Source organism: Sulfurivermis sp. (assembly GCF_059410345.1).
Window position 1 is genome coordinate 1 of the sequence record NZ_JBLJDO010000016.1, and the last position, 55,177, is coordinate 55,177.

General features: G+C 64.1%; 56 protein-coding genes, 1 tRNA gene and 1 pseudogene (1 of these 58 cut by a window edge). 20 read left to right on the forward strand and 38 right to left on the reverse strand.

The features are described from left to right. Positions 1-3: 3 nt before the first annotated feature. The 24 genes from ACMV8A_RS11850 to ACMV8A_RS11965 all read right to left on the reverse strand — a co-directional run bounded on the left by ACMV8A_RS11850 (position 4) and on the right by ACMV8A_RS11965 (position 20,397). A tRNA-Lys gene (locus tag ACMV8A_RS11850) sits at positions 4-79 on the reverse strand. 176 nt (positions 80-255) lie between these two features. Continuing rightward, complete coding sequence (locus ACMV8A_RS11855) at positions 256-1,536, reverse strand: YeeE/YedE family protein (RefSeq protein WP_495326020.1); 1,281 nt, start codon at positions 1,534-1,536, stop codon at positions 256-258. Between the two features lie 292 nt (positions 1,537-1,828). Then, entirely contained in the window at positions 1,829-2,509 is a 681-nt protein-coding gene (queC, locus tag ACMV8A_RS11860) for a 7-cyano-7-deazaguanine synthase QueC (protein WP_495326021.1), read from the reverse strand. After that, a complete protein-coding gene (gene queE, locus ACMV8A_RS11865; protein WP_495326022.1) occupies positions 2,506-3,153 on the reverse strand; it encodes a 7-carboxy-7-deazaguanine synthase QueE in 648 nt (215 codons plus the stop codon). The genes queC and queE overlap by 4 nt, the downstream gene beginning before the upstream one ends. A gap of 101 nt (positions 3,154-3,254) precedes the next feature. After that, the gene (ybgF, locus tag ACMV8A_RS11870; RefSeq protein ID WP_495326024.1) at positions 3,255-4,085 is read right to left on the reverse strand and encodes a tol-pal system protein YbgF; all 831 of its coding nucleotides are present in this window, start codon (positions 4,083-4,085) and stop codon (positions 3,255-3,257) included. Position 4,086: 1 nt separating this feature from the next. Next, positions 4,087-4,629, reverse strand: a complete 543-nt coding sequence (pal, locus tag ACMV8A_RS11875; RefSeq protein WP_495326025.1) for a peptidoglycan-associated lipoprotein Pal — start codon at positions 4,627-4,629, stop codon at positions 4,087-4,089. 11 nt (positions 4,630-4,640) lie between these two features. Then, positions 4,641-5,939, reverse strand: a complete 1,299-nt coding sequence (gene tolB / locus ACMV8A_RS11880; RefSeq protein ID WP_495326026.1) for a Tol-Pal system beta propeller repeat protein TolB — start codon at positions 5,937-5,939, stop codon at positions 4,641-4,643. Positions 5,940-5,952: 13 nt separating this feature from the next. Continuing rightward, positions 5,953-6,849, reverse strand: coding sequence for a cell envelope integrity protein TolA (gene tolA, locus ACMV8A_RS11885; RefSeq protein WP_495326027.1), 897 nt, complete (start codon positions 6,847-6,849; stop codon positions 5,953-5,955). Between the two features lie 3 nt (positions 6,850-6,852). Continuing rightward, positions 6,853-7,287 carry a protein TolR gene (tolR, locus tag ACMV8A_RS11890; protein ID WP_495326028.1) on the reverse strand — a complete coding sequence of 145 codons (435 nt, stop codon included), beginning with the start codon at positions 7,285-7,287 and terminating at the stop codon, positions 6,853-6,855. After that, positions 7,284-7,961 carry a protein TolQ gene (tolQ, locus tag ACMV8A_RS11895; protein WP_495326029.1) on the reverse strand — a complete coding sequence of 226 codons (678 nt, stop codon included), beginning with the start codon at positions 7,959-7,961 and terminating at the stop codon, positions 7,284-7,286. Before tolQ ends, tolR begins: the two co-directional genes overlap by 4 nt. 83 nt (positions 7,962-8,044) lie before the next feature. Then, on the reverse strand, positions 8,045-8,452 hold the full coding sequence (ybgC, locus tag ACMV8A_RS11900; protein WP_495326030.1) for a tol-pal system-associated acyl-CoA thioesterase: 408 nt from the start codon (positions 8,450-8,452) through the stop codon (positions 8,045-8,047). A 1-nt stretch (position 8,453) separates the two neighbouring features. Then, on the reverse strand, positions 8,454-9,512 hold the full coding sequence (gene ruvB, locus ACMV8A_RS11905) for a Holliday junction branch migration DNA helicase RuvB (protein ID WP_495326032.1): 1,059 nt from the start codon (positions 9,510-9,512) through the stop codon (positions 8,454-8,456). Next, positions 9,509-10,111 carry a Holliday junction branch migration protein RuvA gene (ruvA, locus tag ACMV8A_RS11910; RefSeq protein WP_495326033.1) on the reverse strand — a complete coding sequence of 201 codons (603 nt, stop codon included), beginning with the start codon at positions 10,109-10,111 and terminating at the stop codon, positions 9,509-9,511. The genes ruvB and ruvA overlap by 4 nt, the downstream gene beginning before the upstream one ends. Then, complete coding sequence (gene ruvC, locus ACMV8A_RS11915; protein WP_495326034.1) at positions 10,108-10,623, reverse strand: crossover junction endodeoxyribonuclease RuvC; 516 nt, start codon at positions 10,621-10,623, stop codon at positions 10,108-10,110. Before ruvC ends, ruvA begins: the two co-directional genes overlap by 4 nt. Positions 10,624-10,702: 79 nt before the next feature. Further along, complete coding sequence (locus ACMV8A_RS11920; RefSeq protein WP_495326035.1) at positions 10,703-11,449, reverse strand: YebC/PmpR family DNA-binding transcriptional regulator; 747 nt, start codon at positions 11,447-11,449, stop codon at positions 10,703-10,705. A gap of 86 nt (positions 11,450-11,535) precedes the next feature. After that, positions 11,536-11,895, reverse strand: coding sequence for an FHA domain-containing protein (locus tag ACMV8A_RS11925; RefSeq protein ID WP_495326036.1), 360 nt, complete (start codon positions 11,893-11,895; stop codon positions 11,536-11,538). Between the two features lies 1 nt (position 11,896). Then, positions 11,897-12,532, reverse strand: a complete 636-nt coding sequence (locus tag ACMV8A_RS11930) for an FHA domain-containing protein (protein ID WP_495326037.1) — start codon at positions 12,530-12,532, stop codon at positions 11,897-11,899. Between the two features lie 7 nt (positions 12,533-12,539). Beyond that, positions 12,540-13,289 (reverse strand): Stp1/IreP family PP2C-type Ser/Thr phosphatase, encoded by a 750-nt coding sequence (locus ACMV8A_RS11935; protein WP_495326039.1) that lies wholly within the window; start codon positions 13,287-13,289, stop codon positions 12,540-12,542. A gap of 1 nt (position 13,290) precedes the next feature. Then, a complete protein-coding gene (locus ACMV8A_RS11940; protein WP_495326040.1) occupies positions 13,291-15,816 on the reverse strand; it encodes a CHASE2 domain-containing serine/threonine-protein kinase in 2,526 nt (841 codons plus the stop codon). 240 nt (positions 15,817-16,056) lie between these two features. Further along, positions 16,057-17,157: a quinolinate synthase NadA gene (gene nadA / locus ACMV8A_RS11945; RefSeq protein ID WP_495326041.1), complete on the reverse strand. Its 1,101-nt coding sequence runs from the start codon at positions 17,155-17,157 to the stop codon at positions 16,057-16,059. A gap of 46 nt (positions 17,158-17,203) precedes the next feature. Next, positions 17,204-18,994: an aspartate--tRNA ligase gene (gene aspS, locus ACMV8A_RS11950; protein WP_495326042.1), complete on the reverse strand. Its 1,791-nt coding sequence runs from the start codon at positions 18,992-18,994 to the stop codon at positions 17,204-17,206. 148 nt (positions 18,995-19,142) lie between these two features. Beyond that, entirely contained in the window at positions 19,143-19,766 is a 624-nt protein-coding gene (locus tag ACMV8A_RS11955) for a DUF502 domain-containing protein (protein ID WP_495326043.1), read from the reverse strand. Positions 19,767-19,775: 9 nt separating this feature from the next. Beyond that, positions 19,776-20,039, reverse strand: coding sequence for an FmdB family zinc ribbon protein (locus tag ACMV8A_RS11960; protein ID WP_495326044.1), 264 nt, complete (start codon positions 20,037-20,039; stop codon positions 19,776-19,778). An 82-nt stretch (positions 20,040-20,121) separates the two neighbouring features. Beyond that, positions 20,122-20,397, reverse strand: a complete 276-nt coding sequence (locus tag ACMV8A_RS11965; protein WP_495326045.1) for a hypothetical protein — start codon at positions 20,395-20,397, stop codon at positions 20,122-20,124. A 146-nt stretch (positions 20,398-20,543) separates the two neighbouring features. Here ACMV8A_RS11965 and ACMV8A_RS11970 point away from each other — a divergent pair, with 146 nt between their 5' ends. The 10 genes from ACMV8A_RS11970 to ACMV8A_RS12015 all read left to right on the forward strand — a co-directional run bounded on the left by ACMV8A_RS11970 (position 20,544) and on the right by ACMV8A_RS12015 (position 31,529). Continuing rightward, the gene (locus ACMV8A_RS11970) at positions 20,544-22,388 is read left to right on the forward strand and encodes an ABCB family ABC transporter ATP-binding protein/permease (protein WP_495326046.1); all 1,845 of its coding nucleotides are present in this window, start codon (positions 20,544-20,546) and stop codon (positions 22,386-22,388) included. 12 nt (positions 22,389-22,400) lie between these two features. Beyond that, complete coding sequence (locus tag ACMV8A_RS11975; RefSeq protein WP_495326047.1) at positions 22,401-23,957, forward strand: thymidine phosphorylase family protein; 1,557 nt, start codon at positions 22,401-22,403, stop codon at positions 23,955-23,957. A 2-nt stretch (positions 23,958-23,959) separates the two neighbouring features. Then, positions 23,960-24,835 (forward strand): ribose-phosphate diphosphokinase, encoded by an 876-nt coding sequence (locus ACMV8A_RS11980; RefSeq protein WP_495326048.1) that lies wholly within the window; start codon positions 23,960-23,962, stop codon positions 24,833-24,835. A gap of 45 nt (positions 24,836-24,880) precedes the next feature. Continuing rightward, on the forward strand, positions 24,881-25,540 hold the full coding sequence (locus tag ACMV8A_RS11985) for a DUF1614 domain-containing protein (protein WP_495326050.1): 660 nt from the start codon (positions 24,881-24,883) through the stop codon (positions 25,538-25,540). Between the two features lie 170 nt (positions 25,541-25,710). After that, entirely contained in the window at positions 25,711-26,850 is a 1,140-nt protein-coding gene (locus ACMV8A_RS11990; protein ID WP_495326051.1) for an HD-GYP domain-containing protein, read from the forward strand. 17 nt (positions 26,851-26,867) lie between these two features. Next, a complete protein-coding gene (locus tag ACMV8A_RS11995; protein ID WP_495326052.1) occupies positions 26,868-27,728 on the forward strand; it encodes an SDR family oxidoreductase in 861 nt (286 codons plus the stop codon). A gap of 7 nt (positions 27,729-27,735) precedes the next feature. Continuing rightward, positions 27,736-28,503, forward strand: a complete 768-nt coding sequence (locus ACMV8A_RS12000) for a hypothetical protein (protein WP_495326053.1) — start codon at positions 27,736-27,738, stop codon at positions 28,501-28,503. Positions 28,504-28,631: 128 nt separating this feature from the next. Continuing rightward, the gene (locus ACMV8A_RS12005; RefSeq protein ID WP_495326055.1) at positions 28,632-30,185 is read left to right on the forward strand and encodes a methyltransferase regulatory domain-containing protein; all 1,554 of its coding nucleotides are present in this window, start codon (positions 28,632-28,634) and stop codon (positions 30,183-30,185) included. 902 nt (positions 30,186-31,087) lie between these two features. Next, positions 31,088-31,222, forward strand: a complete 135-nt coding sequence (locus ACMV8A_RS12010) for a hypothetical protein (protein ID WP_495326056.1) — start codon at positions 31,088-31,090, stop codon at positions 31,220-31,222. An 85-nt stretch (positions 31,223-31,307) separates the two neighbouring features. After that, positions 31,308-31,529 carry a hypothetical protein gene (locus ACMV8A_RS12015; RefSeq protein WP_495326057.1) on the forward strand — a complete coding sequence of 74 codons (222 nt, stop codon included), beginning with the start codon at positions 31,308-31,310 and terminating at the stop codon, positions 31,527-31,529. Between the two features lie 449 nt (positions 31,530-31,978). Here ACMV8A_RS12015 and ACMV8A_RS12020 read toward each other — a convergent pair whose 3' ends face one another. The 6 genes and pseudogenes from ACMV8A_RS12020 to ACMV8A_RS12045 form a co-directional block, all read right to left on the reverse strand. After that, on the reverse strand, positions 31,979-32,428 hold the full coding sequence (locus ACMV8A_RS12020) for a hydrogenase maturation protease (RefSeq protein WP_495326058.1): 450 nt from the start codon (positions 32,426-32,428) through the stop codon (positions 31,979-31,981). Positions 32,429-32,506: 78 nt separating this feature from the next. Then, a complete protein-coding gene (locus ACMV8A_RS12025) occupies positions 32,507-33,805 on the reverse strand; it encodes a Ni/Fe hydrogenase subunit alpha (RefSeq protein WP_495326059.1) in 1,299 nt (432 codons plus the stop codon). Beyond that, complete coding sequence (locus tag ACMV8A_RS12030) at positions 33,798-34,577, reverse strand: NADH-quinone oxidoreductase subunit B family protein (RefSeq protein ID WP_495326061.1); 780 nt, start codon at positions 34,575-34,577, stop codon at positions 33,798-33,800. The genes ACMV8A_RS12025 and ACMV8A_RS12030 overlap by 8 nt, the downstream gene beginning before the upstream one ends. Positions 34,578-34,579: 2 nt before the next feature. Then, positions 34,580-35,431, reverse strand: coding sequence for an FAD/NAD(P)-binding protein (locus ACMV8A_RS12035; protein WP_495326062.1), 852 nt, complete (start codon positions 35,429-35,431; stop codon positions 34,580-34,582). 20 nt (positions 35,432-35,451) lie between these two features. Beyond that, positions 35,452-37,257: pseudogene (locus ACMV8A_RS12040) on the reverse strand (methyl-accepting chemotaxis protein); the annotation flags it as partial. Between the two features lie 188 nt (positions 37,258-37,445). Then, positions 37,446-38,522, reverse strand: a complete 1,077-nt coding sequence (locus ACMV8A_RS12045; RefSeq protein WP_495326063.1) for a 4Fe-4S dicluster domain-containing protein — start codon at positions 38,520-38,522, stop codon at positions 37,446-37,448. Positions 38,523-38,694: 172 nt separating this feature from the next. Here ACMV8A_RS12045 and ACMV8A_RS12050 point away from each other — a divergent pair, with 172 nt between their 5' ends. The 9 genes from ACMV8A_RS12050 (at position 38,695) to ACMV8A_RS12090 (ending at position 47,003) form a co-directional block, all read left to right on the forward strand. After that, complete coding sequence (locus tag ACMV8A_RS12050) at positions 38,695-39,036, forward strand: hypothetical protein (protein ID WP_495326064.1); 342 nt, start codon at positions 38,695-38,697, stop codon at positions 39,034-39,036. Further along, positions 39,029-39,871, forward strand: coding sequence for a hypothetical protein (locus ACMV8A_RS12055; protein ID WP_495326065.1), 843 nt, complete (start codon positions 39,029-39,031; stop codon positions 39,869-39,871). Before ACMV8A_RS12050 ends, ACMV8A_RS12055 begins: the two co-directional genes overlap by 8 nt. Continuing rightward, entirely contained in the window at positions 39,868-41,754 is a 1,887-nt protein-coding gene (locus ACMV8A_RS12060) for a V-type ATPase 116kDa subunit family protein (RefSeq protein ID WP_495326066.1), read from the forward strand. The genes ACMV8A_RS12055 and ACMV8A_RS12060 overlap by 4 nt, the downstream gene beginning before the upstream one ends. Positions 41,755-41,912: 158 nt before the next feature. Then, positions 41,913-42,266, forward strand: coding sequence for an ATP synthase subunit C (locus ACMV8A_RS12065; protein ID WP_495326067.1), 354 nt, complete (start codon positions 41,913-41,915; stop codon positions 42,264-42,266). A 27-nt stretch (positions 42,267-42,293) separates the two neighbouring features. After that, positions 42,294-42,587 carry a V-type ATP synthase subunit F gene (locus tag ACMV8A_RS12070; protein WP_495326068.1) on the forward strand — a complete coding sequence of 98 codons (294 nt, stop codon included), beginning with the start codon at positions 42,294-42,296 and terminating at the stop codon, positions 42,585-42,587. Next, complete coding sequence (locus ACMV8A_RS12075; protein ID WP_495326070.1) at positions 42,584-43,240, forward strand: hypothetical protein; 657 nt, start codon at positions 42,584-42,586, stop codon at positions 43,238-43,240. Before ACMV8A_RS12070 ends, ACMV8A_RS12075 begins: the two co-directional genes overlap by 4 nt. Then, positions 43,233-44,978: a V-type ATP synthase subunit A gene (locus ACMV8A_RS12080; RefSeq protein ID WP_495326071.1), complete on the forward strand. Its 1,746-nt coding sequence runs from the start codon at positions 43,233-43,235 to the stop codon at positions 44,976-44,978. Before ACMV8A_RS12075 ends, ACMV8A_RS12080 begins: the two co-directional genes overlap by 8 nt. Before the next feature lie 35 nt (positions 44,979-45,013). After that, a complete protein-coding gene (locus ACMV8A_RS12085; RefSeq protein WP_495326072.1) occupies positions 45,014-46,402 on the forward strand; it encodes a V-type ATP synthase subunit B in 1,389 nt (462 codons plus the stop codon). After that, positions 46,395-47,003 (forward strand): V-type ATP synthase subunit D, encoded by a 609-nt coding sequence (locus tag ACMV8A_RS12090; protein ID WP_495326074.1) that lies wholly within the window; start codon positions 46,395-46,397, stop codon positions 47,001-47,003. The genes ACMV8A_RS12085 and ACMV8A_RS12090 overlap by 8 nt, the downstream gene beginning before the upstream one ends. 57 nt (positions 47,004-47,060) lie before the next feature. Here ACMV8A_RS12090 and ACMV8A_RS12095 read toward each other — a convergent pair whose 3' ends face one another. Both ACMV8A_RS12095 and ACMV8A_RS12100 read right to left on the reverse strand, forming a co-directional pair. After that, positions 47,061-47,306, reverse strand: a complete 246-nt coding sequence (locus tag ACMV8A_RS12095; RefSeq protein WP_495326076.1) for a TIGR02647 family protein — start codon at positions 47,304-47,306, stop codon at positions 47,061-47,063. 14 nt (positions 47,307-47,320) lie between these two features. Further along, positions 47,321-47,575 (reverse strand): SemiSWEET transporter, encoded by a 255-nt coding sequence (locus tag ACMV8A_RS12100; RefSeq protein ID WP_495326078.1) that lies wholly within the window; start codon positions 47,573-47,575, stop codon positions 47,321-47,323. 261 nt (positions 47,576-47,836) lie between these two features. On the opposite strand from ACMV8A_RS12100, the gene ACMV8A_RS12105 reads away from it, so the two are divergent. Then, positions 47,837-48,568: a Crp/Fnr family transcriptional regulator gene (locus ACMV8A_RS12105; protein ID WP_495326079.1), complete on the forward strand. Its 732-nt coding sequence runs from the start codon at positions 47,837-47,839 to the stop codon at positions 48,566-48,568. A 667-nt stretch (positions 48,569-49,235) separates the two neighbouring features. On the opposite strand, the gene ACMV8A_RS12110 is transcribed toward ACMV8A_RS12105, so the two are convergent. From ACMV8A_RS12110 to ACMV8A_RS12135, 6 genes are all read right to left on the reverse strand, one after another. Then, complete coding sequence (locus tag ACMV8A_RS12110) at positions 49,236-49,439, reverse strand: cold-shock protein (protein WP_495326094.1); 204 nt, start codon at positions 49,437-49,439, stop codon at positions 49,236-49,238. A 170-nt stretch (positions 49,440-49,609) separates the two neighbouring features. Further along, positions 49,610-50,179 (reverse strand): GDYXXLXY domain-containing protein, encoded by a 570-nt coding sequence (locus ACMV8A_RS12115; RefSeq protein ID WP_495326081.1) that lies wholly within the window; start codon positions 50,177-50,179, stop codon positions 49,610-49,612. Beyond that, positions 50,176-51,504, reverse strand: coding sequence for a DUF2157 domain-containing protein (locus ACMV8A_RS12120; protein WP_495326082.1), 1,329 nt, complete (start codon positions 51,502-51,504; stop codon positions 50,176-50,178). Before ACMV8A_RS12120 ends, ACMV8A_RS12115 begins: the two co-directional genes overlap by 4 nt. A 51-nt stretch (positions 51,505-51,555) precedes the next feature. After that, a complete protein-coding gene (locus ACMV8A_RS12125) occupies positions 51,556-52,140 on the reverse strand; it encodes a HupE/UreJ family protein (RefSeq protein WP_495326084.1) in 585 nt (194 codons plus the stop codon). A 119-nt stretch (positions 52,141-52,259) separates the two neighbouring features. Further along, positions 52,260-54,026: a nickel-dependent hydrogenase large subunit gene (locus ACMV8A_RS12130; RefSeq protein WP_495326085.1), complete on the reverse strand. Its 1,767-nt coding sequence runs from the start codon at positions 54,024-54,026 to the stop codon at positions 52,260-52,262. Then, positions 54,023-55,177: the 3' portion of a (Fe-S)-binding protein gene (locus ACMV8A_RS12135; protein ID WP_495326086.1), read on the reverse strand. Its footprint extends 117 nt past the window's final position; the window shows 1,155 of its 1,272 coding nt (coding positions 118-1,272); the start codon falls outside the window, past its right edge; its stop codon occupies positions 54,023-54,025. Before ACMV8A_RS12135 ends, ACMV8A_RS12130 begins: the two co-directional genes overlap by 4 nt.

Here is a 55,177-nt window from a genome sequence, read left to right on the forward strand (position 1 = left end):
ATATGGTGGGTCGTGTGAGACTCGAACTCACGACCAACGGATTAAAAGTCCGCTGCTCTACCGACTGAGCTAACGACCCGGCACAAATGAGCCGCATATGCTACCGAACTGAGCGGAAATGGCAAGCACGAACCCGGTGGAAGTCAGCACACTGCCCATGGCGGCACAGGGTGAAGACCATAAGGAGAGGAGACGGGGGACACGAGAGGCGCATGCTGGATCCGCGCCGCTCCCGTGTCCCGCGTACGGACTGCGTTAAACCGCTTCCAGCTGGCGCAGGGAGGAGGGCAGCAGACGCATATCGACCAGCGCCGTCACGAAAGCCTTGAAGAAAGTCGCCTCATCTTCATACACCATCTTGTAGTACTGGATCTTCATGGTCAGCGCGCTGCCGAACACGATGGCGACGAAGGTGATGATGGAGCCGAGCGCCAGGGTGGAAACACCGGTGATGGCCTGGCCCACGGTGCAGCCCATGGCCAGCACGCCGCCGAAGCCCATCAGCACCGCACCGATGAAGTGGTTGAGGAAGTCCTTGAAGCTGGCGAACCACTCGATGCGGAAGCCCTTGCTCAGTAGCGACCACAGCAGCGAGCCGAGGATCACGCCGAACACCGACATGATGCCGAAGGTCAGCAGGCTGCTGTCGAAGCCCTTGGCGGCATAACCCACCGTCTGACCCATGGGATTGATGAAGGTGAAGGACTGCGGGCTGAGCGGCGCGCTGTCCGGCTTGGTGTCGACGCCCTCATGGAAGTCGGGATACATGTCCCAGTATTCCTTGGTCGGGTTGACCGCATCGCGTAGCGCCACCACCTCGTCCTCGATGTTGAGGTTCAGGTTGGAGGTGACATACCAGGCGCCCAGCACGCACAGACCGACCACCACGCCGCCGAGGATGTTGTCGAAGCTGGAGCGGAATTCCGCCGACTTGAGGATGAACACCAGCAGGCCGGCGGCGATGAGGCCGCCGATCACCAGACGCGCCATCACGGCATTGTCGCTGCTCACCAGCGAACCCAGGTCCTGATAGGGACCGACATTCACCGCCAGCGGGCGGATCCAGTCGATGAACAGCACGGACATCAGGGTCTGGTCGCTGCCGGGGAAGGGATTGACCATGAAGTAGGCGATGACGCCGATGATCAGCAGCACCATGATGGACTTGATGTTGCCGCCGCCGATGCGGATCAGGCACTTGTTGCCGCAGCCGCTGGCCAGGGTCATACCGATACCGAAGATGATGCCGCCGAGCAGGTTTTCCGCCCACACCAGCTGGCCCATGCGATAGGGCGGGAAGGCATCATTGGCCGCCACCAGGCCCATGGTCTCCAGCACCACCACGCCGAGCAGGGCCACCACGATGGCCAGCAGCCAGGCACGCATGCGGCCCCAGTCGCCCATATTGACGACATCGGACACCGCACCCATGGTGCAGAAGTTGGTCTTGTTCACCACCAACCCCAGCACCAGGGCGATGGCGAAGGTGGACCACAGCAGCACGGATTGTGCCTCGGCAAAGCTATCGAAAATCATAGTGTCTCCTCGCGACGAAAGGTCTGACCGCTGGCGGCCTGCCGGAGGGCGGTCCCCCCCTGAAATCGGCAGCTCTTAATAGATGGAGAAATCCGGTCTGTTATTCCCGAAAATAAACCGGACCAAAATACCCCACCGGGGCGAGGGATGCAGTATCCCTATTGGGAAGGTCTGAATACGTCCATCCTGGACTTTTCTGACCAAACAAATCGAGAAGATTTACCTAATTTTCCAATGACTTATCACTATTGGAGAGTGGCAGCGCCTCCCTGTGCCGCGGAAACTCTGTCGCTTATTCAGAGCCTCCTTGGTAGGGGGTGGGATCGGGCAGGCCGGCGGCGGCAAAGCCGGCGGCACGCAGGCGGCAGGAGTCACACACACCGCAGGCGCGGCCGGCGCCGTCCGGGTTGTAGCAGGACAGGGTCTGGCCGTAATCCACGCCCAGGGCGGTGCCGGTACGGATGATTTCGGCCTTGCTCATGTGGATCAGGGGCGCATGAACGGTGAGGCGCCGCCCCTCCACCCCGGCCCGGGTGGCCAGATTGGCCATGTGCTCGAAGGCCGCGATGAATTCGGGGCGGCAGTCGGGATAGCCGGAGTAGTCCACCGCGTTGACGCCGATGAAGATGTCCCCCGCCCCCAGCACCTCGGCCCAGGCCAGGGCCAGAGACAGGAACACGGTGTTGCGCGCCGGCACGTAGGTGACCGGGATACCCTCGCCCGGCGTCTCCGGCACGGCGATGGCATCGTCGGTCAGCGCCGAACCGCCGAACTGGCGCAGGTCCAGCGGGAAGGTGCGATGTTCCACCGCCCCCAGGCTGCGCGCCACCCGCTGCGCCGCCGCCAGCTCGCAACGATGGCGCTGGCCGTAGTCGAAGCTGAGGGCATAACAGGCAAAGCCCTGGGCGCGGGCCATGGCCAGGACCGTGGCCGAGTCGAGTCCACCGGAGACCAGTACCACTGCCCGTTTCATTTGCCCTGTGCCTCGCCCCACAGAATTTTGTGCAACTGCAGTTGAAAGCGCACCGGCAGACGATCGGCCAGGATCCACTCGGCCAGTTGTGTCGGCTCCAGCCGGCCATAGCAGGGCGACAACAGCACCTCGCAACGGGCCGCCAGATCGTGGCGCTGGATGATCTCCCGCGCCCAGTCGTAATCGGCGCGATCACACAGCACCAGCTTGACCTGATCCTGTGAGGTCAGTGTCGCGATGTTTTCGTAACGGTTCTTGCCCGCCTCGCCCGAACCCGGCGTCTTCAGGTCCATCACCCTGCTCACGCGCGGGTCCACCGCCGCCACGTCCAGCGCGCCGGAGGTCTCCAGCGACACCGCATAACCGGCATCGCACAGGCGCGTCAGCAGCGGGAGGCAGGCACGCTGCGCCAGCGGCTCGCCGCCGGTGACGCAGACATGACGCGCGCCATAACCCGCCACTTGCGCCAATACCTCATCCAGCGTCATCCACGCGCCGCCGCTGAAGGCATAGGCGGTATCGCAATAGTTACAGCGCAACGGACAACCGGTCAGGCGCACGAATACCGTGGGCCAACCGACGCTGCGCGATTCGCCTTGCAGGGAGAAAAAGATTTCAGTAATGCGCAGACGGGCTTCGTCCATGGGGGTTCGAAATTCATTCACCGCTTAGGCGCAGCGAGAAGGCCTGGGGCTCCTACAGCAAGAGCTTGGCGTTCTGTGCGCCTTTGCGGTGAAGAAGTTGACTAGTTGCCTTCGCCGCGCATCTTCTGCAGGAACGCGTTGGCTTGGCCGGCCTCGGTGGTATTGGGGTAGGTGCGCGCCAGTTCGGTCAGGATCGTGCGCGCCTCGGCCTTGTCGCCCAGCTCGTACTGGCTGTAGCCGATCTTCAGCATGGCCTCGGCCAGCTTGGGGCTCTTCGGATAGCGCTGCAGCAGCACGCGATAGTCGGCCACCGCCTGCTTGAAATTGCGCTGGGCATAATTGGCCTCGCCAATCCAGTACTGCGCAATGTGCCCGTAACGGCCATCCGGATAGTCCTTGAGGAAGGCGCGGAAGGCGGTGATCGCCTGCTCGTAGCGCAGCTCACGCAGTTGATCGAAGGCCTGCTGATAGGCCTCACGTTCCTTGTCGGCGTTGGCGGCATTGAGCGGGGCAGGTGCCGGGGCGGCAGGGGGCGCCTGCGCCGGGGCGGGAGCAGGTGCAACAGCCGCCGCCGGCGCAGTCGGTGCCGACACGGGTGCGGCAGGTGCCGCGACCGGCGGTGCGACCAGGGCCTGCGGCGCCGAGGCGCCGCCTTCCCGCTCCAAACGCGACAGGCGGCGGTCGATGTCGAGGTACAGATCGCGCTGGCGCTGACGCAGCTCGGTGATGGCGTAGGACTGCTCTTCCATCTGGCCGCGCAGCTGCTGCACCTCCTGCTCTAGCCGATCGAGGCGCGTGGCCATCTCCACCAGCGCCTGGCTTTCCACCTGCCGTTCCAGCCGGGCCACTCGCGCCTCCAGCGGCTCGGCCGCCATGGCCGGCAGGGTCCATGCCGTCAGCAGCAGGGCCGCAACAAGCTTCTGTCGTGTCATATCAATATCCCGAATAAAGCAATTCCACACGGCGATTCAAGCGCCAGGCCGACTCGTCATGACCGAAGGCCACCGGACGTTCCTCGCCAAAGCTGATCACCTGCAACTGGCGCGCACCGACGCCCTGCAGGGTCATCAAACGCTCCACCGCCTTGGCGCGGCGCTCACCCAGGGCCAGATTGTACTCCCGTGAGCCGCGTTCGTCGGCATGGCCTTCCAGCACCACGGAAATTTCCGGGTTCTGCGCCAGATAACGGGCGTGGATGGTGATCAGTTCGCGACTCTCCGGCGTCACCTCGCTGCTGTCGAAGGCGAAGTAGATGACGCGCTTGGCCAGCGGGCTGGCCGGGTCGGTCAGCGCCGACACGCCGAATTCGCCGCCCAACCGCGCACCACCGGTCTCGACGCCGTCACCGGGACGCATTTCGCCGGCACCGATGCTGCGTTCTTCCACCGGCACGTCTTCCGGCCGCTCTTCCAGACTGCCGCATGCCGCCAGCAGCAAACTGCTCAAACCCACTACCCACAATGCCTTACTGTTCATGTTTCTTGCTCCTATTCGCCGAAGAAGGGGGACCAGGCGGGCTCGCGCACGTCGCCTTTTTTCAGGCCCAGGCGCTGCCGCGCCCGGCCATCCGCCGATACTGCTTCCAGCACACCGCGATCGCCCACCTCGGTGGCATACAGCAGCATCGCGCCGTTGGGGGCGAAGCTGGGCGATTCGTCGAGGCGGGTATCGGTCAACACCCGCAGGGTGCCGGTTTCCAGCTCCAGCACCGCGATGCGGAAGCGATCGCCGTCGCCGTGCACCATCGCCAGCCGCTTGCCGTCGCGCGACAGCGCCGGACTGGCGTTGTAGATGCCCTCGAAGGTGACGCGCTGCGGCGCCTCCTGCGGGCGGCCCTGGGCATCGAGACGCACGCGGTAGATCTGCGGCCGTCCGCCGCGATCGGAGGTGAAATAGAGGCTGCGCCCATCCGGTGCCCACACCGGCTCGGTGTCGATGGCAAAGTGCTGCGTCACCCGCGTCAGCCGGCCGCTGCCCAGCTCCAGGATATAGATCTCCGGGTTGCCGTCACGCGACAGGGTCAGCGCCAGGCGCTGGCCGTCAGGCGAAAAGTCCGGCGCGCTGTTGATGCCGGCGAACTCCGCCACCTTCTGGCGCTGGCCGCTGGCAATGTCCTGTACGTAGATCATCGAGCGGCCGCCCTCGAAGGACACGTAGGCGAGACGGCGGCCATCCGGCGCCCAGGTTGGCGACATCAAGGGCTGTCCGGAACTGAGGATCACCTGCTCGTTGTGGCCATCGGCATCGGCCACCTCAAGACGGAAGCGGCGCTTGCCCGCCTCCAGATTTTCCACCGTCACGTAGGCGATATGGGTGTCGAAGGCGCCGCGCTGCCCGGTGAGGCGCTGATAGATGATGTCGGCGATCTGATGCGCCACCCGGCGCAGCCGCGCCGCATCCGCCTGCATGGTGTAGCCGGCCAGCTGCACCCCGCGCACCGTGTCGAACAACTGGAACTGCACCTGATAACGGCCATCACGCAGTTCCATGCGGCCAATCACCAGATTGTCGCTGCCCACGCCGCGCCACAGATTGAAGTTCACATCACGCCCGTCCACCGGACGCTGCGGCAGGCGCTGCGCATCCAGCGGCGCAAACTGGCCACTGCGCGCCAAGTCGGCGCTGATGATGGCGGCCATGTCCTGCGCCGGCGCGCCGGGGCCGCTCCAGCCGAAGGGCACCACGGCGATGGGCATGGCGCCTTCCATGCCCTGGGTGATCTCGATGCTGAGACGCGCCTGCGCCGTACCGGTCAGCAACAGGCACAACAGCAACCATGCTTTCATCGCATTCAAGGGACTACCTCGCTTCGAAGATGAATTCGATTTCACGTTCCCAAATCTCCGGCACCGGCGGCGGCGGCAAGGGCGATGCCTTGTGCACCGCATTTTCCACCGAGCGATCAAACACCGCATCACCGCTGCTGCGGGTGATGCGCACGCCTACCACGTCGCCGGTGGGCAGTTGCTGCACCAGCACCGTGCAGGTCATGCCGGGGCGGGCGGTGGGCGGGCGCAACCAGTTGCGCTCCACCTTGTTGCGGATGTCGGCGATGTACTGCTGCACCAGGGTAGCATTCTGGCGCGCCCGCTCCTGTGCCCGCTTCTGCGCCTCCGCCTCCATCTGGCGCTGCGCCTCCGCCATCTTGGCCTTCAGTTCGGCTTCGGCGGCGGCCTTCTTGCGCGCCTCGTCCTCACGCCGCAGGCGCTCCTCTTCCTGCTTGCGTTTCGCCTCCAGCTCCGCAGCCCGCTTTTCCTCGGCGACGCGCTTCTTCTCCGCCTCCGCCTGTGCCTGCTTCAGCTCAGCCAGACGTTTCTGCTCCGCCGCTTCCTTCGCCTTGCGTTCCTGCTCGGCGGCAACGCGCTGCCTCTGTTCTTCTTCGGCGCGGCGCTTCACCTCAGCGGCGCGCTGCTCCTCACGCTGGCGCGCCTCGCGTGCGCGCTGCGCCTCGTCCTGCAACTGCTTGCGCCGTGCCTCTTCCTGCTGCTGCTGGCGGCGGGCCTCATCACGCAGGCGCTGCACCTCGGCCTGTACCTGCGCCTCATCCACCGCCCGCGCCTGAATCGGCTCCGGTTCCGTCTGGGCCGCCGTCGGCTGCGGCCGCGGCGTCGGCGCATGCAGGCTGACGCCGAGCAATGCCACCAGTACCGCATGCAGCAGCAGCGACCAGCCGTACGGGGCAAACCGGCTCGACATCGCTTATTCCGGGTTCTCGGTGAGCAGGCCCACGCCGGGCACACCGGACTGCTGCAGCACCGCCATTACCGTCACCACCTTGCCATAGGCGACGTTGCGGTCGCCCCGCACATACACCGGCGTCTCCGGTCGCAGACGCAACTCGGCGGCGATGCGCACCGCCAGTCCCTCGACATCGAGCTGCACCGAACGCTCGGCCCCCTTGGTGAAATGCAGGTTGCCGGCCGCGTCCACCGTCACCACCAGCGGCGGGATCGCTGCCGGCGGCACCGTCTCGGCAGACGCCTGCGGCAGGTCCACCTTGACCCCCTGGGTCAACAGCGGTGCAGTGATCATGAAGATCACCAGCAGCACCAGCATCACGTCGATATAGGGCACGACGTTGATCTCGCCCATGGGCTTCTTGCGCTTGTGCCGATAGGCCACGCCGCCGCTCATTTGGTGTGGGCCTGGCGCTGCAACAGGGTGGAGAATTCTTCCGTATAGGCCTCGTAGCGATTCACCAGCCGCTCCACGTCATTGGCGTAACGGTTGTAGGCAATGACCGCGGGGATAGCGGCGAACAGGCCCATGGCGGTGGCAATGAGCGCCTCGGCGATACCGGGGGCCACCATCGCCAGGGTGGCCTGCTGCACCGAGCCGAGGGCACGGAAGGAATTCATGATGCCCCATACGGTACCGAACAGGCCGATGTACGGGCTGGTGGAACCGACAGTGGCGAGGAAGGACAGATTGGCCTCCAGACGATCGATCTCGCGGCTCAGGGCCACGCGCATGGCGCGCTGCGCGCCCTCCACCACCGCCATCGGCTCGACGCCACCCTGCTTGCGCAGGCGGGCGAACTCGCCGAAGCCCGCCTCGAACAGCCCGGCCATGCCGGTGTTGCCGTCGCGGTTCTTGGACACCTGCTTGTACAGTTCGACCAGATCGATGCCGGACCAGAAGCGCTTTTCGAACAGGTCGGCGTCCGCACTGGCCGCCTTGAGCAGGCGCCACTTGGCGATGATCTGTCCCCAGGAAACGATGGAGATGAGCAGCAGCAGGAGCATCACGGCCTGCACCAGCAGGCTGGCCTCGATAAACAGGCTCAACAGGGAAATGTCAGTATTCATCCTTGTTCTTTTCCGTCGAAAGGTGGCTGCCGGCCGACAGCATAAACGACTGGTTCAAAGCCGCGCTGCGAACGGCATACGAATTACGCGTACTGTTGCTCCAGTGCGGCGACGATTGCTGCGGGCGCTGGCCTGGGGCGCAGGGTCTGCGCGTCGAGGCTGGCGATCTTCACCTTGCCGCGGCACAACACCTCGTCGCCGCGCCGCACCTCCTGACGGAAGGTGATGCTGGCGCCGCCGTTGTGCACGACCTCGGCGGTGACCGTCAGCGCGTCGTTGAACCGCGCCGGGCGCAGATAATCCACCTCGACCGCACGCACCGCAAAAATGATACCCGCGTCACGAATCAACTGATCCTGTTCGAAGCCGAGGCTGCGCAGCCATTCGGTACGGGCCCGTTCCATGAACTTGAGGTAATTGGCGTAGTACACCACCCCGCCCGTATCGGTGTCCTCGTAGTACACGCGCACCGGCCATGCGAACATCGACACGTTAGTCATCCTTGCCGTTATTTAGTTCCAGCGCCTGCTGCAGGGTACGCGCCGTCGATTGCGGCGGCGTGAAACCAAAATGCAGATAGGCGCTGCTGGTGGCGGTGCGCCCGCGCGGGGTACGCATCAGAAAACCCTGCTGGATCAGATAAGGCTCCAACACATCCTCGATGGTGCCGCGCTCCTCGCCGATGGCAGCGGCCAGGCTGTCGACGCCCACCGGGCCGCCGTCGAACTTTTCGATCACAGCGAGCAGCAGTTTGCGGTCCATCACATCGAAGCCGTTGCCGTCCACGTCGAGCATGTCCAGGGCGCGATCGGCCACGGTATCGGTGATGCAGCCGTCGGACTTCACCTCGGCATAGTCGCGCACGCGGCGCAGCAGGCGATTGGCGATACGCGGCGTGCCACGGGAGCGGCGCGCGATTTCATGCGCCCCCTTGGCTTCGATCCGCACGCCGAGGATGCCAGCGGAACGGGTAACGATGGATTGCAACTCATCGACGGTATAGAACTCCAGCCGCTGCACGATGCCGAAGCGATCGCGCAGTGGCGAGGTGAGCAGACCGGCGCGGGTGGTGGCGCCGACCAGGGTGAACGGCGGCAGGTCCAGCTTGATGGAACGTGCCGCTGGCCCCTCGCCGATCATGATATCGAGCTGGTAGTCTTCCATCGCCGGATAGAGCACCTCCTCCACTACCGGCGACAGGCGGTGGATTTCATCAACGAACAGTACGTCGTGCGGTTCCAGATTGGTGAGCAGCGCAGCGAGGTCGCCGGGACGCTCCAGTACCGGCCCCGAGGTGTGGCGCAACTGCACGCCCATTTCCGCGGCAATGATGTGTGCCAGGGTGGTCTTGCCCAGGCCGGGCGGGCCGAACAGCAGCACGTGATCGAGCGCCTCATGGCGTTTTTTCGCTGCCTGGATGAAGATTTCCATCTGCCCGCGCACCGCCTGCTGGCCGACATAATCGGCCAGCAGCTTGGGCCGAATGGCACGATCCATGACATCCTCTTCGCGGCTGGCGCTGGCGGTGATCAGGCGATCGGTTTCTATCATTTCTTCATCGCCCCCTTCAGCGCCTCACGGATGATCTCCTCTGAACTGCGTCCATCGGTAATCACGCCGCTCACCATACGGCTGGCCTCCGGCGGCTTGTAGCCGAGGGAAACAAGGGCGCTGACGGCGTCCCTCACCTCATCGCGCTCTGCCGTCGGCACCGCCATCACCACCGGCAGCACACCGGCCTCCTGCCAGTCGGCCAGGCGATCGCGCATTTCGACGATGAGACGCTCGGCGGTCTTCTTGCCGATGCCGGGCAGACGGGTGAGCGAGGCAGTATCGTTTTCCTGAATGCAGCGGGCGAAGGTGTCGGCGCTCATGCCGGAGAGGATCGCCAACGCCATCTTGGCGCCGACACCGTTGACCTTGAGCAGGGCGCGGAACAGGCTGCGCTCGCGCTCGCTGGCAAAACCGAACAGCAGGTGCGCATCCTCGCGCACCACCAGATGGGTATGCAGAATGATTTCGCTACCGCTGGCGGGCAACTGGTAGAAGGTGCTCATGGGCGCCTCGACCTCGTAGCCGACACCGCCCACCTCCAGCAACAGTTGCGGCGGCTTCTTGTCCACTAATTTGCCGCGTAAACGTCCGATCATCGCCGTCTTCCCGCCAAGGTCTTTGCCGCTGCCAGATGATTGAGGGTTTGCGCCGTGTGCACGTGGCACAGTGCCACGGCCAGGGCGTCGGCGGCATCCGCCTGTGGTGCTGACGGCAGTTGCAGCAGTGCCTGCACCATGTGTTGCACCTGCTCCTTGCCGGCGCGGCCGTTGCCCACCGTCGCCTGCTTGATCTCCGCCGGCGTGTATTCGTTCACCGTCAGACCTTCCATCAAAACCGCACACAGCGCCGCGCCGCGTGCCTGCCCCAGTTTGAGGGCGGAATCGGGATTGCGCGCCATGAACACCCGTTCGATGGCCACATGCTGCGGCCGGTACGTCGCCACCACCTCGCGCAACTCGTCAAAAATCGACTTCAGGCGGCCGGTGAATTCGCCGTCCCCCACCCGGATACAGCCGCTGGCCACATACACGCTGCGCGTCCCCTCGCGCTCGATGACGCCGAAACCGGTGATGCGCGAACCGGGGTCGATGCCGAGGATACGGGACATCAGAAACCAGTCCCCAACGACAAGTTACCAGGGACAGGAAAAAATATTGCGCGGCACGACACCGCACTCCTTTTCCTTGTCACTGCAGTTTTGCCATCACTTCGTCGCTGAAATCGGCGTTGCTGTATACGCTCTGCACATCGTCGAGGTCTTCCAGCATGTCCACCATTTTCATCACCTTCTCGGCGTCTTCCAGTTGCAACTCGATGGTGGTGGCGGGACGCTCGGTGACCTCGGCTACTTCCGGGGTAAGGCCGGCGGCGATCATCGCCTCCTTCACCTCGATGAAGTTTTCCTGCGCGGTGATGACGTCGATGCTGCCGTCGTCATTGCTGGCCACATCATCGGCACCGGCTTCGAGGGCGACCTCCATGATGCGATCCTCATTGCTGCCAGCCGGATAGCTGAGTACGCCGACGCGGCTGAACAGATAGGCCACCGAACCATCGGTACCGAGATTGCCACCGCATTTGGAAAAGGCATGGCGTACTTCCGACACGGTACGGTTGCGGTTGTCGGTGAGACAGTCGACCAATACCGCCACGCCGCCGGCGCCGTAGCCTTCGTAACGGATCTGTTCGTAGTTTTCGCCCTCACCGGCACCGGTGCCACGCTTGATGGCGCGTTCGATGGTGTCCTTGGGCATATTGGCGTCCAGCGCCTTGTCGATGGCCGTGCGCAGGCGCGGGTTGCCGCCGGGATCGCCGCCGCCCATGCGGGCCGCGACGGTGATTTCACGAATCAGCTTGGTGAAGATTTTGCCGCGCTTGGCATCCTGGCGCCCTTTGCGATGCTGGATATTGGCCCATTTGCTGTGTCCGGCCATGATTACCTCGTTGATGACATGCCGATAAATAGCGGCATTTTACCATCAGCAGGGCAATGGCCGACAGGCTGCCGGCTTGGGATATCTCAAATTTCGCGGTCGGGAAGCAGAATGGTGGTGCGGTCGAGACCATGGCCCTCGTCGGCCTCGAAGGAAAACTCATAATGGCCGATGCGGATCAGATCGCCCTGGTGCAGCAGCTTGCGGGTCACCGGGGCGCCGTTGACCTGGGTGCCATTGGTACTACCCAGATCTTCCAGCACCACGTTGCGGTAATTCTCCAGGTAAGGGACAGACTCCAGGCGCAGCACCGCGTGGTGGGTACTGACCGCCTGGTCGTCGAGGCGGATGTCGCTGTCGGCATGCCGCCCGAGGGTGGTTTCGGCCCGCTCCAGCGGATAGCTGTGGATCCCCACTCCGTCATGCAGGAGCAACAGGCGCGCCATGTCAGGACACGCTCTGCTGCTGGAATTCGAGGCGTACGCCCGCCACTTCCAGCACATCGCCACTCTTCAGGGCCTGACTCCCCGCCCCCATGGGCTGGCCATTGAGGTTCGGCACCCCCTGGCTGTTGCCCACCGCCATCGGCACCAGGAAGAACCCCTGCGTGCGCTTGGCCACCACCGCCACCTGCACACCGGGCTTGCCGACGGTGTTATAGGGCTTGTTCAGCTCCAGCAATTCGCCCGCCTTGGGGCCGTTCAGGATTTTGAGCTTTCCAATCAGATCCTTGGGTGTCTTCAGTGCATCGCGTTGGGCGGAAGAGATGATGACCGTGGCATCCAGGCTCTGCACCGACTCATCCACCAGCTTGATTTCGTGCTGGCCGACACGCAGCACATCGCCGTGGCGCAGCTGACGCCGATGTATGCGCTGGCCGTTGACCATGGTGCCATTGGTGCTCTCCAGGTCCTCAACGAAGATTTCCTTGCCCAGCACGTGAAACACGGCATGCTTGCCGCTCACCGTGCCATCGTCCAGAACGATATCGTTGGACGATGCCCGCCCCAGGGTGATGCGCGGCTGGTCCAGGTTCAGTTCATTTATGTTCACACCATCCAGTGTGATGATCAGCTTTGCCATGGTCATGTCACTCCTTCAACGCCACTACGCGCGCCAGGATTACGGAGATATTGTCGTTACCGCCGCAGCGGTTCGCCTCGGCTACCAACGCATTGGCGGCAGCCTCCAGATTATCCCTGTTGTCCGTGAGCAATTTTGCGATGCTGTTATCAGTCACCATGTCATTGAGGCCGTCGGAGCAGAGCAGATAGATATCATCGACCTGCACCTCATGGTGATGGACCTCCACCTCCACCGCCGGCTCGATGCCGAGGGCACGGGTGATGACGTTCTTGTTGACCACCTCCTGGGCCTCATCGGCACTCATGAAGCCGCCGGCCACCAACTCCTGCAACAGGGAGTGATCACTGGTGAGCAGTTCCAGGCAGCCGCCGCGCAGTCGGTAGACGCGCGAATCGCCGACGTGACCGATCATTACGCCGCGACCGCGGAACAGCGCCAAGGCCAGCGTGGTGCCCATGCCGCTGAACACGGCATCCGACCCCGCTTTTTGCAGGATTTCCGTATTGGCGTCGGCGACGGCATTCTGCATGCCCACCTCCTGCTCCAGGGTGTCGGCCGGCAGGTCACGCAGCAATGGATGCAGCACGGAAATGGCCAGGGCGCTGGCCACCTCACCGGCATTGTGGCCCCCCATGCCGTCAGCCAGCAATGCCAGGCCGGCGTTGGCATCCCAGGCGATCTGGTCCTCGTTGTGTTCGCGCGTGCAACCCGTGTCGGTGCGGCCGCTCATCTGCAGTTCGGGTACGCTATTCACCTCAATGATCCTTGGTTATCTGTTGCTTGCAGCGGCGCAACGCGTTAGCCAGATGGTGGCCGCTTTGCACCCGCTTTTCGATGTCCTTGTACAGCGCCCGGTTGACGATGGTGCTGACACAGGTCGGCAGGTCGGGGCGCAACACGCGCACATCGACATGTTTCTCGTTGGCAATCTTGTACATCAGGCTGGCCAGCGAGTCCGCCACGAAGGGTAGTTCGCCGGTGAGCAGTTGGAAGAAGGTGACGCCGAGGGAGAACAGGTCGGAACGGCCATCCACCTTCTTGCCCGCCAGCTGTTCCGGCGACATATAGGACGGGCTGCCCAGCACCGTACCGGTCTTGGTCTTGCTGGAGTCCACCAGGCAGGCAACGCCGAAGTCGGTGACCTTCACCGAGCCGGTCTTCTCGTCGTACATGATGTTGGCCGGCTTGATATCGCGGTGCACCACCTGTTGCTGATGGGCGTAGTCCAGCGCCTCCGCCACCTTGATGATGATGTCGAACACCTTTTCCGCCGGCAGCAGGTTTTCCGGCCGGCACCAGGCCGACAGCGGCTTGCCGTGCAGGTAGTCCATGGCGATGTAGGACAGGTCCTGTTCCTCGCCCACGTCGTAGACAGTGACGATATTGGGATGATTGAGACGGCCGGCGGTCTCCGCCTCACGGTAGAAACGTGCCTTCACATCAGCCAACTGTTCCTCGTCGAACTCCTGCGACAGGGCCATGGTCTTGATGGCCACGGTACGGCCGATGCGCGGGTCGCGTCCCAGGTACACCATACCCATGGCACCGCGGCCGATCTCGCGATCCACCTGATAGCGTCCCAGCATGGGCTTTTGCAGCTTGTCGTAGCTCATGGCCAGCGTACCGCCGCCGGTATTGGCGGCGAATCCCTTGCCCAGGGCGGTCATCTTTTCCATCTCCTGATTGAGACGGATACGGTCACGACTGTCGCGGAACGACGGCGAGTGCTCGACGATGTAGTTGAACACACCTACCGCGCGGTTGAACTGGCGCTTGCGCTCGAAATCGAGGCCGAGGTTGTAGAGCATCTCCAGCAGATCATCATCCACGGCGCAGCGGCGCAGCTTTTCGAACGCCAGATCAAACTGCCCCTGAGACTGCAGCATCTGTCCCAGGCTGCGGTTGGCCAGGTCGAGCTGGCCGCGCAGTTGGTTGGAGCGTTCTTCCACCAGACGGCGCAAGGCCAGCAGGGCAACGCCGGCCAGCAACGCCGTCACCGGCACCATCAGCGGCAGCCACAACGACTGCGATGCCATCAGCATGAAATGGGCATTGACCAGCAGGAACAGCACCACCACGCTCAGGGCCAGGCCGGTACCCAGCCGGAAGCGCGGCAACACGAACATCAGATAGAGGCCGACCAGCAGCAGTACCGCCAGCTGCGCCCACACCGCCCACGGCGGCACGCTGAACAGGTCGTTATTGAGCAGGCTGCTCACCACATGGGCGCTGGCCACCACCGGCGCCATCGCCTCACCGATGGGCGTCGCCACCGCATCCACCAGGGACGGTACGGTGAGGCCGATGAGTACGGTCTTGCCGCGGAAATCCGCCGCATCCACCTGCTGGCCATAGACCTCGACAAAGGAATAGGTCTTGAAGGGTGACTTGTCGTCACGCCCGCGGTAATAGCGTGGGTAGGCCTGCATGGCCGGGTCGGTGTGGAAGGTGGCGCCGTCCAGGCTCACGCCCTGGCCCGGTGTGGCGCTGACGTGCCGATGGTTCAGCTTCAGGGAGTGCGCCACCACCAGCAGCGAAAAGGACGGGAAATAACGTTCGCCGTATTGCAGCACCAGCGGCACGGCACGCAGGCTGCCCCCCCCCAGGGGATAACCGTTGAGATGGCCGATGCCCGCCGCGCCCTGGGCAATGGCCGGCACCGGCGGATACAGGCGATCGGCGGCGGTGGCACGGGTGGTGAGCACACTGGGTACGAAATCAAACCAGACTGGGCGGTTGGCCGCCACATCGGGCAAGGTGTAGACGCTCACCGTGTCATCCAGCGGCGGCAGGCGATTGCGCGCGGAGGTGGCGAAACGGTAAGGCATGCCGAACACCACATTACCCGCCCGGCGCGCGCTGCGGCCCAGGGCGCCGTCGGTATCGAGGCCCGCCTCGGCGCGGCTGAGTGCCTCGCGCACGCCGCTATCCGTATATTCGTTTTGCAGATACCCCAGGTATTCGAGGCCGTGCTGATTCTCGGCCGTATCCAGCGGCAGGGCCACACCGATCACCGCCGCCTTGGCCGTTGCCAACTGGCTCACCACCTGGGCAAGACGATCGCGTGGCCACGGCCACGGCCCCAACTGTTGCAGGGAGGGTTCATCGATGGCCACCACGACGACGTTGTCGTCGGCGGGGCGACCGCTGGCGAAACCCACCGCCAGGTCATAGGCAGCCCAATCCAGCCGTGATAAGGGCTCTCCGCCCGCCGCGAGCAGGCACGCCAGGGTTACCACCAGCCCCGGAAACCAACGCGCTTTCCAGAAAGGTTTCTTCACGCTCTCCACCGCCACAGCCCGATAGTTATTGTGATGTAGGCCGTCATGCCGTCCCTGTCTCAGGACCTCGGGGCACCGCTCAGGGCCCCCGCCCCCGCCGCAGCGGGTTCAAGGCATTAAACCCCATCCGATGCGGCGGGGACAAGCCAGGCGGGGAAAAGCGGAAAAGAATGTGACGGGGGGCACGGAACCAAGGTACAGAGCGCATCGGCAGGGCGGACTTCAGCCCGCCAACAGACCTTACCTGGCGCTCACGTCCAGCATCCGCTCCAAGGCCAGCCGCGCCAGGCGGGACTCCTCCGGCGCCACCTTGATCTGATTGACCACATGACCGGCGACCAGATTCTCCAGCGTCCAGGCCAGGTGCTGCGGATCGATGCGGAACATGGTGGAGCACATGCATACGGTGGGCGACATGAAATGGACGTGCTTGCCCTCGCCCTTGAACTGCTCGTGCAGGCGGTTGACCAGGTTCAGCTCGGTGGCCACCAGCCAGCGCGTGCCGGGGACGGATTCGCGCACGGTCTTGATGATGTACTCGGTGGAGCCGACATAGTCGGACTTCTGGCACACCTCGAACGGCGCCTCCGGGTGGGAGATGATCTTGGCGTCCGGGTATTTCTCCTTGAAACGATCGATGTGCTCGGGGCGAAACATCTGGTGTACCGAACAGAAACCCTTCCACAGGATCATCCTGGCGCGCTTGATCTGCTCCGGGGTGAGCCCCCCCATGGGCAGGTCGAAGTCCCACACCACCATCTCTTCCAGCGGGATGCCCATGGTGTAGCCCGTGTTGCGGCCCAGATGCTGGTCGGGGAAGAACAACACCTTGTCGCGCTGGGCGAAGGACCACTCCAGCACCTTGCGCGCGTTGGACGAGGTGCAGACGATGCCACCGTGGCGGCCGCAGAAGGCCTTCAGGTCGGCGGCGGAATTGATATAGGTGACCGGCGTGATGGTTTCATCCGGGTCGAGCACCGTGGCCAGTTCGCGCCAGGCGCGCTCGACATTGGCCAGGTTGGCCATGTCGGCCATGGAGCAGCCGGCGCCCAGGTCCGGCAGGATGGAGATCTGTTCCGGGCGCGACAGGATGTCCGCCACCTCGGCCATGAAGTGTACGCCGCAGAACACGATGTACTCGGCCTTGGACTGCGCCGCCTCGCGTGACAGCTTGAGCGAATCACCGGAGAAATCGGCGTGGCGGAACACCTCTTCACGCTGGTAGTGATGCCCCAGGATCACCAGGCGCTCGCCCAACTGCTCCTTGGCCGCGACGATGCGTGCCTCGCACTCCGCGTCACTCAGACCGGCATACTTTTCGATCGGCAATGCTTCAGCCATGCGTGCCTCTCAGACCCCTCATTGCGCCACCAGGGTGTAGCAGGTTTTACTTCTCTTCCTTCACCGGCTTGGCGACACGCACGCCCAGTTCGACCAATTGCTTGGGATTCACCGTGGAGGGTGCGCCGGTCAACATGCAGGCGGCGGACTGGGTCTTGGGGAAGGCCATCACGTCGCGGATGGACTTGGCGCCGGTCATCAGCATCACCAGACGGTCGAGGCCGAAGGCCAGACCACCGTGCGGCGGGCAGCCGTACTTGAGGGCATCGAGCAGGAAACCGAATTTTTCTTCCGCCTCCAGCTGGTCGATGCCGAGCTGGTGGAACACCTCCTGCTGCACCTCCTTGCGGTAGATGCGCATGGAGCCGCCGCCAAGCTCGGTGCCGTTCAGCACCATATCGTAGGCGCGCGACAGGCAATTGCCCGGATCGTGTGCCAGCTTGTCCAGGTGTTCTTCCTTGGGCGCGGTGAACGGATGATGCAGCGACACCCAGCGGTTCTCCTTGTCGTCGAACTCGAACATGGGGAAGTCCACCACCCACAGCGGACGCCACTGGCCCTGCAGCAGACCGAGGTCATGACCGATCTTGATGCGCAGCGCGCCGAGGGCCTCGGTGACCACCTTGGCCTTGTCGGCGCCGAAGAAGATCAGGTCGCCGTTTTCGGCGCCGGTACGCTCGATGAGGCCGGCCAGGGCCGCATCATGGATATTCTTGACGATGGGCGACTGCAGGCCATCGCGGCCGGCGGCCTTGTCGTTGACCTTGATATAGGCCAGGCCCTTGGCGCCGTAGATGCCGACGAACTTGGTGTAGTCGTCGATCTCCTTGCGCGACAGCTTCTCGCCGCCCTGCGGCACACACAGCGCGGTGACGCGGCACTTGGGATCATTGGCCGCGCCGGCGAACACCTTGAACTCCACGTCCTGCATCAGATCGGCCACGTCGGTCAGCACCAGCGGGTTGCGCAGATCGGGCTTGTCCGAACCGTAGCGGCCGATGGCCTCGGCGTAGGTCATGCGCGGGAACGGGTTGGGCAGCGCCACCTCCAGCACCTGAGCAAACAGGTGGCGGATCATGCCTTCCATCATGGTCATGATCTGCTCCTCGTTCATGAACGAGGTCTCGATGTCGATCTGGGTGAACTCGGGCTGGCGGTCGGCGCGCAGGTCCTCGTCGCGGAAGCAGCGCACGATCTGGTAGTAGCGATCCAGGCCGGACACCATCAGCAACTGCTTGAAGATCTGCGGCGACTGCGGCAGGGCGAAGAAGCTGCCCTGGTGGGTGCGGCTCGGCACCAGATAGTCGCGCGCACCTTCTGGCGTCGCCTTGGTCAGCATCGGCGTCTCGATATCGAGGAAGCCGTGGTCGTCCAGATATTCGCGCAGGGCGCGGGTGATCCTGGAGCGGAACTTGAGACGCTCCAGCATGGCCGGGCGGCGCAGGTCCACGTAGCGGTATTTGAGGCGCAGTTCCTCGGAGATTTCGTCATCGCCATCGTCGAGCTGGAACGGCGGGGTCTCGGAGCGATTGAGGATGGTCAGAGTCTTGCCCAGCACCTCCACCTGGCCGGTGGGCAGGTTGGCATTCTCGGTCCCCTCCGGACGGCGACGCACGCGGCCTTTCATGTGCAGCACGAACTCGTTGCGCACGCTCTCGGCGGTGGCGAAGGTTTCCGGGGTGTCCGGGTCGAACACCACCTGCACCAGCCCCTCGCGATCGCGCAGGTCGATGAAGATCACGCCGCCGTGGTCGCGCCGGCGGTGAACCCAGCCGGACAACTCAACTTCCTGATCGATAAGGGATTCGTTCAAATGGCCGCAATAGTGGCTGCGCATGGGGAAAAAGTCCTGTTACATCAAAAATTAAAGGCGGGAATGGTACGGCTAGCGCCCGGCCGGCGCAACACCGGCCGTAGCCGCAGGGGTGGGGAAAGATGCGGGAAAGTCGCCGTGGCGCACAGAACACACCTCGGCGGGCTCTCCCCTAGCGCGTCTCTTCGCCCGGCTTTATCCCGGGCGGAACGACGACGCCCATGGAGATGATCATCTTCAGGCCATCGTCCACGCTCATGTCCAGCTCCACCACATCCTCCCGCGGCACCATCAGGAAGAAGCCGGAAGTGGGGTTGGGGGTGGTGGGGACGTAAACGTTGACCACGTCGCGGCCGGTCTTCTGCTGCGCCTCGCCCACGCCGGTGCCGGTCTGGAAGGCCAGGGTCCACAGCCCCTTGCGCGGGTATTCGATGAGCAGCACCTTGCGGAAGGACTGGCCGCCACCGGAGAACATGGTCTCGGCCAGTTGCTTGACCGCCATATATATGGAGCGCACCAGGGGGATGCGGGCCAGCAGCCGCTCCCACAACGCCACCAACCGACGGCCGAACAGGTTGGCCACCAGCATGCCAGTAACCAGCACCACGCTGACCGCCAGCAGCAGGCCCAGGCCTGGGATATGGAAACCCAGCAGGGCATCCGGGCGCAGGCGCTCCGGCAGCAGCAGCAGGGTCTGGTCCATGGTGCCGACCAGCAGCCGGACCACCAGGATGGTCACGCCCAGGGGCAGCCAGAGCAGCAGCCCGGCGATCAGGTAACGCCGCAAATGATGCATCGAGCCGCCTTACTTGGCCGCCGCGCAGCCGCAGCCACCGGCCGCGCCGCAGGCCGGGGCGGCGCTGGATTCGGCCACATTCTTCTTGGCGCCGGACTTGAAGTCGGTCTCGTACCAGCCGCCGCCCTTGAGGCGGAAACCGGCGGCGGAGATCTGCTTCTCCAACTCCGGCTTGCCGCAGGCGGGGCAGTCGCTGAGCGGTGCATCGCTCATCTTCTGCATGGCCTCCATCTGATGGCCGCAAGTCTTGCAGGCATATTCGTAAATGGGCATGGGGATCACCTCATCAACAGGTTGCGGGGATATTCCGCCGCAGAAATAGGGATAAAGGGTAAAAATTCAAGCCGGGGGCGGGCTACTCCAGCCCGAAGCGCTCATGCTCGATACCGCCGGAGCGCTCGATGGCGGCCCGTGCATCGCCGATGGCCTTCTTCAGCTTCTGGTGTTCGGTCACCGACTGGCCGGAGCGGTAGAACAACTCGGCGGCCTCCAGCACCTTTTCCAGACTCTTTACCCGGTAATTCAGGTTGAGCAGGGCCTTGGCGATGTGGTGGGGGTCGTTCCCCTGCTCGCGCATGCGGCCAGCCTCGGCCAGTGCGTCCTTCATTTCCTCTTCGGTGGGCATGCCCATCGCGGTATCTCCAGCTAAACGACTGATTTGCGGAGTATACCTGAAGAGGCAGGGGCGAGGTACGCGCGCCAAGGGAAGCTCCGCCCCGGTGGACGGCGCAACCCGGGACGCGAGCTTTTCCTTATAATGTCAAAAACCTGCGACCCATGCCGATGCACATCCGCCATACCGAAGCCCCCGAGCACACCCGCCGCGACTGGCAGACCATCCGCTTCCTGCTGCCCTACCTGTGGGCCTACCGCGGCCGCGCCTTTTTCGCCCTGCTGTTCCTGGTTCTGGCCAAGCTAGCCAACGTCGGCGTACCGCTGGCACTGAAGGAGATCGTCGATTACCTGGACAACCCGGGCCTGCGCGAGCTGGCCCTACCCATGGCCCTGCTGCTGGCCTACGGCGTGCTGCGCCTGGGCAGTTCGGCCTTCAATGAGCTGCGCGACGTGGTGTTCGCCCGCGTGCGCCACGGCATCATGCGCCGGCTATCACTCACCTTTCTGCAACACCTGCATGCCCTCTCCCTGCGCTTTCACTTGGAACGCAAGACCGGCGCCATCACCCGCGACCTGGAGCGCGGCACCCGCTCCGCCTCCACTCTGCTCAACTACATGCTGTTCAACATCCTGCCCACCCTGGTGGAGGTGACGCTGATCGCCACCGTGCTGTTGGCCAAATACGACCCCTGGTTCGCGGTGATCACCTTCGTCACCGTAGCGGTGTACGTGGCCTTCACCTTTGCCATCACCGACTGGCGCATGCGCTACCGCCACCAGATGAATGCGCTGGACTCGCAGGCCAACTCCCAGGCGGTGGACAGCCTGCTCAACTTCGAGACAGTGAAGTACTTCAACAACGAGCGCTACGAACACCAGCGCTACGACCAGACCCTCACCGGCTGGGAAGACATGGCGGTGAAGACGCAAACCTCGCTGTCCAGCCTCAACATCGGCCAGGGTCTCATCATCGCCGTCGGCGTCACCCTGATGATGATGCTGGCCTCACGCGGCGTGATCGACGGCAGCATGTCGCTGGGCGATCTGGTGCTGGTCAACGCCTTCATGCTGCAACTGTTCATCCCGCTCAACTTCCTCGGCGTGGTATACAGCCAGCTCAAGCACGCGCTATCGGACATGGCGCAGATGTTCGACCTGTTGCACCGCCCGCCGGAGGTCACCGACCGTCCCGGTGCGCAGCCGCTGGTGGTGGGCGACGGCGCCGTGCGCTTCGAGCACGTCAGCTTCGCCTACAACGCAGAGCGCCCGATCCTGTTCGACGTCAGTTTCGATATCCCGGCCGGCAAGAAGGTCGCCGTGGTCGGCCCCAGCGGCAGTGGCAAGTCCACCCTGGCGCGCCTGCTGTTCCGTTTCTACGACACCGGCAGCGGCCGCGTGCTGGTCAACGGCCAGGACGTGCGCGACGTCACCCAGCACAGTCTGCGCGAGGCCATCGGCATCGTGCCGCAGGACACCGTGCTGTTCAACGACACGCTGTATTACAACATCGCCTACGCCCGCCCCGGCGCCAGCCGCGAGGAGGTTTACGAAGCGGCGCGGCTGGCGCAGATCCACGACTTCATCCGCTCGCTGCCGCAGGGCTACGACACCGTGGTGGGTGAACGCGGCCTGAAATTGTCCGGCGGCGAGAAGCAGCGCGTGGCCATCGCCCGCGCCCTGCTGAAACGGCCGCGCATCCTGGTGTTCGACGAGGCCACTTCGTCCCTCGACTCGCGCTCGGAACAGGCGATCCTCGAAGCCCTGGCGCAGGCAGCGCGCGACCACACCACCCTGGTCATCGCCCACCGTCTGTCCACCATCGTCGACGCCGACGAAATCCTGGTGTTGGAGGCCGGCCATATCGTCGAGCGCGGCACCCACCGGGCACTACTGGAAAGCCAGGGCCGCTACGCCCGGCTGTGGGCGCTACAGCAGGAGGAGCGTGCCCGCGAGGCCCTGCCCGAGCCCGCGGCGGCGTCGCACGCACCCAACCATGAAACCTTGTGATATCGTTCAACCATGACCAAGAAACAAACCGCCCCCAACGCTGACACCCTCAAGCTGCGCCGCGTCGCCATCGACACCTACCGTGAAAACGTGGCCTATATGCACCGCGAGTGCGAGATCTACCGCGCCGAGGGTTTTCAGGCCCTGACCAAGATCGAAATCACCGCCAACGGCAAAAAGATCTTTGCCGTGCTCAACGTGGTGGACGACAACAATATCGTCGACCCCTGCGAGCTTGGCCTGTCGGAGCAGGCCTTCGATCAACTCGACCTGCCGGCCGGCCACAGCGTGGCCGTGGCCCAGGCGGAACCGCCGCCGTCCATGGACGCGGTGCGCCACAAGATCGCCGGCGGCCGCCTGCGCCTGCACGATTTCCAGTCCATCACCACGGACATCGTCAACAACCGCTACTCCAAGATGGAGATGGCGGCCTTCCTGGTGGCCTCCGGACAGAACAACCTGGACCGCGAAGAGATCCTGCACCTGACCCGCGCCATGACCGAGTCGGGCGAACGCATCGACTGGCACGAAAGCGTGGTGGCCGACAAACATTGCATCGGCGGCCTGCCCGGCAACCGCACTTCCATGCTGGTGGTGCCCATCGTCGCCGCCCACGGCATGCTGATGCCAAAGACCTCCAGCCGCGCCATCACCTCGCCCGCCGGTACCTCCGACACCATGGAAGTACTGGCCCATGTCGACCTGTCGCCGAAGCAGTTGCGTGAGATCGTGCGCAGTCACCGTGCCTGCCTGGCCTGGGGCGGCACTGCCCGTCTGGCACCGGCCGACGACATCCTCATTTCCGTCGAGCGCCCGCTGGGCATCGACTCGCAAGGCCAGATGATCGCCTCCATTCTGTCAAAGAAGCTGGCCGCCGGTTCCACCCACCTGCTCATCGACATCCCCGTCGGCCCCACCGCCAAGGTGCGCCACATGCGCGAGGCGCTGCAGTTGCGCAAGCTGTTCGAGTACACCGGCGACCGCATGGGCATCCATCTGGAGGTGATCATCACCGACGGCTCGCAGCCGGTAGGCCGCGGCATCGGCCCGGTGCTGGAGGCGCGCGACATCATGCAGGTGCTGAACAACGATCCGGCTGCCCCGTCCGATCTGCGCCAGAAGGCCTTGCGCCTCGCCGGCCGTCTGCTGGAGTTCGATCCGGACGTGCGCGGCGGCTATGGTTACTCCATCGCCCGCGACATTCTCGATTCGGGCCGTGCGCTGAAGAAGATGGAGGAGATCATCGAGGCACAGGGCCGGCAGACGGAAAAATATCAACCCGGCAAGCTCACCTACGAAGTGTGCGCGCCGCAGGACGGCGTGGTCACCAGCATCGACAACTACGTGGTCGCCAAGGTGGCACGCCTGGCCGGCGCACCCATCGACAAGGGCGCCGGTGTCGACGTGTTGAAGAAACTGGGCGACCCGGTGGCCAAGGGCGAACCACTGTACCGTGTGTACGCCGAGTACAAGGCCGACTACGCCTTTGCCAAGGCGCTTAGCGATCAGAACAGCGGCTACCTCATCGGCACGCCGGAGGAAGTGGCAAAAACCTACATGGAGTTGTAAGCATGCTGTTAGGCTTTCACGACTACGAGGCGCAGGGCCGCCGCCTGGCCGACACCCTCGGCCTGCCCTTCGCGCTGGTGGAGCTGCACCGCTTTCCCGACGGCGAGAGCAAGGTGACCTTGCCGGCGGAACTACCCGAACAGATCGTCGTCTGCCGCAGCCTCGACCGCCCCAACGACAAGCTGGTGGAGTTGATGCTGCTCGCCCACACGGCGCGCGCGATGGGCGTCAAACGCATCACCCTGGTGGCGCCGTATCTGTGCTACATGCGCCAGGACATCGCCTTCCATCCCGGCGAGGCGGTGAGTCAGAAGATCGTCGGCGCCTTTCTGGCCGAGCTGTTCGACGCGGTGATCACCGTCGACCCGCATCTGCACCGCATCGAGCGCCTGGAGCAGGCCATCCCGCTCGGCCAGGCGGTCTCCCTGACCGCCGCCCCGGCGATGATCGAATTCCTCGCCCGGCACGTGCAGGCACCCATGCTCATCGGTCCCGATGCCGAATCGGAACAATGGGTGCGCGCCATGGCCGAGCCGGCCGGACTGGATTACGCCGTCGCCACCAAGGAGCGCCTGGGTGATCGCAGCGTGCGCACCAAACTGCCGGAACAGGACTACCAGGGCCGCACCATCGTGCTGGTGGACGACATGGCCAGCACCGGCCGCACCCTCATCGCCGTGGCCAGCCAGCTCAAATTTCGCGGCGCCGGCGCCATCCATTGCCTGGTGACCCACGCCCTGTTCGCCGACGATGCCACGCGCCAGTTGCACGAGGCCGGCATCGAACAGATCTGGAGCGCCGACAGCATCAGCCACCCGAGCAACGTCATTCACCTGGCCCCGCTGCTGGCCGCGGCGGTGCGCGGCCTCACCCCCTGAACGCCTGCAGCAGATGCTGCTCGCACTGACCAGCCCGGGGTAGAGATGTCGCCCTTCCGCTCCCCCCACAAATTCCTGCTATTCGTCTTCGCCGTCGCCTTCCTGCTCGGCATCCTGCAGGTCGGGCTGGTGAGCATCGCCTTCGACAAACTGGGCCTGTCGCAGCAAGCGGCCTTCCTGCTGCTGTTCAGTTCGCTGGCGGGCAGCCTGATCAACCTGCCGCTGTTTTCGGTGCGCGCCGAGCAACCACCGGAGCCATCGCAACTGCCCACTTTCTGGCCGGTCAGGCTGCCACCGTTCACCGGCCGCACCATCGTCGCGGTCAACACCGGCGGCTGCCTGATCCCACTGACCTTCTCCCTCTACCTGCTGCTCAACAACCCGCTACCCCTGTTGCATGCCCTGCTTGGCATCGCCGTCATCAGCGCCGTGAGCTACCACATGAGCCGCCCCATCGCCGGCCTCGGCATCGGCATGCCGCTGTTCGTCGCCCCCATCAGCGCGGCCCTGGTGGCGATCCTGATCAATCCGGAGCAGAGCGCGCCGCTGGCCTACATCAGCGGTACCCTCGGCGTGCTCATCGGCGCCGACCTGCTGCGCCTGAAAGACATCCGCCACCTTGGCGCCCCGCTCGCCTCCATCGGCGGCGCCGGCACCTTCGACGGCATCTTCATTACCGGCATCGTCGCCGTGCTGCTCGCCTGACGACGCGTCCGCCGCATGAGGCTGGCACAGGTGACGCCAGTGCTGGTATAAACGGTGTAAGAAAAACATAACAATAGCGCCGGCCGCGGCCCCCAGACACCGCCTTCGTTCCCACCACACGCCGGAACGGGCCGGGAAGCCGCGCCGACCAATACTTGCCGGGGTGCAACGTGCAACAAGCGATCTACCACCGAGATGACTCGTTGGGTTTCCTCAACGACAACAAACCGCTCGCCGACAAACTGGTGGCATTGCACCAGACCGTGGCGGCGCGTTGCCCATCCATCCACCGCATCGCCATCGCGCTGTATGACGCCAAGACCGACCTGCTGAAGACCTACATCTACAGCAGCGAGGATCAATCGCCGCTGCGTCATTACCAGGCACCTCTCTCCGCCAGCCAAACCTTGAGCCATATCGTGGAAGAGGGTAAACCGCGGGTGGTCAACGACCTGACCATCTTTGCCGGCAGCACGCAGGAACACAGCCGGCGCCTGCTGGCCAGCGGCTTCGGCGCCAGCTACACCATGCCCATGTATCAGAACGGCGCCTTCCGCGGCTTTGTGTTCTTCAACTCCTGCGAACGCGGCGTGATGAGCGAGGAGCTGCTGCACGAACTCGACCTGTTCGGCCACCTGCTGTCCCTGACGGTGATCTACGAGCTGCAGAAGATGCAGAACCTGGCCGACGCCATCAATACCGCGCGCGACATCACGCGCCACCGCGACAACGAGACCGGCAGCCATCTGGATCGCATGTCGCGCTACAGCCGCCTCATCGCCCTGCACCTGGCAGAAAAGTATGGCCTGGACGACAGCTTCATCGAACACATCTTCATGTTTGCGCCGCTGCACGACATCGGCAAGATCGCCATCCCCGACAGCATCCTGCTGAAAGACTCCAAACTCACCGCCGACGAATTCGGCCTGATGAAGACCCACACCAGCAAGGGACGCGCCATGATCGAGACCATGCTGGAGAACTTCAAGCTGCACGACCTGGAACACGGCCAGATGCTGCGCAACATCGCCGAGCTGCATCACGAGGCGCTGGACGGCAGCGGCTACCCCTACGGACTCACCGCCGAAGCCATCCCCATCGAGGCGCGTATCGTGGCGGTGGCCGACATCTTCGACGCCCTCACCAGCCGCCGTCCCTACAAGGAGGCCTGGAGCAACACTGAGGCCGTGGACGCGCTGCAATGCATGAGCGGCCATATCCTGGACAGCGACTGCGTCGCCGCCCTGGTCGCCAATATGGCCGCGGTGGAGCGCATCCAGGCCGAATTCAAGGAAGATGCCATCGGTTGAGGTAGAATGCGGGCATCATGCCCACGTCTACGTCCTCCGCCAAAACCGTCCTCATCACCGGCTGCTCCAGCGGCATCGGCCTGTGCGTGGCCCAGGGGCTGCAGCAACGCGGCTGGCGCGTGTTCGCCACCGCACGCAAGGCCGCCGATGTGGAGAAACTGCAACAGCTCGGGCTGGAAGCGCTGCCGCTGGACCTCGCCGACTCCCTCTCCATCCATGCCGCCATGGACGAGGTGCTGCGCCGCAGCGGCGGCACCCTGGACGCCCTGTTCAACAACGGCGCCTACGGCCAGCCCGGCGCGGTGGAAGACCTCAGCCGCGCCACCCTGCGCGAGCAGTTCGAGACCAACCTGTTCGGCACCCATGAACTCACCTGCCGCGCCATCGAGGTGATGCGCCGCCAGGGTCATGGCCGCATCGTCCACAACAGCTCGGTGCTCGGCCTGGTCGCGCTGCCCTTCCGCGGCGCCTACAACGCCAGCAAGTTCGCCCTGGAGGGCCTCACCGACACCCTGCGCCTGGAGTTGCATGGCAGCGGCATCCACGTCAGCCTGGTCGAGCCCGGTCCGATCATCAGCCGCTTCCGCGCCAATGCCATGCTCAAGTACCGGCAGAATATCGACGCCGGCAACAGCCACTTCCGCGACACCTACCGGCGCATGGAAGGCCGTCTCACCAAGGAAGGCCCGGCCGCACCGTTCACCCTGCCGCCGGAGGCCGTGCTGGCCAAGGTGACCCATGCCTTGGAAGCGCCACGCCCCAAGACACGTTATTACGTCACCTTCCCCACCTACCTGTTCGCCACCCTGAAGCGCCTGCTGCCGGTGCGTGGGCTGGACTGGGTGCTGCGCCGCGTATCGCGCGGCGAAAACAAATAGACCCACGATGTTCCGCCAGCTCCGCATCCTCATCCTGCTGCTGCTCCTGTTCATGGTCGCCGCCACCACCTGGCTGACACAGTGGCGCAGCACCGACTGGAACCGCAGCCAGTGGCTGGTGATCTACCCCATCAACGGCGACGGCCGCGCCGCGACGGATGACTACATCCGCCGCCTGGGCGAAGACAGCTTCCGCAGCATCGAGGAATTCATGGCACGCGAAGGCACCCACTACGGCATCAACGTGGCACAACCCATCGAAATCCGCATCGCCCCGCAGGTCCACGCCCTGCCGCCGCCTCCACCGCCCTCGCGCCAGCCGCTCGAAGTCGCGCTGTGGAGTCTGCACATGCGCTGGTGGGCCTGGCACAACGACAGCTACGACGGCCCGGGCAACCTGAAGATGTTCGTGGTCTATCACGACCCGACCCAACGCGACCGCCTCGACCACTCCCTCGGCCTGCAAAAGGGTCTGCTCGGCGTGGTGCAGGCCTTCGCCGATGCACGGCACGCCGAGCAGAACAACGTCATCATCGCCCACGAACTGCTGCACCTGTTCGGCGCCAGCGACAAATACGACCTCGCCAGCAACCGGCCCTATTACCCCATCGGCTACGCCGAACCGGACAAGCAACCTTTGCACCCGCAACAATTCGCCGAGATCATGGGCGGCCGCATTCCCATTTCTGCGCACGAGGCGGAGATACCGCGCCACCTGCTCGGCGTGATGGTGGGCGAAGCGACGGCGCGCGAGATCCGCTGGATAAAAGATTAAACACACAACCCCTGCCGCAGCGGCGCTGAGACGCAGTGAAAAAATGCAAGAAGCTCCATCCTTGCCCAGCGACAATAATCTCCGCGTCTCCGCGTCTCTGCGACAGGTTTTATAGCCAGGACGTTTACATGACTGCCGACAGCTACGACGACATTCCCTACGACAGCACGCCCTTTGCCGAAACCCATCCCGATCACCTGTGCGTGCTCGGTCGTCTGTTCGGCCTCGATGCCCCGGCGCCGGAAACCGCGCGCATCCTGGAGCTGGGCTGCGCCACCGGCGGCAACATCATCCCGCTGGCCTTTCATCTGCCGCAGGCGACGGTGCTCGGCATCGAACTCTCCGCCGGCCAGGTGGCGGTGGCGCAGGAACTGATCGGCAAGCTCGGCCTCACCAATATCGAAGTGCGCCAGGGCGACATCATGGAACTGGGCACGGAACTGGGGAAGTTCGACTACATCATCGCCCACGGCGTCTATTCATGGGTACCGGACTTCGTACGCGAGAAGATGCTGGCCCTGTGCCAGGAATTGCTGACCGACAACGGCATCGCCTACATCAGCTACAACACCCTACCCGGCTGGCGCATGCGCGGCATGCTGCGCGACATGCTGCTGTACCACGCCCGCAATGCCAAGACGCCGCGCGAGCGCCTGGCCAAGGCCTACGAACTGTTCGACCTGATGGACAGCGCCACCAAGGGTCTCGACGCCCTCAGCGCCAAATATCTGCGCAGCGAGATCGCCGCCGTGCGCAAGGCGCACCCCAGCTACATCTATCACGAATACATGGAAGAGATTAACCAGCCCTTCCTGTTCAGCCAGTTCGCCGCCGACGCCGAGCGTCACGGCCTGCAATACCTCTGCGACGTGGAACTGGGCACCGCCTTCCCCTCCACCCTGGGCGAGGCCGCCGAACAGGCGCTGGACAACGTCGCCGACATGCACGAGCTGGAGCAGTACATGGACTTCGTGCGCAACCGCAACTTCCGCCGCTCACTGCTGTGCCGCAAGGAGCGCTCCATCACCCGCGACCTCGCCCTGGAGCAGTTCGAGAACTTCGCCTTCAGCGCCCAGCTCACCCCGCCCAAGAAGGTGGAACTGAGCCGCCCGCGCGAACAGAAGTTCACCTCCGCCGACAACCACGATTACGACGTCACCCACCCGCTCACCAAGGCCGCCCTGCTGCACCTCGGCGCGGTCCACCCCGACGCCGTGCCCTTCGCCGAACTGGTCGGTGCCGCCCATCAAATCACCGTCAGCAACGGCGGCCGCCAATACGCCGACCAGGTCGAACACCTGTTCGGCGAACTGTTCAGCCTCTACGCCCACCAGGCGATCCGCATCAGCCCACGCCCGCAGCACTTCGCCAAGGAGATCCGCGAGCACCCGTGCCTGCACACCCTGGCCCAGGCCCAGGCCGCGATGAACCTCGGCCACCTCGCCACCGTACGCCACACCACCGTGCAACTGGATGCATTTTCCTCCCATCTCGCACGCCTGCTCGACGGTAGGCGCACGGTGGAGGAACTGACGCAGGAGATGATGGCGGCGATGGAACGCGGTGACGTGCTGGTTGAAGGCGATGGCAAGAAGCCGGATACGAAAAAGCTGGCGGCGACGGTGGCGGCCAATGTGCAGAGGTTGTTGGGGGTGTTTGCGCGGCAGGGGTTGTTGATCTGACTTGTAGGAGCGGCTCTGCCGCGATAGGTTGCCTGCCCCGGCTATGCGACTATCGCGCCATAGGCGCTCCTACAGGTTGTGCGCTGCGCGCGCTGGTTTTGACGGGGGTTCCGTCCCCCTACTTCGGGATTGTGCGCGCTGTCGCGCGGATTAACGTTAATGCGGGGAGCCGCCCCGCGCGCGGGTCACTTTCTTTGTCCCGCCAAAGAAAGTAACCAAAGCGTCGCTCCTGCGCATCCATGCGCCCGCGACATTAGTACATCCCTGCACGTCAAGCCGGCCCCGATGTCTCGCCGCTATCGCGGTTCCCTGCGTTGCTCGCTCAAAACGGGGTTTCGCCGACAGGACGTCCCTGTCCTGACGGCGAAAGACGCGCCCTCCCTGGCGCGTCCCCTGACGGGCCTGTCCGTTTTGAGCTGCGCTACTCGGCGAGACAAAGGGGTAAATACGCAAACCCGGCTCGCCTCCAGCATTGCACACACATCTGGAACGGGAAACCATGTCACGGGTTGGTTGGGTGCGTAACTGCCGCGCGGCATATTGCGCAGCAGGAGATGTGATGTAACGTATTGAATTCTGGCAACCAACCGCCATCCGCGGCCGCCACTATGCGGCGCATATTCCATTTCCGCTGCTATGCGGTCGTTCAGCGGCATATCGGCGGTCGAAATTCACACAGGAAATAATGGCAATCTATTGATGTTGAAAGTAATATCGAAATTCATCGCGGGCATCCCGTCCGTATATGCGGCGGATAATTCGCCGAATAGTAGTTAGGCATATCTATGACACCAACGTGCGCTACCGTCTTAGGAATCACACTACAGCTCATCGGGGCCATGTATTTGGTCTACCAAGCAAAGAAGACAGCACGGAGTTTGGCTGAGTACAAAGGACAGGTCATGTTTGACGAGTTCAGCCCCGCTATAGAAGCATTGACTAAAGAGCTTTCTAGTCAATATTCGCAACAGCTTGTTGGTTTTCTTTTTATCTTCGCGGGCTCTGCTTCCCAACTCTATGCAGCAGTTGCTGCCTAACCCTTCGGTCAAGCGGGACGCTCAGTCGTCAAGCCGGCTTCTCGCCCCTTACCTCCAACGTTAGCCACAACAAGGCGGAAACGTCATGCTCATAAGCAAAGAAGAAGCCATTGCTGAAGCAAATCGCTGGTTGAAGGAACGTGAGGTCAGTGGGATAGAGGTAGTAGGCTATAGGCCACAAGGCGACGGCGTTGCGTGGGAAATAAATACTGCACCCGGGGATGAGCGGTTTAACGAACTCGCAGAGGACTTGCGTGAACATCTAAATGCTTGGGTAAAGAAGGTTCTGGCGGAACGTGCGCGCTAACCCCGTCCTCACTCGCACTCACTCGGGGGCAGACCACAGTTTTCCGTTCTTCTGAATAAAATCCGGGACAGATTTATTTACTTCACACCGCCTGCGCGTAGCGCACGCCACCCGCGCGATGCCGCAGGCGAGCCGGGTTGAAACCCCGTCTGCCGCGCCGAGCATCGCAGCCCGAATCGGATCAAGCCCGCAGGGGACAGGCCAGGGATGGCCTGTCCTCGCCTTCGCGCCAGGACGGCGCGTAGGCGAGCGCCGATTCGGGCGAGAAGCGCAGGGGACCCGCAGGGCGCGGGAGTCGGGTCGCCTTTTCTTTCGTTAGTTTCTTTTGGCGAGACAAAAGAAAGTAACACGGCGTAGGGGGACGGAACCCCCGTCAAAATCAGCGCGCGACAGCGCACCACTCCAAGCGCCCCCTCCCAACCTCCCCCACATCCGTGGGGGAGGAGTTGCTACATTTGCTCCAACTCCCCCCGCACCAACTCAACCAACGCCACCAGCGTATCCTCCGCCAACTCCCCCTCCCCCATCTCGATCCCGACAATAACGATCTCTTCCGGCAAGCCCCCCAAGGCCCGCCCCAGCGCCAGCGCATCGGCGACGCCAAAGCCATGCGTCGACATCAAACCCGACTCGGCATTCAACTCCGCAACGGAAAAACGCCGCACGCTGCCGGCAGGCAGCCCCGCGTGCATGGCATCGATGATGATGGCGGCGTCGGCCTGGCCCAGCAGCGTGAGCAGGCGGCTGCCGGGGCGATCGCTTTGTTCATAACGAATGGCAAATTGGGGAAACTGCGTGGCGAGCGGCTGCCGTTCCAGGGCGGCGACGGCCTGCCAGCCGAGGCGGTCGGCGCCGAAGGGGGAACCGACGCCGAGGATGAGGATGGCTTTGTGTGACATGGGTTTCATGCAGGAATCCGGCTTGCCGGACGAGTGCGACACCGGAAAGCCCTTCGCCCGATAAATCGGGCTCCAACATCACTCCCGCTTGATGTTCACCTTGAGGAAATGCGTGGCGCAGGAGATGCACGGGTCGTAATTGCGGATCACCGTCTCGCCGCGCAGGCGGATTTCATCATCCGGCTTGTCCAGGCCCAGCGCCTCCAGCGAGCGGCGCAGGTCTTCCTCGATGCGCGCCTGGTTCTGGCTGGTGGGCGGCACGATGGTGGCCTGTACCACGCGGCCCTGCGCGTCCAGTTCATAGCGGTGCCAGAGGATGCCGCGCGGCGCCTCGGTGCAGCCGTAGCCGACGCCGGCGCGCGGCGTGACCTCCACATAGGGGGAGTCGGGCACGCTGTAGTTCTCCAGGATGCGGATCGCCTCCAGCAGCGCGTAGTGCAGCTCCACCGCACGGGCCAGCGCGCTGTGGAACATGTTGTTGCTGGGGAAGCGCTGCGGGGTGGCCTCCAGATTGCTGCGCACCGCGGCGGGCAACTGGGCGTAGTTCAGATTGACGCGCGCCAGCGGACCGACCAGATAGGGCTTGCCGTGCAGATGGCAGTGCAGCGCGTTGGCGTGCGGGATGTGCGCTTCCTGGAAGTGCTGGTGGAATTCGCTGATGTCGATGTCGAGGCCGTCATCGGAGACGATGCGGCCTTCGTTGAAGGCATACTCATCCGGATGGCGCAGGGCGACGGAAGTGAAGGTCTGCGGATCATCGGGCAGGTCGAGGGCGGCAACCCAGCGCACCAGCGCCTCAACCTCCGGCAGGGCAGCGCGGCACTCCTCCAGCTTGGCGGTCATTTCGGCGGCACGCGGCGCATGGTAGAAGCCGCCGGCGCGCACACCGACCGGATGCACCGAGCGGGCGCCGAGCAGGCGCACCAGGCTGTTGCCCAGTTCCTGCAGGCGCAGGCCGCGCTTTACTTCCTCCGGGTGATCCGCCGCCATGGCGATGGCGGATTCATAACCGAGAAAATCGGGCAGGGCCAGCAGGTGGATGTGCAGGGCATGGCTTTCGATCCACTCGCCGCAATAGAACAGACGGCGCATCTCGCGCACCCACGGCGTAGTCTTGACGCCAAAGATCGCTTCGATGGCATGGGCCGCGCTCATCTGGTAGGCCACCGGGCAGATGCCGCAGATACGCGCCACGATGTCCGGCACCTCGCGGTAGCTGCGGCCTTCGAGGAACTTCTCGAACAGGCGCGGCGGTTCGAAGATACGCAGGCGCAGCTCGGTGATATGACCATCGCGCACCTCCAGCTCCATGGCGCCCTCGCCCTCGACGCGGGCCAGCACCGGCACGTTGATACTGACGTCGCGCCGTTCACTCATGACTCTTCTCCTGCCAGCGCACGCCTTCGGCATGGAAGGCCGGCGCACCGTTGTTGATGAACAGGAAGCGATGGGCAATGGCCTCGGGCAGCAGGCCGAAGCCCTCGAAGCGCCGCGCCAGTGCCGCGGTCTCCGGATTCTCTGCCGGGCCGAAGCAGGCATAACAGTCGCGGCCGAAACTGGGACACAAGGCACCGCACCCGGAGCGTGTCACCGGCCCCATGCAGGCCTCGTTCTTCGTCACCATCACGCACACCGTGCCCTTGCGCTTGCACTCCAGACACACCTTTTCCGTCTCCTCGCGCGGCGCCACACCGAACAGCAGGTCGCGCACCGCCAACACCACCTGGCGGCTGTTCACCGGACAGCCCCACAGCTCCAGATCGACGCGCACATGTTGCGCCACCGCCGTGGAGGTGGGCAGGAACGGGATGTGCTCGGGACCGGCATACACCCCGGCCAGCCAGGCATTGCCGTCGGCCATGTTGCGCAGCGCCTGCAAGCCGCCGGCGGTGGCGCAGGCGCCCAGCGTGACCAGATACTTGCTGTTCTCGCGTACGTGCTTGATGCGCTCCAGTTCATGCGGTGTGGAAATGCTGCCCTCGACGAAGGCCAGATCTACCTTGGCGTTCTCGTTCAGATAACCGGCCTCGGCGAAGTGAACGATGTCCACCAGTGCATTCAACTGCAGCAGCCCCTCGCCAAGATTCAAAAAGGCGAGCTGGCAGCCGTCGCAGGAGGAAAACTTATGTACGGCGACTTTTGGTTTCATGATCAGAATCCCTTTACGCCGAGCAGTTCCTTTACTTCTGGATAACAGAACACCGGGCCATCCTGGCAGACGAAATTGCCACCGTGCTGGCAATGACCGCAGCGGCCCGCGCCACACTGCATGTTGCGCTCCATGGACAGCCAGAGGGATTCCTCCGGCACGCCGCGCTTGAGCATGTCGGCGATGACGGCGCGCATCATGCCCTCCGGACCGCACATCATGACGATGCTCTTGTGCGGGTCGATGTGGGCCTCGTCGAACAGGATGGGAATGTGGCCGACGCGGAACGGCCAGCCCTGGCCACCCTGATCGGCGGTGAGCAGCACCTGGGTATCCGGCAGCGCGGCCCACTCCTCGTAGCGTTTGCGCCAGATGAGGTCGGCGGCGTGCTTGACGCCCTGCATGATGACCAGCCGGCCGTAGCGGGCGCGGCGGCGCAGCACGTAGTTGATCACCGACACCACCGGGGCGCAGCCCAGGCCGCCGGTGGCGATGATCACGTCGCGTCCCTCCGCCTCCTTCACCGGCCAACCACGACCGAAGGCACCGCGCACACCGAGGCGGTCACCCACCTTGAGAGCCGCCAGGCCGCGGGTGACACGGCCGACGATGCGGATGGTGTGGTCATACATGTGCTCATCTTCAGGGTCGGAAACGATGGAGATGGGCACCTCGCCAACACCGTGCAGATACAGCATGTTGAACTGACCGGGCATGAAGCCGTAGGCCTTGTGTACATCCGGCTCGGTGAAGCGTAGCCGCAGCGTAAAGATGGTCGGCGACTCCTGGATACGTTCGACGATCTCCGCTTCATGCGGCAACATATTCAAGGATGTGGGTTGCGGTGCGGTCATGGCGATTCCCTGCTCTGAACTCAGGACTCGGCGCTATTGCGCTCGATGGCTTCCAGCAGTTGCACGATCTGACGCGACAGCGGCTCGACCTTGAGGTACTGCTGCTCGGCCTCCGTGGTCTTGCCGGATTCGCGCAGGTCGATGATAGCGCGAATCAGCTTGTGCAACTCCTCATGTGGCTTCTCCAGCTGGCGCATCTCGGCCATGCTGCCGTACTTCTGCATGCCTTCGCTGTAATACCACTTGCCCAGTACGCAGTCCTTGTGTGACACCGCCTGTTCACGAGTCAGGCTGCCCTTGCCGTCGAGATAGGCGCGCAGCTTGCCCTTCCAGGCCAGATGGGCAGTCTTGGCGGCGGACAGGTCGGCACCCTTGACACTGGTACGGAAACGGGCGACCAGAGCGCGCAGGTTATCCATGTGCTCATGGATATCCTCGGTGGATTTCACGGTCTCGGCCGCCGTATTGGTCGTCTGCTCGGCGACACCGGCGATATTGGTAATGGAGCGATCCATCTCCTCCGCCACATGGCTCTGCTCTTCGGCGGCAGTGGCGATCTGGTTGCTCATATCGGTAATGGTCGCCACCGACTGGACGATACGGTCCAGCACGCTGCCGGCCTCACTGGTGCGCTGCACCGTATCCTGCGCACGCGTGCGGCTCTGCTCCATCATTTCGGCGGCCTTGCGTGACTGGGTCTGCAGGCGCTCGATGATGGCACGGATCTCCTCGGTGGACTTCTGCGTACGCTGCGCCAGGGTACGGACCTCGTCAGCTACCACAGCGAAGCCGCGGCCCTGTTCGCCGGCACGGGCCGCCTCGATGGCGGCGTTGAGCGCCAGCAGATTGGTCTGCTCGGCGATGCCGTTGATGACCTCCAGCACCTGACCGACCTCGCGGCTGTCTTCCTGCAGCTGTGCCATCACGGCGGCGCCCTGCTCCACCTGCTGGGCCAAGCTGTCGATGCTGTCGATGGTCTGGCTGACGACACGGCGCCCGTTCTCCGCCTCCTCCTTGGCCTGACTGGCCGCTTCGGCAGTATGCGATGTATTGCGCGCCACCTCCTGCACGGTGGCGGCCATCTCATTCATGGCCGTGGCGATCTGATCGATTTCGGAATGCTGGCGCTGCACACCACGCATGGTCTCTTCAAGACGCTGTGCCACGCCATCGATGGTACTGCTCACCTGCGCCGTACCCTGGGTCACACCACCGACGATCTGGCCCATGTGCGACACCATGTCGTTATAGGCAGTGAACATCTGGCCGATTTCATTTTCCTTGTTTTCCACGGCGAGCGTGTGGGAGAAGTCGCCATCCCCCACGGACTTGAGATGCTCGCGCAGACGATCGATCTGTTGCATCAGCACGGTCATGCCGAACATACGGCCAAAGGTGACCAGCAACAGGATACCCAGGGTCGAGCTGAGGGCCACATACAACTGTTCATCAGCCTCCTTTTTTGCCAGCGCCTCCATCATCAGGACGGCGGCGTTCATCTCCTTCAGTACGACTGGCGAACGTTGATGGATGGCGCGCATCTGCTCGGCATTGCGATTATCCACATAGGCGAGGATATCGGTCTTGTAGTCTTTCCATAGCTGCTCCACCTTCTGCAGCTGTTCACGCACTGCTTTATCCTTTACCGGCGTGATACCCCGCTCGGCATTCCCCTCCAGCAGGGCGCGGTGGGCCTCTTCGAACTGCCTGATGGTGGCCAGCACGGTATCCTTGCTTTCCACACCCTGACCGGACAGCAACGCCTCCTTGGCGACCTTCTGACTCAGCATGCGCTGGGCACCAGCCACATTGATGCCGGTCGCGTCGTTGCCGATGGAGAAAAACAGGTCGGCGGCGACCACCAGGGCAAATACAAAGATCAGCGCATAGGAAAACAGAAACTGTTTGTCTAGGCTACGAATGCCGATGGCGCGCAGGATCTGCTGGATGATGTGGGAGATCAGGTATCGCATGACAAAGCTCCTTTTAATTCTTATACGTCAGGCACCAGGTATCAGGAGGCACAAAGGGCTGCCGCCTCTGCGGTAAGGTCGATGGCCGCCGGACACCAGCTGATACAGCGACCGCACCCCACACAGCCGGAACGGCCATACTGGTCATGCCAGCTACCCAGTTTGTGGGTCAGCCACTGACGGTAACGAAATTTTGTTTCGGCACGAATGACCACACCGTGGATGTAGCTATGCCCTTCGGTGAAGCAGGAGTCCCACTGCCGGTAGTGCACGCTGCTGCGGCCATCCAGCGCAGGTTCGTCACGCTCACTGTGGCAGAAACAGGTCGGGCATACCGAGGTGCAGTTGCCGCAGGACAGGCAGCGCTGCGCCACATCATCCCAGCGCGCATGCTCCAGCCGCGCAAACAGCGTGTCACGCAGGTTACGCCCGGGCAGGGTGCGCGTTTGCTGCGCCGCAGCCGCCGCATTCTGCCGTTGTGCAACAGCACGCTGCGCGTCATCGGCCGGTTGCAGATACAGTTCGCGCAGGATGTTGCCACCGGCCGGCGTGCCGCTGCGCACGATATAACCATCATCCAGCTCGTCCAGCACCAGGTCAAAGCCGCTCAGCGCCTCGGGGCCGTCGCCGGTGGAGGCGCAAAAGCAGGTAGCGGCCGGGTGGGAACAGTTCACCGCCACCAGAAACTGACGTTCACGGCGTGCGGCATAGTAGGGATCGTTGTTACGGAAATGCAGGTCGTGAATGTGCAGCGCGGCGAGATCGCAGGCGCGTACACCGATGATGGCTGTGGGAATATCGTGCAGTGCTGCCGGGGTGTAGCCTGCGCCCTGCTCGGCACGCCACAGGCTTTCCCGTGGCGCGAAGGTCAGTGGCTTGAGGGCCTGCGGCCCATTGGCCCAGGAAAAACAACGTTCCCCTTCCACACGCTCCAGCCGGTAGCTGCCCGGCGCCTGCTGGTCGTGCAATCCGTGCGGCAGCGCCGTTATGTCATTCAACGCATCGTAAACGATGGCGCCGTCACGCACCTGAGGGCCGATACACTGGAAACCGGCCGTACGCAATCGGTCGAGCAGACGCTGCAATTCCTGGCGCGGGAGAAACTGGTATTCGGCCATCGACTTCATTCCTTTGCATTTTTGTTGCGCGGGCACGCCGATACGTGCCATTTGGCGGACATCCGGGTTAAGCTTAACCCGGATATTTGTTTTATGACAGCTATCCCACGGAATTGAATGCGGCCTGCGACAGGCAGGATGCAGCTGTCATGCAACTGTAATGGAAGCCGCCATGGCCCAGCCGAAGAATGACACCGAAGTGGCGATGAACCGGGTGCTGGAGGCCGAGCGCGCGGCCCATGCAGCGGTGGCGGAATGCGAGGCACGCGCCGCCGCGCTGATCGATGCGGCACAACAGCAGGCACGACGTATCCACACCCGCACCGATGCTCGCCTCGGCCAGGTGCATTCACGTTGCGCACTGGCGCTGAGTCAGCAGGTAGAGGCACTGCTACAGCAGGATCCCGCGGGCGCAGCCAGCACCGCTCTCGACGATGAAATGCGCGAACTCTTGACCGCAGCCATCGCACGGTTGGCCGAGTCCCTCACCAATGCCTCTACCGCCGATGACTGAGCTTAGCCAGTTCGCCTACGTCCAGGTGCGGCTGCAGGCGCGTTATGGCCAGTTGCCAGATGACACGGTGTGGCGCCGACTCGAAGGCATAACCGCGCTGTCGCACTTCCTGCAGACGGCGCGCACCACCGGATTGCGCCCCTGGCTGCTGACCATCGCGTCGGGAACGCGATGGGACGCACGCAGTGCGCCCACCGGGGCGGCGCCAGGGCTGGTGCCGATCACCATCGCCGCCCCCGGCGACAGCCACGCCATGGAGCGCTCGCTGCGGCAGCAATTGCTGCTGCACATCGACGAGGTGACCCGCTGGCTGCCCGTACCCTGGCAGCCTGCTGCTGCCTGGTGCCGCCTGCTGCCTGACCTGCCGGCACTGCACCACCTGCGCGGCGGCGCCGCCGCCCCAGCCTGGCTGCTGGATGACGAGCGCCTCAAGCCCTATGCCCATGACCTGCTCGCCCTGCGCCTGCAGGCCCTGCGTGATTCCCCCTATGCGCCGTTGCTCAAGACCGGCAACGGCACGGTGAGTCTGGCGCGCACCTGGGCGGACCACTGGCGCACGCTGTGGCCCGACGAGACCGACGGCAGCGACCGCGCCGCCCTGGAGGGCCTGGCCACGCTGCTCGACGCTCACTACACCGCGTTGCGCAGTGATCTCAGCCAGGACAGCCAGCGCAGCCGCGACCAGCTCGACCAACGCCTGCGCAGCGGCTTTCGGCGCCATCCCCGCCAGGCGGCCGCCGCCTTTTACTATCTGGCCCTCACCGGCCTCACCCTGGAGCGGCTGCGCGGGCTGCTCACCCGCCTGATCCTGTTTCCGCTGGAGCGTACCTCGTGAGCTTCAGCCTGCGCCCACAGCCAGCCCGCTGGTTCGAGCTGCTCACTGCGCGCGAGGACCTGACGCTGGCGGTGGAAACCCTGGCCCGCACCGGCGCGGTGGAACTGGAAACCCACAGCGAAACCGCCACGCCGCTGGTGCTGCCCGATCTGCGCGGGCGGCTGGAGGAATATAACCGCCTCGCCCAACACTACCAGCGCTACTGGCCACAGGATGAACTGCGCCCCTCCGACCTGCCCGGCCGCCCGGTGGACACCCTCGACCACGCCCTGCGCCGCCTCTACGCCTGGCGCGATGCCGCCGATGGCCTGGTACGCCGCAGCGAAGCGCTGCGCGGCGAGCTGTACGAACTGGAGATGCTGCGCGAAATGCTGGTGGCCATGCCTGCGGACACCCGGCTCAATCTGGGCCTGCTGCCCGGTGCCGGCCCAACCCTGGCGGCGCGGCTGTTCGTGCTGCCACCGCGCAGCCGCATCGCCCAACTCCCCGCCGCCATCCTCAGCACCACCGTGCACGGCAAGGTGCATGACTTCCTGCTGGTGGTGGGTCCGCCCGCCGAGGTCGACCTGCTGGAGCAGGAGCTGACCCTGCTCAAGGGCCGCCCCATGCACCTGCCGGCCTGGCTGGGACGCGACACCACCGCCTCGCTGGCGGCCCTCAACCAGCGCAGCGACGCCATCGCCGCCGAGCAACGCGACCTGGAGACACAGCTTGCCGCCCTGCAACAGGAACACGGCCTGACCGAGGCCCTGGGCAATATCGCCCGCCTGGAGTGGTTCCTCACCCACGTCGAAGCCTTGCCGGTGAGCGAGACCTTCGCCTGGGTCACCGGCTGGACCTCGGACCTGGACGGCAAGGTGCTACAGCAGGCCCTCGGCCGCGCCCAGGCCCGCGCCCTGCTCCGCTTTCCCGACCCGCCCCGCGACAAGACCCCGCCGATGGTGTTCCATAACCCCTGGTGGGCACAGCCCTTCGAACTGTTCGCGCGCCTGCTCGGCACCCCGGCCAAGGACGAGGCCGACCCGAGCCGGTTGCTGGTGTTCATCGTGCCGCTGATGTTCGGCTACATGTTCGGCGACGTGGGCCAGGGCTTCGTGCTGTTCCTGGCCGGCCTGCTGCTCGGCCGCCGCGTCCCCGCCCTGCGCCTGCTGGTGGCCGGCGGCCTGGCCTCGATGCTGTTCGGCCTACTATTCGGCAGCGTGTTCAGCCGCGAGGACATCCTCCCGGCGCTGTGGCTGCATCCCCTCGAACAGCCGCTGCTGGTGCTGGGCATCCCACTGCTCGGCGGCGTATTGCTGCTCCTGCTCGGCCTTTTGCTCAACGGCATCGAGGCCTGGTGGCGCGGCCAGCTGCGCTGGTGGCTGGAGCTGGACGCCGCCCTGCTGCTCACCTATCTCAGCCTGCTCGCCCTGTTACTCACGCCCTATGCCGCGCTCATCGCTCTCGCCGGGCTGATGTGGTATCTGGGCGGCCGCCTGCATCAGGCACAGGGTGACCTGCGCGCCCTCGGCGGTGCCATCGGCCGGCTGCTGGAATACACCATGCAGCTCATCGTCAACACCCTGTCCTTCACCCGCGTCGGTGCCTTCTGCCTGGCCCATGCCGGCCTGTCGGTGGCGGTGGTGGGCCTGGCCGAGGCCGGCGGCCACCCGTTGCTGTACGCCATCATTCTGTTGTTGGGCAACGTGGTGATCATTATTCTGGAAGGCCTGGTGGTGTCGATACAGGTGACCCGCCTGGTGCTGTTCGAATTCTTCATTCGCTTCCTGCGCGGCGAGGGACGGCGTTTCCGCCCGCTGCCGGCGCCACCACGACGGACGGACAAAAATGAGCGCGCCTCAATGCAAAAACACCAACAGCGCAATGGGCCACAAAACTCCTGAGGCCCATGCTAATCAATACGACACACCCAACACCCAGGGAGTCCGCCCATGAAACTCGAACATCCGAACATGCGAACATGTCATCTCCACACGGAAACATTTGCGTACATTCGCGTTCATTTGCGGACTCGTTCTGTATCACCCCAAAGGAGACCCATATGAATCCGCGCACCAAGATCGCCGCCTTCATGGTCGCCCTGGCCGCCGTCATCGCCCTTGGTGCCACGGCACTGCTCGGCATCGCACCGGCCCGCGCCGCAGAGACCGCAGTCGCCGCCAGCAACCTGCCGCCCGGCGTACTGCAATGGGGCTTTCTCGCCGCCGCCATCGCCACCGGCATGTCGTCGCTCGCCGCCGGCTACGCCGTAGCCATGGTCGGCAGCGCCGCCATCGGTGCCCTGGCGGAAAAGCCGGAACTGCTCGGCCGCGTGCTGATCCTCGTCGGGCTGGCGGAGGGCATCGCCATCTACGGCCTGATCATCTCGATCCTGATCCTCAACCGGCTGGTGTGACGCCAGCCCCGGCGCGCGGCGACAGCCATGATCCCCATCTTCATCGGCGATGAAATCAGCGCGGCAGGCTACCGCCTCGCCGGGCTGCGCACGCGCAGTCCGCGCGCCGCTGAGGTGCTGGAGGTATTCCGCTGGGCCTGCACCGAGACGGATCTGCTGCTGCTCGGCGTGGAGCAGGCGCGGCAGCTGCCGGCGGCGGAACTGGCGCAGGCGCTGCACAGGCTGCACCCACAGATCCTCATCGTGCCGGATATCCGGCAACAGATACCAATGCGCGATCTGCCGCTGCGCATCCGCACGCAACTGGGAATGCGGACATGAATCCGCACAGCGTGCTCGATGCCCAGATGGAGGCCCTGCTGGCGCTGGTGGAACAACACCGCGCCGAACGCTGCTCGCAGTTGCTGGCGCAGGCGGAGGAACGGCGTCATGCCCTGCTCGCCGAGGCCTATGGCGAGGCGCGCTCGCGCATGCACGAGGCGGTGCTCACCGAACGGCGCCGCGGCAAGGACAAGCTGGATGCCACCCGGGCACAACTGGAAACCCGTGCCCGAGCGCAGCAACACCAGACCGCCCTGCTGCTGTTGCAGCAGGGCTGGGAACTGCTCGGCCAGGCAGTGCTGCAACGCTGGAAATCGGCACCGCAGCGGCGGCTATGGGTCGGCACGCTGCTGCGCCAGGCGCTGCACCTGCTGCCGCGATGTTCCTGGGTCATCGAACATCCGCCCGGCTGGGACCCCGCCGAGTGCGCCGAACTGCACGAGGCGCTGCGTGCCCACTGCGGCGCTCTGCCGCAGCTGCAGGCGAATGATCAACTCGATGCCGGCCTGCGCATCTGCGCCGCAGGCGCCTGCCTCGACGGCACGCTGGAGGGTCTGCTGGCCGACCGTGAGGCCATCGAGGCACAGCTGCTGGCACAACTGCACAACCTGCTGAATGTCAATCAGCCACCCATGGGGAGGGCGCATGAGTAGCGCCGTGCTCAGCTGGATCGGCGGACCGGTGCTGCGCGCGCGCAACGAAGGGCCGTTTCACATCAACGAAGCCGTGGCGGTGGGTGAGCGCCGCCTGCTCGGTGAGGTGATTCGCATCGAACAGCATGAGATCGTGGTGCAGGTATACGAGGACACCAGCGGCCTACGCCCCGGCGATCGCGTCGAAGGTAGCGGCCTGCCGCTGGCGGTGCCGCTGGGACCGGCACTGCTCGGCAATATCTTCGACGGTCTGCTGCGTCCGCTGGCACGCAGCGGCGATGCGGTTTACGTGCAGCCCGGCATGTACGAACTGCCCGCCACGCTGTTTCCCTTCGAGCCGCTGGTGCAGCCAGGCCAGCGCCTCGGCCCCGGCCAGCCCTATGGCCGCGTTGCACCGTTGCAGGGCCGCAGCCAACTGTGCCTGATCCCACCCGACGTGCAGGGCAAGGTGCTGTCCATCGTCGCCGCCGGCGAGTACGCCGACGACGCGGCGCTGTGCGTGCTGGAAACGCCGGACGGTTTTCATCGCCACATCGCCATGAGCCATCGCTGGGCGGTGCGCCGCAGTCGGCCGGTCGCCCAGCGCCTGCCGGTAAGCGGTCCCATGCTCACCGGGCAACGCGTGCTCGATACCCTGTTCCCGGTGGCGCGCGGCGGCAAGGCGGCCCTGCCCGGCGGCTTCGGCACCGGCAAGACGGTATTGCAGGAGGCGCTGGCCAAGGGCTGCGACGCCGACATCATCGTCTATGTCGGCTGCGGCGAACGCGGCAACGAAATGGCCGGTGTGCTGCACGAGTTCCCGCAACTGGATGACCCGCAGACCGGCCGCCCGCTGATGGAACGCACGGTGATCATCGCCAACACCTCCAACATGCCGGTGGCGGCACGCGAGGCGAGCATCTATACCGGCGTCACGGTAGCGGAATATTTCCGCGATCAGGGCCTGCATGTGGCGCTGATGGCCGACTCCACCAGCCGCTGGGCGGAGGCGTTGCGCGAGGTGTCGGGCCGCCTCGGTGAACTGCCCGGCGAGGGCGGCTATCCCTCCTATCTGTCGAGCCGGCTGGCCGGCTTTTACGAGCGCGCCGCACGGGTGCAGACCCTGGCCGGCAGCGAGGGCTCGCTCACCATCATCGGCGCGGTGAGCCCACCCTCCGGCGATTTCTCCGAACCGGTGACCACCCACACCAAACGCTACGTGCGCTGTCTATGGGCGCTGGACTACGCGCGCGCCCATGCCCGCTTCTATCCGGCCATTCATCCGCTGCAATCCTATTCGGAAGACGTGGCCGAACTGGAAGCCTGGTGGCAGGCGGCGGGCAATCCCGAATGGGCCGCGACGCGCCGGCATTTCCTCCATCTGCTGGAGCAGCAAAACCAACTCGAACGCATGGCGCGCATCGTCGGCAAGGATGCACTGCCGCCGGCGCAGCAACTCACCCTGCTCTGCGCGGAACTGATCAACGAAGGCTTCCTGCGCCAGTCTTCGCTATCGCCCCTGGACCGCTTCTGTTCACCCAAGCGGCAGAGCGCCATGATGCATCTCATCCAACGCTTCACCGAACTGGCGCAACAGGCCCTCGCTGCCGGCATCGAGGTGGAGGACATCCAGGCGCTCCCCATCCTGCGCCGCCTGCACCGCATGGGCGAGGAGTTGGGCGAGGACAATCTCGCCGGTTACGAGGCGCTTGGCACCGAACTGGAGTCGGCCTTCACACGATTGAGGGAGAAGAGCTGATGCTGCACGCACTGCACAGGATGCTCCGCTGAATCATGCGCCCGAACCTCTACACCGAAGGCAACATCACCGGCATCCACGGCCCGTTGCTGTTCCTGCGCCGCACGGTCAATGTCGGCCTCAATGAGGCGGTCGAGGTGTACGGCCCGGATGGCAAGGCGCGCCAGGGGCGCGTCGCCGCACTGGACGACGAGATGCTGACCGTCGAGGTGCTGGAAAGCACCGACGGATTGGCCCTCACCACCACGCGGGTACGTTTTCTCGGCGAACCGCTGCACTTTGCCGTGGGGCCGGACATCCTCGGCCGCATCTTCAACGGTGTCGGCAAGGTAATCGACGGCGGCCCGCCCATCGCTGCGCAACAAAGTCTGCGCATCGACGGCCTGGCCATCAACCCGGCGCAGCGCGCCCAGCCGCAGGACTTCATCGAAACCGGCGTCTCCACCATCGACATCATGAACAGCCTGGTGCGCGGCCAGAAGCTGCCCATCTTCTCCGGCGGCGGCATGCCACACGAACGCCTGGCCATCGAGATCGCGCGCCGTGCCCGTTTGCGCGGCGGCAAGAGCGGCGATTTCGCCATCGTCTTCGTCGGCATCGGCGCGCCGCACCACACGGCGGAGAACTTCCGCCGCGCCATGGAGAACAGCGGCGCCCTGGCGCACACGGTGATGTTCCTCAACCTGGCCTCCGACTCCAGTACCCAGCGCCTGCTCACCCCACGCTACGCCCTCACCGCCGCCGAATACCTGGCCTTCGTCGAGGGCCGCCATGTGCTGGTGATCCTCACCGACATGACCAACTACTGCGAGGCCCTGCGCGAGGTCTCCGCCAGTCACGGCGAGGTGCCAAGCCGCAAGGGCTATCCCGGCTACATGTATTCCGATCTCGCCGCGCTGTACGAGCGCGCCGGCTGCATCAAGGGCCGCCCCGGCTCGCTGACCCAGTTGCCGATCCTCACCATGCCATCGGACGACATCAGCCACCCCATCCCCGATCTCACCGGCTATATCACCGAGGGGCAGATCGTGCTGGACCGCAACCTCGATCGGCGCGGCATCTATCCGCCGGTGAAGGTACTGCCCTCGCTGTCGCGTCTGATGAAGGACGGCATCGGCGCGGGCTTTACCGACCCTGATCATCCGGCCCTGTCCAATCAGCTCTACGCTGCCTATGCCCGCGCCATCCAGGTGCGCGTGCTGGCCAGCGTGGTCGGCGTCGACGGCTTGCCGGAATTGGACCGCCAATACCTGGACTTCGGCGATGCCTTCGAACAGCAATTGGTACAGCAATTGGAAGGGCGCACGCTGGAGGAGAGTATGCAACTGGGCTGGAAACTGCTGCGCCGCCTGCCACGCAGCGAACTGCACCGTCTGTCCGACGCGCAGATCGCGGCGCACATCGCGGAGGGCGACGATGTCTGAGCAACGTATCGCCACCCCCTCGGTGTTGATGGAACTGCACGAGGAACGTCAGGTGGTGAAGGACGGCTATCGCTTCCTCGACGAAAAACGCCTGCTGCTCGCCGCCGAAATCCTGCGCCAGCTGGACGACTATGAACGGTTGCAACGCGACTACCTGTTATTGCACCGCGAGGCCGCCACTGCGCTGGCGAACGCCGCGGCACGCCATGGCCTGCAGGGGTTGCAGATATACCCCGCGCCGGAACTGGAAGGCAGTGAGTTGAGCCAGCAACGCCGCCGCTTTCTAGGCGTACAGACGATGGAGTGCGCGCTGACACTGCACGATATACCGGCGGCTGACGCCGTCGATCCTTCGCCGGAGGCGCGCCGCTGCGCGCGTCTATTTCGTGAACTGACCCTGCGCAGCGCCCCGCTGGCCGCCATCAGCGGCAACCTGGAGCGTCTGCTGACGGAGTATCGCCGCACCGAGCGGCGCGCCCGTGCCCTGGAGGACGTTTTGCTGCCCGAACTGGAGCAGGCATTGACCGAGATCACGGTCAGACTGGAGGAACTGGATCAGGAAGAGGCCGTGCGGGTGCGCATCGACTATGACCAGCGGTAGTGCAAAGAACGTAACCAACTTGTTTCCGCAGCATAGTGCTTCGGGGTACGCGCCGACTCACCCCTCCAGGATGGTGAGCGCGGCCTGCAAATGCTCCGCCGCCTCCACACCGAGGTCGGTGAGATAACCGCCATCGGCCTGTGTCACCAGTCCCTTGGCGTGCAGACGCTGTGCCGCGGCCACCGCTGCGTCGCCGGCGCTGTGATGGACTTTCAAGCCTTCCTGCATCGACTCCAGGTTGTACAACGCCAGCAACTTCATCTCGGCGATGCGCTCTTCGTTGACTGCATTGCTCTGCGGCATGATTTTCCTCGCGCTCATTTGTAGCGAATCTTGAAGACCAGGATGGTCATCGACAACAGCAGGGTGATCACGTTGGCCACGATTATCGGCACCGCGCCCACGGTGAAACCATAAACGATCCATAGCAATACGCCCAGACTGAACAGCGCAAACATCACCAGCGAAATATCGCCGGCAGAGCGGCTGCGCCAGGTCTTGATCACCTGGGGCAGGAACGACGCCGTAGTCAGGGTACCGGCCAGCAGGCCGAGCAGATTTGCCGCATCCATCCTCATTTCTCCCCAATAGCCCGCCAAGCAACAGGCGGCATAGTGTCGGACAGCGCCGTCCGGAAGACCATGCGCAATTTTGCGATAAATCAATAAGCGGTTGTTTTTATTTATTTTTTACCAAAAATAATTGGTGCATTCATATTGTCTGGCGCCTATCATTGGGCCACGTTCCGAAGGTTGATACCTCCATGGAGGTAGTTTCGAAGGGAGTCGCCAACCGCGTGTTCAACGACGACATCTAGCCCAGTGAAACGACCCATGAGCGCCTGCCCCTGCCGTCAAGATGAATGCCTGCTGTGTGAATCCCTGCTGTTCTCCGGCCTGACCGGCACCCAGGTATGCCGCTTACACGGCGTGATTCACAAGAAATCCTACGATCCCAAGGCAGTGCTGTTCCGCGAAGGCACGCCGACCACCCACTTGTTCCTGCTCAAGTCCGGCTACGTCAAACTCACCACCGCTCTGCCCGATGGCCGTAACCAGGGCCTGCGCCTGGGCGCCGCCTGGCAGTTCATCGGCCTGGAGGCCTTGAGCGACGAGCGCTATCCCTACACCGCCGAGGCCATCACGCCCATCGAAGTCTGCATGGTGCGCTACAAGGACATGCTCAAACTGCTGGAGAACAATCCGCAACTGTCGCTGCGCGTCATCAACGCCCTCAACCGCGAACTGCAACACTCCAACGCCATGGTCCGCAACCTGGGCATGATGAGTTCCACCGAACGCGTCGCCTCCTTCCTGCTATCCATCCTGCGAGCGGAATCCGCCGACGTGCGCGAAATCCCCCTGCCCCTGTCGCGCACCGACATGGCGGAGATGCTGGGCCTCACCCTGGAGACCGTCAGTCGTGTGCTGTCGCGCATGACCCGCGACAAGATCATCTGGATGCAGCCGGGGGGGCGCCTGCTGCGCATCATCGACACAGCACGACTGGAGCAGCTGGGTGGCGACGCGCCGCAGGAGATTTGGCCGCGGGCGATCAGGGCGTAGGCGGGGTTGTCCTGGATGGATGTGGTCGCGCTGCGCGCAGATTGATTAGGTGCGGGGAGCCGCCCCGCGCGCGGGTTACTTTTCTTTGAACGGCCAAAGAAAAGTAACCAAAAGAAACGCCGCCCCGATGTCCCGCCGCTGTCGCGGTCCCCTGCGTTGCTCGCTCAAAACGGGGTTTCGCCGACAGGACGTCCCTGTCCTGACGGCGAAAGACGCGCCCTCCTTGGCGCGTCCCCTCTCGGGCCTTAACCGTTTTGAGCTGCGCTACTCGGCGAGACATAGGGGATTGGAGACAGGCTCGCCTACGGCATCGCGCTGTGCGGTGTGCGCTTCGCGCACACAGATTTGTCTTTATGGATTTTGACTTTCGGGCTTTCCCCCGTCTGCCGCGCCGAGTAGCGCAGCCCGAAGCGGATTAAACCCGCAGGGCACGGCAATCGGGCGGCCTTTTCTTTGGTTACTTTCTTTTGGCGGAGCAAGGAAAATAACACGTCGTACGGGGCGGAACCCCGACCCAATCAATCCGCGCGACAGCGCAACAAACCCGGCTTGGGGGGACGGAATCCCCCATCAAAATCAATCCGTGCAGCGCACAACCACCACCCAACAAAAAGAAACCCGCCTACGGCGGGTTTCTCAAATCAGCTCTATGTCGCTGCAAGTCTACTTAGGCGGGAACCACGTTCCGTGCCTGCAGGCCTTTCTGTCCCTTTTCAGTCTCGAAGGTCACGGCCTGACCTTCGCGCAGGGTGCGGAAGCCGCCGCCCTGGATGGCGGAGAAGTGCACAAACACATCTTCGCTGCCGTCAGAGGGCGCAATGAAACCAAAGCCCTTGGATTCGTTAAACCACTTCACGGTACCTGTAGCCATGCAAATCACCTCAAAATAAATTTCTGATGCGTTCCAACCACAGCTGTTGAAGATGAACTGCCTGTTCTCCGGCGGACAAGCAGAAAGACATATTTCAACCTGCAGCGCGCCCAAGTATAGCCCTGTTTTTTGGCACTAGCCATCATCCGCAAAACAGTGTGACGGCGTCGTCAAAACAGTGTTTCACGATAGCGTTCCACACCGTTTATTAGCAAAGCCTGAATTGCTCCGTTACCAAATCGGTCCACCGCGATGCGCAAGGAAACCACCTCACCGGGTACCGGCCGCTCCAGCACACGTCCTTCACCCTCCGGCACGAAGTAATCCTCGATGCCATAGCGCACACTGACATGACGCACCTCTTCACTGGTCTGCGTTTCTGCGTTCCACCAGTGTTCACTCACATACTGCACCCGGCCGCGCAGGGCCAGCTGCCCTGCCGGGGCCGCGCGGTACACGGCCCGCGCGCGCCAATAGGGCGTCCCCGGCTCCAGCGCCACATAAATCGTATCGTGCTGACGGAATTCGTCATCGCCCTCCAGTTCATCCAGCCGCAGGCGGCTGATGTCGTAGTTGAAGGTGACATAGTCGCCGCGGAACAGGGAACGCGGATCGATGGGCTGGGTCTCCAGCACCACCGGTGTACCGCTCGCCAGGGTCCACTGCCGTTTGGCGATCATCCCGGCCAGCACCAGGGTCTGGAGCACGACGATGATCAGCAGGCGCGAACCGAGGCTCATAGCACGCCCTCCCGCTGCGCCGTGATGCGCCGCGTCAGTCGGCGCCGTTGCCGCTCCAGCCAGTAGCCGCCGCCGAGCAGCAGCAGGCCGCCACCCATGAAGAACAGCGAGCGGTCCATCAAAGTCCAGAAGGTGTCGAAATAGCGCGCCAGCAGGGTGATGGCAAAGAAGAAGAACGCCATGTTCACCAGGGCGCGATTCTCCAGATGCACCGCGGCCTGCAGCAACCACAGCAGGCCGGCGAAGTACGCCAGGTTGAACAGCAGTGCCAGCAAGGATGCCATAGGCGGCTCCGCCGCCAGATTGACCAGCAGCAACACCATCACGGCGCCGAGCAGTCCCAACCCCCAGTTGAGAAACGGCGGCCGCCCCCCGGCTTGGCTGCGACGGTAATGCCAGGCCGCCAGGGCGACGACCAGCAAGAGCGCAAGCAGTGTAGCCAGCCACCACAGGCCGCTGTCGGGGCGGCCGTGGCGCAGCAGTTGCGGGAAAGTGAGCAGATACAAACAGCCCAGCGCAGCGAAGGCGGCATAGCGTTGCAGTACACGGGCGAGATCCTGCCAGCCGTCATGGCCGTGCAACACCATGCCGCCGATGAACAGGGCAAGATAGGCGAGGAAATACACCTGCACCAGATAGAGTTCGGCGCCGTTGCCGCGCCCCCAGCCGCTCATGGCCAGGAAGGAAAACCAGCTCCACAGCAACAAACCGGCCAGGGCAATGTGCAGCGCGATGCGCCAGCGCTGCCACATCACCGGCCACAGCGCCAGGGCGAGGAACAGCAGGAAGGGCCAGTGCACCGCGCGGCCAAAGCCCTGCGACTCCAGACCAGTCCACAGCACACCGAGGCCCAGCCCCGCCACCATGGCCGGCTGCGAACGCATCAGCCAGCCGGTCAATACGCCGCCGAGGGCCCACACCAGCACGCCGTCGGGGTAATGGGCGCTGATGTGATAGATCTGCGCGATGAGCATGATGTTGCTGCCGAACAGGATCACGCCGAGCAGCAGGAAGGCCGTGGCGAGCAGCGGCAAATTGCGCCGCTCGCACACGCCGGCCAAGGCATGGCTGCCCCACAGGGCGGCGAACAGCACGATGAGTTTGAGCAGCTTGGGCATCGCCGCCCAGTTGGCGGCGAAGAAGGTGATGATGCCGGAACCGATGAGGATCACACCGAGCAGGCTGAAGGCCAGGGCCAGATAGCGCGGCCCGTGGCGCTCGTCGGCCGCGGCGTCATTCAGGATGTGCGCCGCATTGTCGGCGCTGACCCAGCCCTGCTCGACCCAGTGCGGCAGGCGTTGCTGCAATTGTTTCTTGAACGACACGTCGCGTCCCTGACAAAAAATAGGCGGCCAGTCACCGCATCCGCGCTGTTATCACCCCTGCAACAACACACCCGCCACCAGCCATGCACCGGCTCCCGCCACCAGCGCGCCGCCGCTGCGCAACAGCCAGGGCCGCTGCTTGAGGGCATGGCCGACACCGAAACCGGTCAGGTGCAGCGTCACGCTGGCCAGGGTCATGCCGAACACGTAGAGATAGCCCACCGCCTCTGCCGGCACCTCGGCGCCGTGGGCATGGCCGTGGAACAGGGCGAACAGACCGACCAGCGCCACACCCGCCGCAGCCGGTACGCGCCAGGCCAGGGTGACGCTGAGGCCAAGCACCAGCACCGATACCGCGATGAACGACTCGACCAGCGGCAGATGTACGCCGCCCAGTCCCAACACGGCACCGGTCACCAGCATGGCGACAAAGGCGCCGGGCACCTTCCAGGCGGCACTGCCGCCCAGGGTGGCGGCCCACAGGCCTACCGTGAGCATGGCGAGCAGGTGATCGAGACCACCGAAGGGATGGACCAGGCCGGCGCCGAAACCGCCGGTGCCGTGACCGGTATGGGCGGCGGCAAGGCCGGGCAGTGCGATGAGGCCGATGGCGGCAACAATGTGACGGAATTTCACTGAGCTATCCTCCTTGCTGCAAGAACGAATCTGTAATTTCCACGCAGGCGCCGAGTCCTCCTGGCGCATGTGTGCCTACGTCAGACACCGACGCGCCCGCGGAGCGGGCTCCTGCTTCCTTAGCGAACCTTGACCTTCACCAGTTCCTCGCCGTCCGGATCGGTGACATGCACCGCGCAGGCGATGCAGGGGTCGAAGCTGTGGATGGTACGCAAAATCTCGATGGGCTGCTTGGCGTCGTGCAAGGGCTGGCCCTTGAGCGCGGCCTCGTAGGGACCGTCCTGCCCCTGCGCATCGCGTGGCCCGGCATTCCAGGTGGACGGCACCACCGCCTGGTAGTTGTCGATCTTGCGGTCCTTGATCACGATCCAGTGCCCCAGCGCGCCGCGTGGCGCCTCCATATAGCCGACGCCCTTGGCCTGCTTCGGCCAGGTGGACGGCTCCCACAGCGTATCGTTGAAGGTGCGCAGGTCGCCGGCCTTGATGTTGGCGATGAGCTGGTTGTACCAGCCGGACATGGCGTCGACGATGACCTTGGTCTCCAGCGTGCGCGCCGCGGTGCGGCCCAGGGTGGAAAACAGTCCCTGCACCGGAATGTCCAGGGTGCGCAGCGTCATGTTCACCAGTTCATGCGTCTGCGCATGGCCGCGGGCGTGCAGCATCAGCACGCGCGCCAGCGGCCCCACTTCCATCGGTTTGCCCTTCCAGCGCGGCGACTTGAGCCAGGAATAGCTCTGTTCCACATCAAGGTGTTCGTAGGGTGGTTTGGGGCCGGTGTAGTTGAGCTTGGTCTCGCCGTCGTAGGGATGCAGGCCCTGGTCCTTGCCACCGCTGTAGTCGTACCAGGAATGGGACACGTATTCCTGAATGTGATCGGCGGCGTTCATGTCCAGTTCGTGGATAGTGGACAGATCGCGGTTGAGGATCACGCCGGAGGGGATCAGGAAACTGCTCGGGTCGTCCATGCCGTTGGCGGGGAAGTCGCCGTAGGTCATGAAGTTACCCACGCCCTCGCCGTACTGCGTCCAGTCCTTGTAGAACGAGGCGATGGCCAGTGTATCCGGCACATAGACCTGATCGACGAAGTCACGCATCTGCTGGATGATGTCCTTCACCTTCTGCAGACCGGTGAGGTCCACCGCGGTGGCACCGGCGCCACCACGGAAGTGCGGCCCCTTGCCGCGTCCCGGATGATCCGGGTGCACGCTGATGGCGCAGGGCACGCCACCCACCAGGAAATTGGGGTGCGGATTCTTGCCGCCGAAGATGGCGTGCAACTTGGCCACCTCGCGCTGCCAGGTGAGCGCCTCCAGATAGTGCGCCACCGCCATCAGGTTGGCCTCCGGCGGCAACTTGTAGGACGGATGGCCCCAGTAGCCGTTGGCGAAGATGCCGAGCTGGCCGCCCTCGACGAAGTCCTTCAGCTTCTTCTGCATGTCGGCGAAATAGCCGGGCGAGGACTTGGAGTAATTGCTGATCGACTGCGCCAGTTGTGAGGTGGCCTTGGGATCGGCCTTCAGCGCCGACACCACATCGACCCAGTCCAGCGCATGCAAGTGGTAGAAGTGCATCACATGGTCGTGTACGTATTGTGCGGCGATCATCAGGTTGCGAATCAGCTGCGCATTGGCCGGGATGGGATAGTTGAGCGCATTCTCCACCGCGCGCACCGAGGCGATGCCGTGCACCAGAGTACACACACCGCAGATGCGCTGGGCGAAGGCCCAGGCATCGCGCGGATCGCGGCCGCGCAGGATGATCTCGATACCGCGCACCATGGTGCCCGAACTGGATGCCTGGGTGATGATGCCGTTATCGGTCTCCGCCTCGATGCGCAGATGCCCCTCGATACGGGTGATGGGGTCGACTACCACACGCTGGTTCATTTGCCGGTCTCCTGTTCCGCCAGATGGTCGGCCACCAGTTCGGTCAGTCCAACCACCTTGACGTTCATGTTGTAGTGCTCCAACCCTTCCTCCAGCACGATGCGGCAATTGGCGCAGGCGGTCACCATGGTTTCCACACCCAGCTCATCCAACTGCGCCTTCTTGCGTTTGAATGAGATCAGGCGCAGTTCCTCGGCACGCTCGTTGGCACTGACGCCGCCACCGCCGCCGCAGCACCAGTTCATCACGCCGTGGTCGCGCATCTCACGGAAATCGCTCGCTACCGCGCCGAGCAACGCGCGCGGCTGCTGCACCACGCCGCCGCGGCGCACGATCTGGCAGGGGTCGTGGAAGGTCAGTGCCGCGTCCTCCTTGCCGCTGGTTTTCAAACGGCCGCTGCGGCGCAGTTCATCGAGCAGCTCGAGGATGTGCACCACGTTGAACTGGTAGGGGCGGCCGATGAGATTGGGACCTTCCCAGCGCAACGCGGTGAAGGCATGACCGCACTCGGGGCTGATCACGTTCTTCACCTGCAATTTTTCCGCGGCCGTGACGATGCGCGCGACAATCTCGCGGGCGATATCGCTGCTGCCTAACTGGATGCCGCTGTTGGTGGCCTCGAAGGCCTCCGACGACAGCGTCCAGCTCACACCGGCCTGCTTGAAGATGCGCGCCAGGGCGCCGAGATACTCGGGGAAGTTGATGATCTCCATGGACGACAGCAGCGCCATATAGTCAGCGCCCGGCACATCGATGGGAATGGTCAACCCGGTCTCCGCCTCCTGGCCGCGGATCTGCGCCTGCAAGGCCTGCAACTTCACGCCCATCGGGCTGCCCAGTTCGATGGTGCGCCTGGTAGCGCCGATGATGCCCTCCGGCGCATGGCCGGCGACAGACATGCCCTCGCGCATCTTGCGCACCATGTAGGTGATGTCGTTGCCCACCGGGCAGACCATGGAGCAGCGCCCGCACAGCGTACAGCTGTCGTACACCAGCTCACTCCAGTTCTTGAGATCGTCGTCACTCACTGGCTTGCTCAGGCCGAGCATGCGGCCCAGACGCCCTGTCAGGGTGTATTCCTGCTGCCACAGGCGGCGCAGCGGCTCCAGCTTGTGGATCGGCGTGTACTTCGGATCGCCGGTCTCGGTGTA

What these genes read in the sequence shown, in the direction of transcription:
- ACMV8A_RS12020 (WP_495326058.1), bottom strand. Translation starts at nt 32,428, where the DNA reads ATGTCACACAAAGCCATCCTCATCCTCGGCGTCGGTTCCCCCTTCGGC.
- ACMV8A_RS12100 (WP_495326078.1), bottom strand. Translation starts at nt 47,575, where the DNA reads ATGGATGCGGCAAATCTGCTCGGCCTGCTGGCCGGTACCCTGACTACG.
- ACMV8A_RS12050 (WP_495326064.1), top strand. Translation starts at nt 38,695, where the DNA reads ATGGCCCAGCCGAAGAATGACACCGAAGTGGCGATGAACCGGGTGCTG.
- ruvB (WP_495326032.1), bottom strand. Translation starts at nt 9,512, where the DNA reads ATGATAGAAACCGATCGCCTGATCACCGCCAGCGCCAGCCGCGAAGAG.
- ACMV8A_RS12090 (WP_495326074.1), top strand. Translation starts at nt 46,395, where the DNA reads ATGTCTGAGCAACGTATCGCCACCCCCTCGGTGTTGATGGAACTGCAC.
- ybgF (WP_495326024.1), bottom strand. Translation starts at nt 4,085, where the DNA reads ATGACACGACAGAAGCTTGTTGCGGCCCTGCTGCTGACGGCATGGACC.
- ACMV8A_RS11985 (WP_495326050.1), top strand. Translation starts at nt 24,881, where the DNA reads ATGTCGCCCTTCCGCTCCCCCCACAAATTCCTGCTATTCGTCTTCGCC.
- ACMV8A_RS12110 (WP_495326094.1), bottom strand. Translation starts at nt 49,439, where the DNA reads ATGGCTACAGGTACCGTGAAGTGGTTTAACGAATCCAAGGGCTTTGGT.
- ACMV8A_RS12130 (WP_495326085.1), bottom strand. Translation starts at nt 54,026, where the DNA reads ATGAACCAGCGTGTGGTAGTCGACCCCATCACCCGTATCGAGGGGCAT.
- ACMV8A_RS12065 (WP_495326067.1), top strand. Translation starts at nt 41,913, where the DNA reads ATGAATCCGCGCACCAAGATCGCCGCCTTCATGGTCGCCCTGGCCGCC.
- ACMV8A_RS12070 (WP_495326068.1), top strand. Translation starts at nt 42,294, where the DNA reads ATGATCCCCATCTTCATCGGCGATGAAATCAGCGCGGCAGGCTACCGC.
- aspS (WP_495326042.1), bottom strand. Translation starts at nt 18,994, where the DNA reads ATGCGCAGCCACTATTGCGGCCATTTGAACGAATCCCTTATCGATCAG.
- ACMV8A_RS11970 (WP_495326046.1), top strand. Translation starts at nt 20,544, where the DNA reads ATGCCGATGCACATCCGCCATACCGAAGCCCCCGAGCACACCCGCCGC.
- ACMV8A_RS11955 (WP_495326043.1), bottom strand. Translation starts at nt 19,766, where the DNA reads ATGCATCATTTGCGGCGTTACCTGATCGCCGGGCTGCTGCTCTGGCTG.
- ACMV8A_RS11920 (WP_495326035.1), bottom strand. Translation starts at nt 11,449, where the DNA reads ATGGCCGGACACAGCAAATGGGCCAATATCCAGCATCGCAAAGGGCGC.
- ACMV8A_RS11930 (WP_495326037.1), bottom strand. Translation starts at nt 12,532, where the DNA reads ATGGCAAAGCTGATCATCACACTGGATGGTGTGAACATAAATGAACTG.
- ACMV8A_RS12025 (WP_495326059.1), bottom strand. Translation starts at nt 33,805, where the DNA reads ATGAGTGAACGGCGCGACGTCAGTATCAACGTGCCGGTGCTGGCCCGC.
- queC (WP_495326021.1), bottom strand. Translation starts at nt 2,509, where the DNA reads ATGAAACGGGCAGTGGTACTGGTCTCCGGTGGACTCGACTCGGCCACG.
- ACMV8A_RS11960 (WP_495326044.1), bottom strand. Translation starts at nt 20,039, where the DNA reads ATGCCCATTTACGAATATGCCTGCAAGACTTGCGGCCATCAGATGGAG.
- ACMV8A_RS12045 (WP_495326063.1), bottom strand. Translation starts at nt 38,522, where the DNA reads ATGGCCGAATACCAGTTTCTCCCGCGCCAGGAATTGCAGCGTCTGCTC.
- ACMV8A_RS12000 (WP_495326053.1), top strand. Translation starts at nt 27,736, where the DNA reads ATGTTCCGCCAGCTCCGCATCCTCATCCTGCTGCTGCTCCTGTTCATG.
- ACMV8A_RS11925 (WP_495326036.1), bottom strand. Translation starts at nt 11,895, where the DNA reads ATGGCGCGCCTGTTGCTCCTGCATGACGGAGTGGGGATCCACAGCTAT.
- ACMV8A_RS12085 (WP_495326072.1), top strand. Translation starts at nt 45,014, where the DNA reads ATGCGCCCGAACCTCTACACCGAAGGCAACATCACCGGCATCCACGGC.
- tolB (WP_495326026.1), bottom strand. Translation starts at nt 5,939, where the DNA reads ATGAAAGCATGGTTGCTGTTGTGCCTGTTGCTGACCGGTACGGCGCAG.
- ACMV8A_RS12030 (WP_495326061.1), bottom strand. Translation starts at nt 34,577, where the DNA reads ATGAAACCAAAAGTCGCCGTACATAAGTTTTCCTCCTGCGACGGCTGC.
- nadA (WP_495326041.1), bottom strand. Translation starts at nt 17,157, where the DNA reads ATGGCTGAAGCATTGCCGATCGAAAAGTATGCCGGTCTGAGTGACGCG.
- tolA (WP_495326027.1), bottom strand. Translation starts at nt 6,849, where the DNA reads ATGTCGAGCCGGTTTGCCCCGTACGGCTGGTCGCTGCTGCTGCATGCG.
- ACMV8A_RS12005 (WP_495326055.1), top strand. Translation starts at nt 28,632, where the DNA reads ATGACTGCCGACAGCTACGACGACATTCCCTACGACAGCACGCCCTTT.
- ACMV8A_RS12105 (WP_495326079.1), top strand. Translation starts at nt 47,837, where the DNA reads ATGAGCGCCTGCCCCTGCCGTCAAGATGAATGCCTGCTGTGTGAATCC.
- ACMV8A_RS12115 (WP_495326081.1), bottom strand. Translation starts at nt 50,179, where the DNA reads ATGAGCCTCGGTTCGCGCCTGCTGATCATCGTCGTGCTCCAGACCCTG.
- ACMV8A_RS12095 (WP_495326076.1), bottom strand. Translation starts at nt 47,306, where the DNA reads ATGCCGCAGAGCAATGCAGTCAACGAAGAGCGCATCGCCGAGATGAAG.
- ACMV8A_RS11995 (WP_495326052.1), top strand. Translation starts at nt 26,868, where the DNA reads ATGCCCACGTCTACGTCCTCCGCCAAAACCGTCCTCATCACCGGCTGC.
- tolR (WP_495326028.1), bottom strand. Translation starts at nt 7,287, where the DNA reads ATGAGCGGCGGCGTGGCCTATCGGCACAAGCGCAAGAAGCCCATGGGC.
- ruvC (WP_495326034.1), bottom strand. Translation starts at nt 10,623, where the DNA reads ATGTCCCGTATCCTCGGCATCGACCCCGGTTCGCGCATCACCGGTTTC.
- ACMV8A_RS11975 (WP_495326047.1), top strand. Translation starts at nt 22,401, where the DNA reads ATGACCAAGAAACAAACCGCCCCCAACGCTGACACCCTCAAGCTGCGC.
- ACMV8A_RS11965 (WP_495326045.1), bottom strand. Translation starts at nt 20,397, where the DNA reads ATGGGCATGCCCACCGAAGAGGAAATGAAGGACGCACTGGCCGAGGCT.
- ACMV8A_RS12035 (WP_495326062.1), bottom strand. Translation starts at nt 35,431, where the DNA reads ATGACCGCACCGCAACCCACATCCTTGAATATGTTGCCGCATGAAGCG.
- ACMV8A_RS11980 (WP_495326048.1), top strand. Translation starts at nt 23,960, where the DNA reads ATGCTGTTAGGCTTTCACGACTACGAGGCGCAGGGCCGCCGCCTGGCC.
- ruvA (WP_495326033.1), bottom strand. Translation starts at nt 10,111, where the DNA reads ATGATCGGACGTTTACGCGGCAAATTAGTGGACAAGAAGCCGCCGCAA.
- ACMV8A_RS12075 (WP_495326070.1), top strand. Translation starts at nt 42,584, where the DNA reads ATGAATCCGCACAGCGTGCTCGATGCCCAGATGGAGGCCCTGCTGGCG.
- queE (WP_495326022.1), bottom strand. Translation starts at nt 3,153, where the DNA reads ATGGACGAAGCCCGTCTGCGCATTACTGAAATCTTTTTCTCCCTGCAA.
- pal (WP_495326025.1), bottom strand. Translation starts at nt 4,629, where the DNA reads ATGAACAGTAAGGCATTGTGGGTAGTGGGTTTGAGCAGTTTGCTGCTG.
- tolQ (WP_495326029.1), bottom strand. Translation starts at nt 7,961, where the DNA reads ATGAATACTGACATTTCCCTGTTGAGCCTGTTTATCGAGGCCAGCCTG.
- ACMV8A_RS12015 (WP_495326057.1), top strand. Translation starts at nt 31,308, where the DNA reads ATGCTCATAAGCAAAGAAGAAGCCATTGCTGAAGCAAATCGCTGGTTG.
- ACMV8A_RS11855 (WP_495326020.1), bottom strand. Translation starts at nt 1,536, where the DNA reads ATGATTTTCGATAGCTTTGCCGAGGCACAATCCGTGCTGCTGTGGTCC.
- ACMV8A_RS12055 (WP_495326065.1), top strand. Translation starts at nt 39,029, where the DNA reads ATGACTGAGCTTAGCCAGTTCGCCTACGTCCAGGTGCGGCTGCAGGCG.
- ACMV8A_RS12080 (WP_495326071.1), top strand. Translation starts at nt 43,233, where the DNA reads ATGAGTAGCGCCGTGCTCAGCTGGATCGGCGGACCGGTGCTGCGCGCG.
- ACMV8A_RS12010 (WP_495326056.1), top strand. Translation starts at nt 31,088, where the DNA reads ATGTTTGACGAGTTCAGCCCCGCTATAGAAGCATTGACTAAAGAGCTT.